The sequence below is a fragment of the Wolbachia endosymbiont of Chironomus riparius genome (genome assembly GCF_918315375.1).
Map to the genome: position 1 here is coordinate 132,363 of NZ_OU906733.1, position 42,180 is coordinate 174,542.

The following is a 42,180-nucleotide window of genomic DNA, read 5'->3' on the forward strand; positions in this document are numbered from 1 at the left end:
AGATTGCACTATCTTTCTACTACCTTGCTGTAAAAGTATCATGTACTATTTTGCACACAAATTTTATCTGTTTCCGGGTTGCCTTTGCTTATTTAAACATTCCGCTGAAACAGCTTGTTTTGTCTCAAACCTTTCTCTAAGTTCTTTAACAGATTTCGAAGAAGTGTTTTTCTCCAAATCATCATCATCAGCAATTACCGCACCACCTTTATTATTACTCGATGCAGCACCAAAATTACCTAATGTTGTTGCATTACCATTTTGATTGTTTTTTTTAAAACTCTCAGGCTTAAGAGGTATAGAAGGTTTTACATTAGAATTACGTTTAGTATTATTATCAGCAGAATTAGTAACAGGAGCATAGCTATTTGACTGATCACAATCTTCTACTCGATCAGTTTCCCATGTATCTTGAGTAACACAAGTACTAGATATATTATTGTTTAGTAAAGGGCTATTCTTCATTGTTGTTAGTGGCATATTTGGTATAGTAGGACTATCTTGTGTCGCAGATGGCGGTGATGCAGATCGATCTCTATTACCTGGAGAAGATGTACTCACGTTTTTTAAACTTTTTCTTTTTTCTGTCATTTCATTAAAATCAATGCCTGTGTTAGCATTACCCCCACCCTTACCGCCACTTGTTGAATTAGACTCAGCTTCTTCTTTTTTAGAATTAGGAGTTTCTGTTTTATTGACTTTTCTTAGCTTAACGCCTTCCTTTATCTCATTAAGTAATTTCTCTCTCTTCTCAGGTGATCCACTTTCATTTTTAGGTATATTCTTTGGATCTTCAACTTTTTTAGATGAAACAAGTGGTTTCCAATTTGGTTGGGGTGGAGGTGGTGGTGGTGGTGGTGGAGCACCTGTACCAGTAGTTGAAGGTGGTGGTAGATTTCCTCTATAAATTGCAGATGATGAATTTGTACCCGATACACCTACCGGCATGGAGATATTACCATTACAGTTTTTAGCATCCTCACTTGTACTTGATAATGAAGTTTGTGTTGATTTATTTTTACTAATCTTATCATTTGATGGAACTTGTGTTAACTTATCTTCAGCGGTCGTAAAATTATCATGAATAAACTCTTCAGAAGGTTCTTCCAGTTGCTGTTGCCCTAAAGCGTTTTCTTGATAAGTCTCATGGAATGAATTTTCTTTATCACGAATTTCATGAATAGTAAGTGCAACTAATCCACCTACTACCAATAATGAAACAGCTCCCGAAACAGCTAAAATAGTCAACGCAAAAGAAAGGGATATAGTAACAACTCCAGAGAAAACACCGTAGGTTAATAAGGCAAATACACCAGAAACAAAACTAGAAGCTGTTAATAATACAGCGATTGTTGAGTACTTGAGTAAAACCGAATCTGATTTACCACTTGAGTCTTTTTTACCAATATTGTTATCATCATTATTATCATTACTTGTAACCCCATTAGACAGTGAAGTTTTTGTATTAAAACCTGAGGAATTGTTTTGATCACCTGCATTTTTATTTATTTTATTATCGTTAGACAAAACCGGTGAGGTAGTGCTTTCATTTAAAGAATCACTTTCTCCCCCTTTTGTTTTCTTTTCCATATCATCATTTGTATTACTTTTTTTACCACCTGCCTTTTGTAAATCTGAATTATTATTGCACGATGGTAAACAACCCTTTGGTGGTGGAGCACCATTATCCTGCATTTTTGGTCTGTGCTGATTTTCTTCTAAGTTGTTATCATCTGATTCATCATCAGAATCATTATATCCTATTCTCCGTGATGAAATATGGTTTTTTTCATCTTTATTAAGTCTACTTATGTTCTTATTATTCTTGTGATCTTTTATATCTGACATTTTTATAAACTCACTATTAACATACTATGTTATTACTAAATTAACAATATTTGTCAATAAAATTGAATGTTATATTAAATAGATTGTTTATTTACAGTGAGATTTTTTAAGGAGTGAGTTTTAAGTAGTATTAAAAAAGCAGCAAAAATCATGCTTCTCTGCTACATAAGATTATAGAATAAAACTGTGACTCTTACGGGATTTGAACCCGTGTTACCACCGTGAAAGGGTGGTGTCCTAACCACTAGACGAAAGAGTCAATTTAATTTATAGTAAGCATATATTAACTACATACAGAGAAAAAAGTCAACTCTACTATTTCATAATAGAAAAATAATTTCTCATTTTACAAACCCTGCAGTAGAAAATTTAATAAAAGCGCAAAAAAAATGTTCTATTTCACCTTCAATGCTGTGAATTAAACCACATAAAAAATATTATTTGTTTAACTTTATTGAAGCAAAAAATTGATTTCCATTACGATATATAAGTAATGTTATTGAATCACTAACGTTTTTCTCTACTACTGAGTTAACTGCTTTTTGAAAATCTTTACTATTTTCTATATCGGTTCCATTTATTTGAATAATGATGTCTCCTTTTCTTATACCACGCAATGCAGCGTTACTTCTTCCATCAACACTAGTTACTACAACACCTTTTTTAGGTATATCGCTTTTACTTTCCTTTAAATCATTTGGTAAATCTGAAACAGTTAACCCAGTAACATAATCAGATTTTGATTTACTAACTTCTTGATTGCCATCATCATTTTGGCTGTCATTTGCAAGCTTTCCTACTTTAACTTTAATATTTACTTCTTTACCTTTCCTAAGTAATTTAATTTGCACCTTTGTGTTAGGCTCAGTTCTTGAAACAATTTGAGGTAACTGTGTCATTTTATCAATTTTTTTATTATCAAACTCTAGCAGTACATCACCTACTTTAATCCCACCTTTTTCTGCCGGACTATCTTTTACTATACTTGAAACTAGTGCACCTTTAGTATCTTTAAAACCCAAAGATTCAGCAAATTCTTTTGTTATAGGCTGTACTTGTACACCGAGCCATCCATGCTCTACTTGTTTACCACTTTTCAATGTATTAATTATCGAAGCAGCTACCTTAGAAGGTATTGAAAAACCTATACCAACATTACCGCCAGATTCAGATGGAGAATAAATAGCAGTGTTAATACCTATAACTTCTCCACTAAAATTAAACAATGGCCCACCAGAATTTCCTCTATTTATAGCAGCATCAGTCTGAATAAACTCAGTCATACTACCAATGCTTATATCTCTAGACCTTGCAGAAACAATACCTTTACTTACAGAACTACCTAAACCAAAAGGGTTGCCTATCGCTATAACTGAGTCACCAACTCTTGCTTTATCAGAATCCCCAAAATCAACATAAGAAAGTAGTTTATCAGAATTTATCTTAAGTACAGCAAGGTCAGTTTGTGAATCATATCCTAGAACTTCTGCCTTGAAATAAGAGCCATCATTCGTAGTAACTGTTATCTCTTTTGCATTTTTTATGACGTGGTGATTAGTAACTATAATACCTTCTTTATCTATAATAAAACCAGAGCCAAGAGAAATTACCTCCTTATTAGCGTAGGGAGCTTGATTCATAAAGAATTGATCCAATTGATCAAAAAATCTTCTAAATTCATCAAAAAAATCATCTTTAGGAATAGAGGGAACTATAGTTTTGCTGTTACTTTCTTGTTTTACTATTTGTTCACTAGAAATATTGACAACTGCTGGAATAAGTTTTTCTACTAAATCGGCAAAACCTTTTTCATAATCCTGCAAACTAGTAGTGTTACTATAAGCAGAAAATGAAATAAAAAAACATATTAATATAGATAAAAATTTATTTTTCATAACTTATTTCCATCCTTTATTTAAAATATCCAAAAAACTATTATTAGGAGAAAGTACAAATTTAGTATTACCTCCTGGGAATGAGTTAATATAAGCGTTCATAGAACGATAGAAATAAAAGAATTCTTCATCCATTTTAAATGCTTCACTATAAATTCTAGTAGCTTCAGCATAACCACGACCCCTTATCTCATGTGACTCTTTCGCTGCACTAGAAATAATTTCCCTTTTTAATTTATCAGCTTTTGACCTAACCTCCTGCCCAGCTTGTTCTCCTTCCGCTCTAATTTCTTTTGCTTCTTTTTCCCTTTCAGTTTGCATACGACGAAATATTGCAGAACTATTTTCCTCTGGCAAATCAGCTCTCTTAATTCTCACATCTATTATCTCTATACCAAACTTTTCAGCTTCAGAGAAAACTCCACGCTGAATTAACTGCATAACTTCTGATCTCTTCTCATTAAGTAAGCTGATCAATGAAAACCTACCTATGTTTTCCCTTATATGTGCTTCTATAATTGGATATAACCTTCTGGTTAATCCTGGTTGATTTCTCACAGCTTGATAAAAAATTATAGGCTTTGTTATTTTATACTTCGCATAAGCATCTACAATAATACGTTTTTGATCTGCAGTAATAACTTCCCTCGGAGTATTATCAGGACTTAGATCCAACACTCTTTTATCGAGAAACTCTACACTATTTATAAATGGTAGTTTGAAGTATAATCCACTATCTCTAATATCCCTTACAACCTTTCCCAACTGAATAACTATTGCCTGATTTGTTTCATATACAACAAATATTGAGTTAAATAATAGAATGAATAAAGCAACACCAAAAAAAACAAATTTAATATTACGGCTCATAACTATTTCCCCAAGCTTGTAAGAGGTAAGTAAGAAAACATACCTTTCAAATCATCAGTCACTACAACTTTATCCACCTTGCTAAAAATGTTTTCCATAGTTTCAAGGTAGATTCTATTTTTCACAAGGGAAGGATTCTGCTTATACTCATTATAAAGAGAAAGAAATCTGTTTGCATTACCTTGTGCTTCATTTTTTACTTCATTTTCATACGCTTCTGCATCCAATTTTATTTTAATCGCTTCACCCTTTGCTCGAGGTATAATGTCATTACTGTATGAGTACGCTTCATTTATAGTGCGTTCCTTATCTGCACGAGCACTTTGAACATCTCTGAATGAACTAATGACCTTTTCTGGAGGATCAATTTTTTTCATTTGAACAGATAAAATTTCTATCCCCATCTGATACTTATCAAGAATCTGTTGTAGTAAATTTCTTGCATCTCTAGAAATTTCCGACCTACCTTGCCCCTCTAATGCAAAAGAAATAGTATTTTTACCAATTATCTCCCGCATAGCACTTTCAGCAGCATTTTTAACGCTAAAACCACGCTTATAATCATATACTTTAAATAAGTAATCTTTTGAATCTTTAACAAGCCATTGAACCTCAAAATTGACATTTACTATATTTTCGTCCCCGGTAAGCATTACACCTTCACCACGATCCGCATCTCTTCCACTTACTCCAATTTCTTCACGATTTATTTCCTTAACATTAACTTTGAAAACTTTGCCCACAGGATAGGGAAAATGATAACGTAAACCAGACATTTCTGTATTGGAGTACTTACCAAAGGTAAGCTCTATACCTTCTTCACCTGGATGTACAATATAAAAACCTGTACAGAGATAAAATATAAAAAAAACAATCAAAGCAATAAAGTAAGGTTTTTTTTTGTTATTTCTTGTTATAAAAGAAAAGAAACATTTTAAATCATATATAATTTTATTAAAAATATCCTCATCCCCAGTAGGCCTATCATCTTTTGGCTTTTTACCAAGATCCCAAGGATTGTGTCCGTTAAACATAATTATTTTTTTGTGGTTAATAGTTTATGTTACTTATTCAACAAAAAAATGTAAATATAAATTATCTTTTAGTTACCAAATATATATTCATACACCTCCTTTTCTCTATGTAATATAGTTGATTCTATAGGGATTTCTGGTTTTTTTTTAAACTCACCACTTTCAATGTGCATAACATCTTCATGAAAAAAACTATTATGATCATAAACAAACAAAGCAACCACTACTGAGATTATTAAGAAAATAAGAACTTTTTTTTTCATGTTTTATAAATTTTCTATATCGTCAAAAAATGTATCAAGCAAAATTATTTAGAACCAAACAAATATCAACAAATAAATTAATACTAATTTAAGAACCGAGCATTTACAATCTAATATGTTAGTTTTAATATTGAGGGTTAAAAATGTTACAAAATCAACAATCAAATTCAAATTCTTCCACTACTAAGCTCAATGATTATGAAGATTTAATAAAAAAAATTAGATCACAAGATAGGAAAATAGTGGGTTTATATTTTTCTTGTCTTCCAATTGTAATAATCAGTTCTGCAATTAGCTCTATAATTAATCCTTATGTTACCGCTGCAATACAATACTTAGCTCCTTTTATGCCAATTATTGGAATTACAGTTGCAGCAGTAGCTTTATTCAGTGTTGCTCTATTCTCTGCTTATAAAGCATATCAACATAGGGTAGAAATAAAAGAAAGTACTGAAAAAGCTCTAAAAAAAGTAAAAGACGGTACTTCCTATGTTGCAGAAAAAACAGTTGATGGGTTTCAATACACTGCAGGAAAAATTAAGGATGGAGCCGTGTACTCTAAGGACAAGGTAAACGAAGGTTTAAGCAATGCAAAAACAGGAATTGGTAATAATCTTATGACATTAGGAAAAAAAATGCACAATTCTGGTAGAAAGATGAGTAATTCACATGATTTAAAGCAACAAAATGTTACTAGTCTTCCAAGTTTTGTAGAAAAATTTCAAACTATTAACAATTCCACCCATATTACAGAAGAAAAAACAAACAAATATAACAATATAGTCACTCAATTCAACCAAATTGGTAAGACCGATTCAATAAAAAATATATTAAAGGAAATGGAATCATTGCTAGATTCAAAATTGAATCCCTCAGAAATGAACCAATTTATGATCTGTCAGTTACATACTTCACTCATTTGGTTAAGCAGAAAAACTATATTACAGAGCTAAGCACTAAAGATTTAAAGAAATTATTAAAAGACACAAATAATCCGCTGTATGACATCTTTTCTGAACATTATGATGGAATCAAGGAAATCGTTTCAAAATGTAAAGTAGATTGTAATTTAAATTACAATCTGCCTAAAACTCTAGAGAAACTGAATAAAGCAGCAAAAACTCCTGATAACAACAGAAGACATTATCAGCTATCTGATATATCAGATGGTAGTTCAGTAAGCTCTTCTAGTGGCTATAGCACTGATGGTAGTAGAGCAGAGTTGTTAAATCCTGAAAAGCACAAATCTAATAAATTTTTTAGATTTTTCACTAAGGACACAAAATCACAAAAAACATCTGAAGCTTGTGACATTGAATATATATCTATTCCAGGCAAATCAGCAACTATTACTCCTAATGCTCTTAGAAGAGGAAATACAGTTAACTTAGTAGATAGACCTCAGCTTAAAGCATTTGCTCCACCAAAACCACCTAGAACTTTTACTAGCAATTTTGCTGATGGATTGAATGGACCTACTCAACTTACACCAATTCCTTCACCAGTAATGCCAGTAACTTCAGGTGTACAAAACCTTGTAAAAAACTCTTCACTTGATGTGAACAACAAAAGTGATTGTATTAGTATAAGCTCTATTGATAGCTTTGCAACTGCTTCTGATAGTGAAACATCTTACAATAATACACCTAAGCCTTTCAGTTATCATAATCATAACAGTAAAAGCTCAACATTGCCTTTACGCAGAGCATCTACTGGATCTATAATTAAGGCATACACCTTAGGAAATAATCCACAAGAAGTCTTATCAAAACTTAAAAAAGTAAAGTCACTTACGAGTATTGAGTCACTTCTAAACGTAGAAAATACTGCATGTCAACAAATCGGAAAACAGCTCTAGATTGTTGATAAATAAGATTTTTTAACTGCTTAAAAAGAGTGTTACTACTTAGTAACACTCTTTCTTCATTTTAATACAATATTCAGAAGATCGTAATAAAAACACAGTCATTATAAACTGCAATGTTATTATAAATAAAATAAAAAGCGACATACTCATTGCATGACCATTATAAATATAACTAGTTAAGGCAATAAAAACAGACATTAGAAATGATCTGATAAATCCAATTGCCGAAGAAGCCGTGCCTTTGATTTCAGAAAAGATATTAATTGCCGCATTGAAAATTACGCCCTGACAAATTGCAAAACCAACAGACATTATAACCATAGATAGTGTTATAGAATAAGAAAAATTTGGTGTTATTATGCTTACTAAAGTAATAAGCAATGATCCAATAACTGTTATAGCAGTACCGGTTATCACACAGCGTCTAGAGCCAAGCTTTTCAGAAATTTTCCCAGAAAATAAAGCAACTAGAGAGTAAGAAGCAATTATGACTCCTTGATGTAGAGCATATATAACATTAGGCAAACCTAAAGTTTCTGTATATAAAAACGGTGCACAAGTAATGAATGACATATATGCAGAACAGAATAGGCTTATAACTAAAGATGACCCTAAAAACTTTGTGTTTAAAAACAGCCTTTTATAGTCTTTTATTACCTTTCTGAAATTTAATATTTCCCGATTTTTTTTAGTTTCTGGTAACGCAAAAAACAATAAAATCCAAGAAATCAAGCAAATTATTGCAAGAGTTCCATAATTTCCACGCCACCCTATAATTTCATTAATCAGACTTCCTGAAACAGGTGCTGCAGCCAATACAATTGTCGTAACTGCGTTTATTATACCGATAAATTTTATTGCTTTGTTTCCATGATAAACATCTGCTATTACAGCAAATACAACCGCAGATGCACTTGCTCCGAAACCTTGTATGAAACATGAGGCTAAAAGCCAGTAAATTGATGATGTAAAAGCACAACTAACAGAACCCATTAGCAACAATGAATTACCTATAATCATAGCTTTTCTTCTACCATAAGATTCTGATAGAGGTCCAAAAAGCAATACACCAACGCAGAAGCCTAGAAGATTAAAAGCAATAGTTAATTGAACCATTCCATCAGAAACACCGAAGTAATGTGCTATATTAGGAAAGCTAGGAACAGATATATCTGTTGTAATATAGCTAGCTATTATAAACATGATTAATATAGAAGGTAAGAACATAAAAATTTATAAAGAAACCACACGAGTAAATAAGCTCCAGTTTTTAATACATAAAGTCAAGAAAAACTAATATTGCATTTTGATTAGTTAGCATTAAACTTTAGCAATGGAAAAGGTTGAAATTTGCTACTCATTTGACGATATACTTTTGTTACCTGCGTATTCTGATATATTGCCCAGTAATACAGATACGAAAACTTATTTAACAAATAGTATAGAATTAAATATACCACTATTATCTTCTGCAATGGATACTGTAACTGAATCTAGACTTGCAATAGCTATTGCTCAACATGGAGGAATCGGTTGTATACATAAAAATTTATCAATAGATGAACAAGTTGCAGAAGTCAGAAAAGTAAAAAAATATGAAAGTTGGATTGTATCTAATCCAATAACAATCTCTCCAAATAAAACAGTTACAGAGGCAATCTCATTGATGAGGGAATATAACTATTCCGGAATTCCTGTAGTTGATCAAAAAAAATTGGTTGGAATTTTAACAAATCGGGATGTGAGATTTATTGAAAACTTGAATAAAAAAGTTTTTGAAATTATGACTAAAGATAAGTTAGTTACAGTACAGGAAAATGAAGTAAATAACATATCTGCAAGGAAATTATTGCATAAACATAGAATAGAAAGACTTTTAGTTGTAGATGAAAAATTTCATTGCATAGGTTTAATTACAGTCAAAGATATTGAAAAATATAATCAGTATCCAAATTCATGTAAAGACGGTAAAGGCCGACTAAGAGTTGCTGCTGCGATTGGTATTGGCAAGGAAGATGGCATAGAAAGGTGTGAGGCGCTGATTAGTGAAGAAGTTGATGTAGTTATTATAGATACTGCTCACGGTCATTCTGCAGGCGTCATCAACACTATCAAAGAAATAAGAAAAATACACCCTGATGTACAGATAATTGGAGGAAATATTGCAACAAAAGAAGCAGCTGAAGCATTAATTGATGCAGGTGTTGATGCAGTGAAAGTTGGTATAGGTCCTGGTTCAATATGTACCACAAGAATAGTTACAGGTGTCGGTGTACCACAGTTTTCCGCAATTAAAAATATTGCAGAAATATGTAGAGCAAGAAATGTTAGACTAATTGCAGATGGAGGTATAAAATACTCAGGAGATATTGCAAAAGCTATAGCAGTTGGTGCAGATTCTGTAATGATAGGTTCTATCTTTGCTGGTACTGATGAAAGCCCAGGAGAGAATATAATTTATAAAGGTAGAGTGTATAAAAGCTACCGGGGAATGGGATCTATTAGCGCAATGAAAAAAGGTTCTGCTGGTCGTTATTTTCAAGATAAAAATGCAAAACTTAAGTTAGTTCCAGAAGGTGTAGAAGGGAGAGTTCCATTTAAAGGTCCAGCTTCAGAAGTAATACATCAATTAATCGGTGGCTTGAAGTCTGCTATGGGATATACTGGTAATAAAAACATAGAAGAAATGAAGAAAAATTGTAAATTCGTTGGCATGACTGCATCAGGGCTAAGAGAGAGTCATGCTCATGACGTAACAATTACTCAAGAAGCTCCAAACTATGCCTACCAAGGATCTCACCTATCTGCTGATTCTGAGTAAGTGTAATATAAACGTTATGTGATGAGTAATTCGAAAAAAATATCACAAGAACTTGCTAGTTTACAAGCACAAATCAAACACCACAATATACTATATCATCAGAAAAACAAACCAGAAATTACTGATGCTGAGTACGATGAGCTAAAAAAAAAAGCAATTAAAATCGCATCTGATTTTGGTGATGTACAAGAAAGTATTGGTGCTGCACCAGATGATAGATTTGCTAAAATAGAACATACAGAGCCTATGCTTTCTCTTGATAATGCTTATAATGAGCAGGATGTAGAAAGATTCTTATCCAAAGTAAAAAGATTTTTAAATATTGATACACTCGAAATAATTTGTGAGCCTAAGATAGATGGGTTATCATTCTCTGCAATTTATGAGAATGGAATTTTTATTAAAGCAGCAACTCGTGGTGATGGTTACGTAGGTGAAGATGTAACTCACAATGTTGCAACTATAAAAAACTTTCCTAAGTTTCTTCATAATACGAAAGGCATGCTGGAAGTAAGGGGAGAAATATATATTTCTAACGAAGATTTTGCAAAATTCAATATACAAAACGAATTTGCCAATCCACGTAATCTTGCTGCAGGATCTCTGAAACAGTTGAATGCAAATATTACAGCAAATAGACCTCTGAAATACTTTTCTTACTCTTTAATAGGCGGGACAGCAAAAAGTCAGTATCAAGTACTAAATGATTTAAAATCTCTTGGTTTTTGTGTAAATGATTACCACCGTGTAGTGAATGACTTAAATGGAATGTTAGAGTTTTACAATAAAATATACGAATGTCGATATGTTTTAGGTTATGATATTGATGGTATAGTTTACAAAATAAATGACTTAATATTACAAGATCGCCTGGGAAATACTCATAAAGCACCACGTTCAGCCCTTGCACATAAATTTCCTGCTGTTTGTGCAAAAACAAAATTAAAAAAAATATTCATACAAGTTAGTAGAGCGGGAGCATTAACTCCAGTCGCTGAGTTAATTCCAATCAATATAGGTGGAGTGCTGGTTAGTAGAGCAAGTCTTCATAATCAAGATGAAATTAAACGTAAAGATATAAGAGAAGGAGACATTGTAACTGTAAAAAGAGCGGGTGATGTAATTCCTCAAATTGTAGAAGTAGATAAGAGTTTTCGTTCTGCAAATTCAGCTGAATTTATGTTTCCTAAAACATGTCCTGAATGTGGTAGCAAAGTACAAAAAAAAGAAGCCGTAGCAAGATGTTCTGGAGAATTTGTCTGCAAGGCTCAAATCATAGGAAAATTGAAACATTTTATATCAAAAGATGCATTCGATATTGATGGATTTGGAGAAAAGCAAATAGAATTTTTCTATAACCTTGGTTTAATAAAGCAAATTCCTGATATTTTCACACTGAAAGAAAGATTAAAAGATTTTAATCTAGGAGAAAAAGAAGGTTGGGGTGAAAAATCAATAACCAATTTATTGAAATCTATACAAATCAGAAAAACAATACCCCTAGATAGGTTTATATTTTCCTTGGGAATTAAATCGATAGGTCAAGTTATATCAAAATTACTTGCAGATTGTTATATCTCTTATGAGAATTGGTACTCGTTTATGATGAAGCTTACTTATAGCGAAGAAACTTTTTCTGAAATATTAAAAATAGACTTTATAGGAAAAGAAATGGCAAAGTGTTTGAAACAATTCTTTTCTGACGAACGTAACATTGAAGTATTAAACAACCTTACTCCCCACTTACAAATTCTTTCCATCAACGTAAACAACCATTCTATTTTTAGCAACAAAGTAATAGTATTTACTGGCTCATTAACTATTAGTAGAAATGAAGCTAAAGCTAAAGCTAGATCTCTAGGAGCAATAGTAGGCTCAAGTCTCTCTGCTAACACTGACTATCTAATTGCAGGAGAAAAGCCAGGTTCAAAATACAAAAAAGCCTTGGAATTAGATATAAAGATTTTAAATGAAAAACAGTGGTATGAAATGATAGAAAATTCATATCAAATATAAATGATTCAACTTAAGAAGATGTAAAATGCAAGATAAAGTTATTACTAAAGTAGTTTTTTTTAATAAGATCTTTACTTTATAACAAAAGTGTGCAATACTTTAGAAGTTTAGTTCAAAGGATTATATTATGTCAAAAGTACCTTTAGTTATAGGTTTAGGTTTATTAGCTCTTGCAGTATATGGTGGAGTGTTGTCTCTAAAAAGTGCCGGAGTAATTGTTGGTAGTACTTTAGTGATATTAGCTGCACCAATTATTTTGGTATTATGTTTGATTATAGCTCTTATTTCAGTTTTTTTCTGCTTCATTAAACCTTTAGTTAAATTAATTCGTGATTTGTCTCAAAGTACAAATAACAATCCTAGTAAACAAACGCAAAACTCACAAAATTCTGATTTTTTTAGTAATAATAGAAGTGCTTCAACAAAAACAGGTAATTCTGGCCAGGAAACATGTGAGCAGCACCTTACTAAGGGTGAAAAAAATGTAGTTAAAAAAGATGGAAGTCATCTCTCATCAACTGGGAACCCGTTTTCAAGTAATTATGTAGTTCCATTCGCGGTTTTAAGTAGTTATCTACCGGCTCAATCCGAGTTTTCAAGTAGTAATGTAGTTTCATATCAAGAAGTTACTAATACACAGAGTAGTAATGTATCTAACAAGCGTGTTGAAAATGGTGAGCCATGTTCTAACTCGGATACAAGTAATTATCTACCGGCTCAATCCAAAACAAAAGAACTTGCAAGGCAGGATGACAAGAAACAGAATGATACACTTAACCCTAATGTGTATTTCAAGAAAATTATGGAAATGTGTGCTACCCAATTTAGGGTTAGAAATCAAAATAATACTGAAAATAATCCCCAATCAACTGAGAACCTGTCTTTAAGTAGTCATCGAAGTTTTTACACGGTTGAAACGTTGAGTTATGGATTGTAAGAACTAAAAACCTTGTAAAAAAAGAACATTTGGTAAGAAGTGTCTACGATGAAATAGGTTAGATCCCAGTGTCAAGCACTGGGATGACGAGTAAAAGATGCTGGTATGACGAGAGATGAATACTTTGTAAACAGAAAAGGTTTTAATTGTGAAGCACTTGGTGTTACAAAAAAGTTAACCCATTGGTGCCATAATAGTTTAATTCCTTGTCATTCCACTGCTTTCGCGTCATTCCAGTATGTTATAATTGTCATCCCACTGCTTTCGCGTCATTCCAATATGTTATAATTGTCATCCCACTGCTTTCGCGTCATTCCAATATGTTATAATTGTCATCCCACTGCTTTCGCGTCATTCCAATATGTTATAATTGTCATCCCACTGCTTTCGCGTCATTCCAATATGTTATAATTGTCATTCCACTGCTTTCGCGTCATTCCAATATGTTATAATTGTCATTCCACTGCTTTCGCGTCATTCCAATATGTTATAATTGTCATTCCACTGCTTTCGCGTCATTCCAATATGTTATAATTGTCATCCCACTGCTTTCGCGTCATTCCAGTATGTTATAATTGTCATTCCACTGCTTTCGCGTCATTCCAATATGTTATAATTGTCATCCCAGTGCTTGACACTGGGATCTAGCCTCATTTTATAATCTACGTTGATTTTTCGTACAAGATATAGCTATTTTAGTATTCTTTATATTAAATGTTACATTTTTTAAAAATTTACTTACTTTGTATATCAAGAATTTATTAATAATATTAAATATATAATATAGTATTATTAATATGAGGCAAGTTTATGAATCAAAATTTAGAAAACGAAGATAAGGATTCCATTTCTTATAAAAGTAATGAAGAAACCACAACTCCAGAAAAAAAATCAAAAGATAGAACAAATGCTTTACTATTTATTGGTTTCTCTTTATTAGTTTCCCTTATTGCAATAACAGCACTTGTTGTAACAGGAATGGCTGCTGCAATAGGAACATTACCATTTATAGCAGGGGCTACTGTTATCACTTTATTAAGTTCTGCACTTACCTATACTGCTTCACAAAATATAAGAAAGGAAAGTACTTATATTAATAGTGACGATAGTGTAACAGAGGACACAAGTAAGACACCTACTATTAACAATAATGTAGAAGTAGGAAAGGATATAGTTAATACACGTAATAACGAAAAAACAAAACAGGAACAAAAAAGTGAAGAAGCTCCTGACACAATAGAGAGTGCTGATAAAAGTCGTGCTATATCATAGGTATCACAATCATCTCAGAGTACCCTGAGGAAATAATTAACAAATAGCACATATTCAGGTCTAATAGTATGTTACACTAAACGCAATATTAGACCTATAATACAAGCTATGAACAAAACAGAAACTATATCCGTAAACGATAACAATGTTAGATTAGATAGGTATATAAGGAGGTTTTTTCCCAATTTAAATCATTCTTTGATTGAAAAATTTTTAAGAAAAGGATTAATTAAAGTTGATAATTGCAAGGCTAAATCTAACTACAAAGTTAATTCTGGTCAAATAATAACAATAAAATATATTGAAGATATTAATCCTGACAAAAAATACAATAAAAAATCAGATGAAAAACTAATAGCATTAATAAAAGAAAATATCTTGTATGAAGATGAATATATATTGGCTATAAATAAACCTGCTGGAGTAACTGTTCAGGGTGGAAAAACAAGTATTAGTGATTTTCTTGATCAAATACGCAACGGAGAAACATTTAAAATTGTACATAGACTAGATAGAGACACCAGTGGAGTGATGATATTTGCACGCGATGCTAAAGTTGCAAAATACTTAATGGAAGAATTTAAGGAACGTAAAATTAAAAAAACATATGTAGCACTTACTTCAGGTATACCAAATGAAAACAATGGAGTGATAAATCACCCGTTAGTAAAAAAATATATTTTTGGGCAGGAAAAAATGGTTATTGATGAAAATTCTTCTCAAAGTGCTACTACACATTTTTCAATTTTAGAAAAACTAAATAACAATGTTGCTTACCTAAAGCTACAACCAATTACTGGAAGAACTCATCAATTACGTGCACACTTAGCTCATATAAATTGTCCTATTCTTGGTGATGGTAAGTATGGAGGTAAGAAAGCTTTTATTGATGGAGCAGAAAATAAAGTGCACCTTCATTCATGTGATGTATCACTAACATTACCAAATAATGTAAAAATTGTTATTTCTGCTCCAATTTCTGATCAAATTAAAGAATCTATAAAAATTCTTAGTCTATCCTAAAAGATTAATATAAATGTTTAGAAAAAGACCTTTCAAGAACAAAAAATTTTTTGTACTTAGTACCTAAGTTGGTTTCAATAATTTCGTTTATGACTCTGTGTATAGTACCTTTTAGCCTATTTATGTTCTCATTTTCATCTTAATTAACTCTTTCTCAGAAGAGAGAATATAAATGCTTCTTTTCTAAGTACAAAATATATATTAAAATGTTAGAATTAGATTGTATAAGTTATTTATGAGTGAAAAATTTTTAAAAGCTGCAGTCGTTTTATCAGGATGTGGTAATCTTGATGGAGCAGAAATAAGAGAAGTTGTATCAAGCCTACTTGTACTTGATCAGCAAGAAGTAAATGTCAAATGTTTTGCCCCTGATATAAATGTATCGCAAGTTATAAATCACAAAACTGGGGAAGAAGTAGCAGAAAAAAGAAATGTATTTATAGAAGCTGCTAGAATCGCAAGAGGTGAAATATGTGATTTAAAAGAAGCTAGAGCTGAAGATTTTGATATGTTAATTATACCAGGAGGATATGGAGTAGTAAAAAATTTATCTGACTTGGCTGAAAACAAAGAAACCATTACGGTACTACCTGAATTCAAAAGACTAGTATTAGAATTTTTTGATACAAAAAAGCCAATAGGAGCTATATGCATAGCGCCTGCCTTAATTGCCTGTATTTTAAGTCAAAAGGCTACGATTAAAGTAACCATAGGAGATGATAAAGAACAATTAATAGAAAAGTTTGGTGGAAATCATATAAAATGTGATACAGAATTATCGATAGAAGATGAAGAAAATAATATATTTTCCTGCTCTGCATATATGAGAGATGAAAGGATATCTTCTATACATAAAGGAATAAAGCACATGATAGAAAGTATGGTAAAAAAAATCAATAAAAAAGGTTAATCTTTACTATTATGGTTACTTAAATCTAAGATGATTGTACTGATATAACGTTCGTTACTTTCTTTGATAATAAATTTTATACCATCTTTATACTCAATCACTTCATCTGTAGAAGGAATTTTACCAGCAACAGAAAGTATTAAACCACCAAGAGTAACATAGTCTTCCTCAGGATCACGTAATTCTATATGTAGGTCTTCTTCTATATCTTTTATTAAAATCCTTGCTGAAACCTCAAATTTATTTTGAGGTAATTTTATAATATAATTTTCTTCATGCTCATTATCAAAGCTTGGGAGCATTTCCTTTATAAGATCAGTTATTGAAATTAAACCATCAGTTCCTCCGTATTCATCTATTACAACAGCCAAACACAATTTTGAGGATTTCATTTTGGCAAATAAAGTTGTTGTTTTCATTGAAGGTGGAACATATAGTATGGTCTGCATAATATGTTTTAGATTAAAGTCTGTATCTTGATTAAGAAGAACATCTTTTACATAAAAGAAACCTATAACGTTATCAAAGTTACCTTTATAAAGTAGTACTTTAGTATAGCAACTACCTTTTATCTTTTTTAGTACTTCTATCTTGCTTAAATTAACATCCAGTGCATATATTTCTGTGCGAGGAGTCATTATATCAACAATACTGCAATTATGAAACTTTTGTATACTATTAAGTATACTAAGATTTGTAAGATCTTTCATTAATGCCTTTGCTGCAGAATTTTTTAGTACAGAAAATTTTTTAAAGAGGAATGAAAAAATTTTATATGCTATTTTTCCCATTAAAGTTCTATTCTTTTTCACTTAACTTATTTCCTATAATAATACCTAAATATTAATTATATAAAAAAACTAAATTTAAATACCTGATAAGTATGTTAATAACATTAAAACAACTTGTTAAGTATTTGTTATTACAAGATATCTACAATTCTTCAACAGTTTTTTAACACAGATATACATTATTACTTAACCTTTTTTCTTTTTCCATAAAGAAAGTTGCTAACATAATAAACATCTCACTTATAAACAAAAATTATACTATAAAAACAGTAAGATACATAAGTTATCAACATATTTATTCACAAATAAAATAATCTTATATTTTACCAAAAATTAACTATCAACAAGTTATTGCTATTACTATTATTACTATTATACTTTTATATAAAGTAAGAAGAACTAAATATATTGAAAAAGCAAAAGATAGTAAATATTATAACTGAACGTAAGTCAGTCAAAAATTTACCTATTTGGCTAATGCGACAAGCAGGAAGATCTCTTCCTGAGTATCGAAAAGCTGTGGAAAGAATAAAAAACTTTCTAGAAATATGCTATAATACTGAGTTAGTTGTAAAATTAACACTACAACCAATAAATAGATTCAACTTTGATGCAGCAATAATCTTTTCTGATATTTTAGTAATAGCTGATGTTCTAGGTTGTGATGTAAATTTTTTAAGGGGTGTAGGTCCAAAAATTAGTCCAGTAAAAAGTTCTAAAGAGTTAAAAAATATACAAGAAGTTACAATTAAGTTACAGCCAGTTCTAGACGCTATAACTGAGGTAAGGTGTCAGTTATCTGAAGATAGGTCACTTATAGGCTTCGCCGGGGGTCCCTTCACTGTAGCTTCCTATATAATAGAAGGTGGTAGTAGTAAAACTTTTTCTAAATTAAAAAACTTTTGTTCATTAGATTTGAGTTCCATAATTGATTCACTTACTGAAGCAACAATTATTTACTTAATTAAACAAATAGAAGCAGGTGTAGATGTAATTCAACTGTTTGAAAGTAATGCTGGCCTATTAACAGAAACCTTGTTTAAAAAGTATGTTATAGAGCCAACAAAGAGAATTATTTCAGCAATACATTCTAGGTTTCCTAACTTTCCAATTATAGGTTTTCCAAGAGGTGCTGGCTATCTTTACGGGGATTATTGTTTACAAACAGGAGTATCTGCAGTAAGTATAGATTATGATCTATCCATAGAATGGGCTAGGGATAATCTAAAGCTTCCAATTCAGGGTAATCTTCATCCAAATCTTTTAGCATATAAAAAAGAAGAAGCTATGAAAGAAGCTAAGCGTATAATAGACTGTTTTCGATCTTTACCTTTTATATTTAATTTGGGACATGGTGTGCTACCTGAAACACCTGTTGAACATATTAGTGAGTTGGTGAAATTAGTACACAGTTACTGATTCTTTATCAAAATAACTTAAGAAGTAATTCTGACTAGATACTTCTGTTTTTGCTGTTCTATTCTGTTATTAGAAAGTTTCATGCGCTTTTCTTAATTGAATTTTAAAGAACTACAAATATTTTTAGACTTAAGTTTTATCCTTCAATTTTACAAATTACTACTTAAGTGACATTTTTTATTACTTGGTCCCTGGCGATAAATTTTTTACTATTTCTTCTAAGCATATTAATGCTAATGCTTTTGGTTGTTGGGTTTCTTCTTTCATCATTTTCCTTTTTCAACTGCAATATAAATAGCTCTATTGGTAATTAAATCCTTTATTCTTTCCATGACACATAAGCCAAGAAACTCAGAGTATTGGTTTTCTTTAGCTTTTTCTTTTATTTTTTCAAAATCAACATATTTTCTTGTATTTGATGCAAAAATATAATTAGTATGAACCGTTTTCAGTTTGAAAATGTGGTAAATTACTATCAAGAGAACTACAAGACAGTATAAATAAAAGTTACCATTTATATTATGCATGCGTTGCTGTTTTATTTATATAATAGTTATTATATAAATATTTTCATTAAATATATTAAAAATAATTATTTTAAATAAAACTTTTATAGTTATTAATTTATTGACTATTATAGATATTATATTTACAATATTATCTGGATTTATTAATATGGTATAAGTAATGAATAATGAAAATAGTACATATCAAAAACAATTTGTTGACACATTGCCTTATTTACATAAGGACCCAGAAAAAAAAAGATTTAAAGGAAATTTTAATTAAGGCTATTGAAGGAATGAAAAATGAAGGCACAATCAATAGTAAACTACATTGTTCTGATAACAAAAAAAGGACTCCTCTGGAACTATTAAGATTTTTTAATTCTCAACTAACATCCACAGAGTCAAAACAACTACTTTATAAAGAATTGGAGAAACTTATTAAAAACGCTATAGCAAAAAGAGCAAAAAGAGCAGTATTAGCAGTATTACAAGCATTAGCAATAGTAGCAGCATTATCAGCATTATCAGTAGCAGTAGTAGTAACACCACTAGTAGTATTCGCAGCAGTAGGAGAATTACTAGTGTACCACACCCAACTAAACATACCATTACCATTATTATTATTATTAGCAGCAATGATAGCAATGGGAGTAGCATCAATAGTAGCAGCAGTAGTAGGAGTAGCAATAGCAAAGGTAATTAAACATTATTGTATTAGTTCATCAGTAGGAGTAGGAGTAGGAGTAGCAGCAGCAGTAGCAGTAAAAATAGTGGGAGGAACAGGAGTAGTAGTAGGAGTAGTAGCAGCAGTAGTAGGAGTAATAGTAGGAGTAGTAATAGCAGAGGCAATTGCGCATTATTGTATTAATTCATCTCCTGTGTCAAATTTAAGAGATTTGACCCCTGGGACAAATAATGAAAGTGCACATGAGTCTACCAATACACTTAAAAATACTTCTTCATCATGTTCAATTTCAATTAGTTAATCTTCTACGCAAAATGCCCAAGCAACATAAATTGTGTGCTTTCATAATAGATAGCTAAAAAAATGTGTACTTATGTCTATAACTGTAAATTCACATAAATGTAATTAAACCTTGATTGCTAAATCAAACATGCTATAAGCGTTTTCTATGAACGGAAATAACAACGAAATTAAAGAAAAGTCTTTGAAAGCAAGGGATTGTATCCTTTCAAGTCTATTTTTTTCTGCATGCAAGAGGCAATTACGGTGTTAACCATAAGAAATGCAATAGTCATTGGTCCTACACCTCCAGGCACCGGAGTAATTGCTTTAGCTTTTTCTTTTATTTTTTCAAAATCAACGTCGCCTATTAATTTTCCTTTCATACTATTTATACCAACATCTATTACTATTGCATCATTCTTGATCCAACCTGCCTGAACAAAATTTGGTTTTCCTACTGCTGCTACTATTATATCTGCTCTGAAACAGTATTCAGCAAGGTTCTGACTTTTTGAATGTAAAATAGTAACTGTGCAGTTTTCTTGAAGTAATAAATGAAACATAGGTTTTCCAACTATGTTTGATCTACCAATAATTACTGCATTTTTACCAGAAAGATCTTTTTCTATTGATTTAATCAAATATAAAGCACCTTGAGGAGTGCAAGGTATAAGACAATTTTTTTCACCTTTAACTAACTTACCAACATTTTCGTCATGAAACCCGTCAACATCTTTTTCCATACTTACTGAGTTAATAACTTTTCTTTCATTTATATGCTTTGGTAATGGTAATTGTATTAAAATTCCATTTACGAATGGATTCTCATTTAGTTCCTTAATTTTCTTAATTAATTCATCTTCTGATATATTAGCAGAAAGAATAATAGTTTCGGAACTGATACCTAATGACTCTGCTTTTTTTTGCTTATTACGAACATATACTTGACTTGCTGGATTATCACCAACTAAGATCACTTTTAAGCAAGGAACAACATTATATTCCTTTTTTAAATGAGTAATTTTTTTTAATAAATTATCACATAAGTCGCTAGCTATTTTTTTACCATCTATAATCATATACCACCCCATTCTTGAAAATTATCCAACTTGATGTCAAACAAGTCCAAAACTTTTCCTACTGAATGATTAATTATGTCGTCTAATGAGCTTGGTCTTGAATAGAATGCTGGTATCGGTGGAGCAATTATTGCCCCCATCTCTGTTAATTTTATCATGTTATACAGATGTCCACGGTGTAAAGGTGATTCTCGAACCATTAAGACTAATTTGCGTCTTTCCTTAAGGACAACATCCGCTGCTCTTGTTAATAAGCTAGAAGTGACACCAGATGCAATCTCTGACATGGTTTTCATGGAACATGGAGAAATTATCATTCCTAAAGTTTTGAATGTACCACTTGCTATCTTTGCTCCTATGTTTTTCTCAGAATAATAAAAATTTGCAAGTGAAGTAACATTTTCAAGTTCTTTAGAAATTTCATGAGCTAGAGTTACTTTTCCAGCACTACTTATTACTAAGTGAGTTTCATAATTAGTATCTTTTAAAACTTCTAAAATCCGCAGACCATAAATAGAACCAGAAGCTCCACTTATTCCAATAATAATTCTTCCGCTATTCACTTATCTTTTCTTCTTCACAGACCATTCCCAATGCACGTTTATATGTGTTGAGCAGTGCTTCTTGTTCTTCTCTGTCATCGTCTTCCATTTTTCTTAATTTAACAATTTGTTTCATCACTTTTATATCAAATCCTTCGTCTGCTGCTTTAGCATATACATCACGAATATGATCTTGTACATCCTTTTTTTCTTGCTCAAGAGTCTCAATTCTCTCTATATAATTTTTTAATTCTTCAGCGGTTACCTTTACTGTATCTTCCATAAAACTCTACAATTAATCGTTACTATTAGTATTATCAGTTTTTGCTTGTACTTCAACAGCAGTGATAATATTTTTATCCTTTTTTAAAATTTTAAAACGACAGTCATACATAAAAAATTCTTCTCCTTCATTCGGTATACGCTCTATATTATTAACTATCACACCAGCCAAAGTTGTCGCTTCATCACTTGGTAAATTCCAGCGTAATTGCCTATTAATGTCTCTAATTGTGGCTTCACCATCTATATTATATATATTATCAGATATCTTTATGATAAAATTTTCCGTTACGAGATCGTGCTCATCAGAAATATCTCCCACTATTTCTTCTAATATATCTTCAAGAGTAACAATTCCTTGCAATGCTCCATATTCATCAATCACAAGTGAAAAATGCTTTCTATTTTTACGAAAATTGTGCAATTGAACACTAAGCAAAGTACTTTCGGGTATAAACCAAGGTTTTGACATAATCTTAGAGATATCTATCTTTTCGTTTTTCTCACGCAAAGCATTTATCAAATCTTTCACATGAACAACACCAATAATATTTTCTGGTTCATGATCCCACAGAGGTATTCTACTATGGCTGCTAGTTAAAATGCTTTTTATCAAATCTTCTTCACTTTGATTTATATTAAGGGAAAATAAATTCTTTCTGTGAATCATAATCTGAGATATCTCTGTTTCAGCTAAGTCTAATATGCTACTTAACATGTCAAGATCCTGCTGTAACATAGTGCCTTCGCTGCGATGTAAAGTAATCATATTACGCATTGCATCTGCTGCTGATATTACTTCTTTATTCTTATGCATTCTGCATAACTTAAGAATACAATTAACAATAAACTGTATACCAATCGTTATTGGAGAGAAGATTTTAACAAAGAACAATAAAAAATATGATGAAAATAATGCCATTTTTTCAGGGTTTTGAATAGCATAAGTTTTTGGTAGAACTTCACAAAATAATAAAATAAAGAAAGTTATTACAATAGCTGATATAACAATTCCTTCATTTCCCAAAAATCTTATAAATATTGCTGTAGATAGAGCGGAGCACGTAATATTAATAATTGTATTTCCAATTAATATAGTTGCTATTGTTAATTCTTTTTTATTTAATAAAGAAATTATTATCTTTGCTTTTTTATTACCATTTAATCTAAGTTTGTTCATCCGAGAGCGGCTAACTGAAGTTAAACTTATTTCCGCACCTGAGAAAAAAAACGAGAAGATGAATAAAACAAAAATTATTGATAATAATAAAACTGACAACCAATCCATTAAAATCCGTTATTATATAAAAAGTAAAATTGATATTATCTCTTATAAGAATTTTTGTAAATTGAAGTTTTTGTAAGATTAGACTAGTTAAAATACTTTGTGATATAATTTAACTAAAATCAATTTTCATCATATATACGATTTCTTGTACATCTTTCTTTTATGTAAAGGGATAGAACTCCTTTTGGTCATGGTTAAAAGTATTATAAAATTAAGATTAATATCTATATTGACGAATAAATTAGTTTCTAATATTGTTATTTAGATTAATTAATTTAAATTATAAGATATCTATATATAGTAAAATTATAAATAAAATTGAAAAAGATCTAAAAAAAGCAATCTCCGAATGTTATGAGAAAGGGGGTGTCAGTAAGGAATCAAAAGGCAAACTTGAAGAACATGCTAGAGAGTTTATAAGAGAACGTAAAAAAAAGTTGATATGGATGCTTGTTCGAAAGATCTTAAAGACATTTTTAAAAATTTTCCTTCTAAAGATAAAATAGAACAAAACCCCGATATGAATAAGGAAATAAAATAATTAAATCTCGTAAAATGAACAAAGTAGAAGATACAAAAGAAGCAAACTACGAATATTCAGAGACACCTTGCTTCTGAATACGTTGTAAAAGTAGCCGAAGATGAGACTACACAGGTAAAAGAACCGAATGAAACAATTAAAATTCATAAAGCGAACAAAGTATAAGAAAATCTAAAAGAAACATTCTCTGAATGTTTTGAGAAAGGGCGTATCACCAAGAAATTAAAAGACAAAATTTCACGCCGTATTAAAGAATTTATACAAAAATATGAAGGTAGTATTGATGATTGCTCGAAAGTTCTTAAAGAAATTTTACGCAGCGCTGCTTCTCAACACACTATAGAAGTAGAAAACAAGATCTTTCTAACTATAGAAGAATTGATTGATAAACAAATTGATCTTCATAAAAAGAACAACAGAGAAGCACAAGGCAATATAGTGCAAAGAACAAATCATCAGGAGCACACAGCGCAACAGCTACCAGTTGAGAGACGGGATAATAATAAGGAATTCTTACAACAGGTATTTAATTTTAAGAATTTTTGTGTTATGATTAGTTTAACCCTCATAGGTGATGTAATCAAACGGTACTTTCAACGTAGATATTTGAACAAAGACTTACAAGAAGTCAGTGATGTACCTGAGAGTAATTTTTCTAAGGATGTTATTATTCTTATTACAGGAAGTATTGTGATAATTGACAAAGTTTTAAAAATACTGAACTTAGCCAGTTATATAAATCATGAAAATGTACGAGAAACTAATAATACACCTGCAAACACTTCTTCATCACAATCAAGGTGCTAGACGAAGAACAGGGCGTTCTAATGTAAATGATACACACACCAACAACCTTGCAACAGATTTAATAAATTCTAGCACTGAAAGACCTCAAAGAAACATAAATGGTGAATGTGTGATTTTATAATAGATAGCTAAGCTGTTACTATGTTGAGAAGGAAGTCACAGAACCAGAAAAAATGGGTCTAATAGAAATAACGAGGCACCTACAACTAGAGTATCAAGAGACTGTATAATTGAAATCTATAAATGAGACTCTTATGCATCTTGCACCAAATGTGGGATTGTGCAATTGAATTGAATAAAGGAAACACAAGTGAAATGGCTGTGTAATAAATACACAAACTGGAACTTATGGTTACAATCGTAATTCTAAGTAACTTTAATGTACTCAACTGAGTACATTAAAGTTCGTTAAAGAGTTTTATACTCTTCACTTGGTTTTATGTAAAAATAGAATTACGTAAAAGTATTTTTATTTATTCTTCATTTGCGAAAATGAGTCATAAAGTATGTTACAAGCAGTATCTATATGTTCATTCTCAATAATGAGTGGAGGTGTGATTCTAATTACTCTATTATTAAAAACTTTAGTCAAAATCAAGCCTTTGTTTAGACAGTAATTAACAATTTCGTCAGCCACAGGAGCCTTAATTTCTATACCCATTAGCATTCCCTCTCCACGCACTTCCAACACTTTTTCAGAAAATTCATTAGCTAGAAGTAACAACTTCTCTTTTAAATATTTGCTTACTTTTTTTACGTGTTCAAAAAAATCTTGTTTTAACATAATATCTAATACTGCATTACCAACAGTCATAGCTAGTGGGTTACCACCATAAGTTGATCCATGAGTTCCTGGTGTAATAGCTTCTGTTATATAATCCTTTGCAAGACAAGCAGCTATAGGAAATCCATTACCCATAGCTTTAGCACATGTTAACATATCAGGTTCAATTCCTATGTTTTGATAATGAAAAAGAGAACCTATTCGTCCATAGCCAGATTGTACTTCATCAAGACAAAAAATTATTTCTTGTGCTTTTGTTATTTCTCTAACTTCCTTAATATATTTTATATTCAATGGATGTACTCCACCTTCACTTTGTATAGGTTCTAGCAATATAGCAGCTGTTTCATCATTAATTTTATCCATTAAAGCTTGGATATTATTTCTTGGTACTTTATCAAAACCAGTTAGTAGAGGAGCGAAACCTTCTCGTGACTTTTCGTTTCCTCCGGCAGAAATTGCTGCAATACTACGACCATGGAACCCACCTTCAATTGTAATAATGCGGTTGCGTTTCTCCTGTCCTCTAACGTAAAAATAGCGACGAATGAATTTTATTGCAGCTTCAGTTGCTTCAAGTCCACTAGAACAAAAAAAAATTTTATTCGCGAAACTAAGATTGACCAAACGTTCGGCAAGTAATTCTTGTTGTGGTATGGTAAAAACGTTAGAACAATGCCAAAGAGAACTTAATTGAGTGTTTAGTTTTTCTATGATGTATGGATGGCAATGTCCTAGTGAAGTGGTAGCAATACCAGCTGCAAAATCTAGATATTTCTTACCATTTTGATCAAATAGACATACACCTTCTCCTCTTACTATAGGTATTTTAGTTCTGCTATAAGCACTTACTATACAACTCATTTTAAGTATTTACACACTCCTCTATACTATAGCAAAAACTAATTTTTTAGTATAAAGCTTTTCCTGTTAAAGCTGTTTTTGTTAATTGTTTCAAAGCTGTACCTTGCTTGCAATTTTGACTTAAAGGATTGAGGAAATCATTTTTATATTCATTGCTATTTTTTTTGTTTTGAAAACTATCTACCTTTGGAGCCTTGTTGCCTATATATGGTTGACTTAAAGGGTTGAGGAAATCATTTTTATAGTTATTGTTATGTTCTTTATTTTGAAAACTATTTATCTTTGGAGTTTTATTGTCTATATATGGTTGACTTAAAGGATTGAGGAAATCATTTTTATATTCATTGCTATTTTTTTTGTTTTGAAAACTATCTACCTTTGGAGCCTTGTTGCCTATATATGGTTGACTTAAAGGGTTGAGGAAATCATTTTTATAGTTATTGTTATGTTCTTTATTTTGAAAACTATTTATCTTTGGAGTTTTATTGTCTATATATGGTTGACTTAAAGGGTTGAGGAAATCATTTTTATAGTTATTGTTATGTTCTTTATTTTGAAAACTATTTTCCTTTTTAGTTCCTTCTGTATAACTTACATTTCTTACTTCACTTTTTTCTTGAGAAATAGCTTGAAATTTACTGAATGTACAATAACCAACAAGCCCTATTATAGGTGTTAAAATCAATAATATATTAACAGAGCTATTTAACCAATTACTAACATAATCAGGTATATTAGGTAAAAATAATTGAAGTGTTGTTAATATACCTACAATAAAACTACAACTTAAAACTGCAATCCCAATTAAAAACAAGCCCTTTTCTATTTCGAGGAGTGTTTGTTTTATAGTACTAGATTTATTTATTTCACAATCTAAATTAAGTTCTTGAAACAAAGTGATAAGTGAAAAAGAAAGTGTAGAAGCAGATTCATTGCTATTAGAGGAAAAATTTGATTTTGTTGTATTATTAATAGAAATGTTAGCATCAGCAAAGACATATTCAAGTACGCTTGTGCTAGGTGTAGAAGGTAAAAATATTGTTTTTGAGAATTGAGAACTAGGTTCATTTACACATGACCTCATATCCTGCTCACTATAATTTTTTTTGTTACATGATTTTTCGTAAATTACATTAAAGAGTAGCAGTGCTGTTCCTATAATTAATAAAAACTCTGTTTTAAAAGTAAAAGAAATTAAAACATCATTCTTCTCTAAAAGATAATTTATTGAAGAATAACCAAGTGTAAAAACAGAAAGTAGAAAGAATATATACAAGTAATTTTTAATCGTAGAGTACAAATTTATTTTTCCATTAAAATATTTCATCTTGCGTAACGTATGTATTAAAAATTGATAATTTATTTTTTTTCTCCCTTTAGAGGAGATAATATATGAAAGGTTAAATACTATAAGTTAACAAACAATTAATTTGGTCTGCTAAGAGAATTTTATTATGTTTAAACCACTGATTTTTCTATTTTCTATATCTTGATGAGCTTGAATAATTTCATTAAATTGATATTTTTTATTAATCCTTACAGTTAAGAGATTTTTTCTTAGCATCTCAAATATTTCCATTGCTGTAAGTACTAATGTAAACCTGTCCTGTTTGTAGCGGTATATTGAAGTACTAGTTATAAATAACGAGCGGGAAGTAAGTAAGGAAAAATTAACTGGAGCTGGGCCAGATATTTGCCCATAAGAAACATATATGCCAAATATTCCTAGAGTTTTAAAGGAAATTTCACTAGTAGAATAACCTATAGGATCATAAACTGCATTTAGTCCTTTACCTTTTGTAATCTCTTTAATTTTGTCAATAGCATCATTCTCATTATAATTTATTACATATGAGCAACCATTTTTAAATGCAGTGCTGACCTTGTCGTCTGAACTGACAGAACCTATTACCACACTATTTTTATCTTTTGCCCATTGACATAGTATCTGGCCTAATCCACCATTTGCACCATTGACCATCACGAAAGCACCAGGTTTTATTTTGTAAGATTGATTGATTAAATAATGGGCTGCCATTCCCTTAAATAGGACTGCAGCAACAACTTCATCTGATATATCATTTGGAATTTTTATTAGATATTTTTGATGTATGAGGCGTTTTTCACAATATGCTCCAGGTGGAGCTGTACAATATCCAACTCTGTCACCAATTTTTAAGCCTTCATTTACTTTTTCACCAATTTTTTCAACAACTCCTACTGCTTCTACTCCAAGAATAATTGGTAAATTTTTAATTTTGCGAGTACCTCTCCTAAGTTCAGCATCATAACGATTTAAACCTATCACTGTATGACGTATTAAAACTTCTTCACCTTTTGGATCAATGATATTTTTGTTGCAAAATTCTAATACTTCTGGCCCTCCATTTTTTCTAATTTGTATAGCTTTAATCATAATAAATATAAAATAGAAATTTTTATCATGTTATCTGATAATAAAGATGTTGCAAAACTATTTAGAGATATAATCGTATGATACAACTGTAGCATTTATTATTTTTTTTATATTTACATTGCTCATATTAAATTTTTACATGAAATGTTAAAATAAGTGCTTTGGCTATAAGACTCTATTTAAATGGTGAGATCTTTTTTTTGATTTAAGGTTGAAGCAAAACATTTTTAAATTTATAGTTTGTAACCATATAATATTTCATAATAAATTAGATCATGTTATACAAATTACTGCTTTTGCTACCACCTGAAATTTCTCACTCTTTAGCAATTATAGCATTAAAAAACATTCTATATAGAAACCCTATAGAATTACCAGAGTCTTTAACTGTAAATTTTTTTGGCAAAAAACTAAAAAGTCCTGTAGGTTTGGCAGCTGGTTTTGACAAAAATGCAGAAGTCATTAAGCCTATGCTATCACTTGGATTTGGATTTATTGAAACTGGTACCGTTACTCTGAATCCTCAATACGGTAATAAAAAACCAAGGATATTTAGATTGATTAAAGATCAAGGAGTGATCAACAGATTAGGTTTTAATAATAAAGGAATAGACTATTTTCTTGAACAAATAGGTAAAACTACACTTAAAGATTGTGTTTTTGGTATAAATATAGGAAAGAATAGAACATCACAAGATAAAATTAGCGATTATATAAAATTAATAAAAATAACACACGGCAAAAAGCGATTATCTAGTGTTAAATATTTCATCACCTAACACACTCAATTTGCGTAATTTACACAATAGGGAAGAATTATCACAATTTTTAAAAGCTGTTCGTAGTTTAACTGATGAAATGTCTATAACTACTCCGATTATACTTAAGATATCACCAGATATAGATCAAAACACAAAAGAAGGTATAGCTGAACTTACTCTAGAACATAAGATTGATGGATTGATAGTTAGTAACACCACTGTGCATAGAGACAATTTACACTCTTATCAAAGTGAAATTGGAGGATTAAGCGGCAAGCCATTATTTAAGCTTTCAACTGAATTATTAAGCGATATGTATAAGCTTACTAAAGGTAAAATATTGCTAATAGGATGTGGAGGTATTTCGAATGGTTCTGATGCATATGAAAAAATAAAATCAGGGGCTTCTTTGATACAATTATATACAGCTCTTATATATCATGGACCTCGCGTCGTGAAAAAAATCAACCTAGAACTTGTAGAATTGCTAAAGAGGGATGGATTTAATAACGTTAGTGATGCAGTTGGATGTATACATTAGGAACTCATTTTTAGTACATATTTAATATAGAGAAAACATACATTATGAGTGATAAAATTAGAAATCACTGTTGCTTTTATGAAGCTTGTATTACTGTTTTGGCATTGTATAAAATATCAACTTACAACATGTTAATTTAACTATAAATTAACTTTAAGAATACATAATTAAAAAGTGTGTTTTTATTCATTTTGATTAAAAAAAGAGGCTAGAGGTATGACTGATTCAATTATTAAATCTGAAGGTTCTAAGAAGAGAATTCTTGATAAAAAATCAACAGAGTCTTCTTCTTGGGGAAGCTCAAAAAACTTAAATTCTCAGAAAGATCCTAATCAAGAAAGTGCTGACAATTGTACGGTATATGAAAATAAGTCTTTTAGAGAGGACTATACACAGAATGATTCAACTTGGGGAAAAACAAAGATAAATCCAGAATCCAAGTGGGATGATGAATTCTACGAGCAGACAGAAAACGTTGGCAATGGAGTAAACGCTTGGGAAAAAACAATAAACTTTGATAAAAAGAACCGTCCAAAGAGTTGTATAGAATTTGATTATCCTTATCAGAATCAGAAAAAGAAAAACAGTGTAACCTGGGAAGATGAAAGATCAGCTTCAGAAATTAACTTGAGCGGTTTAAACAACAAATTTTCAAGCATTGCCATAGATAATATAACAAATTTAGCAAAGTTTCAGCAAAATCAATCGCAGATTTCAACCTTCACAGATCATTCACTTGAGTTAATGAGTGGAGAGAATATAGGGTTAACAGAACATGAAGATGACAACAAATTTTCAAGCACCTTCATAGATAATATAACAAAATTAGCGCAGTACCAAAGTCAATCGCAGATTTCAACTTTCACAGATCATTCATTTGAGTTAATGAGTGAAGAGAATATAGGATTAACAGAACATCAAAGTGAATTGTATTATAATTTACTAAACATATTGATGAATTTAAAAGATTATAATTATGATGAGAGTAACATAATGAACTTAAGGAATTTTTAAAAACTCATAAAAATGATCCTGATTTAAAAGCAATTATTAACTCTAAAACAACAGAGCTAGATAATACAATGTTGCATAAATTTTCGGATCTCGATAGTGACATTTTAGATTTACTTTTGAATGCAGGAGCTGACCCAAATATACAAGATAAAGACGGAAAAACACCACTACATTATATGGTTGATTGCGTTAGTGGTAGTGATGTAAAAGAGAATCAAATAGGAATTCTCTTAAAACACGGAGCAAAAACTAATATTCGAGATTATCAGCTAGGAAGGACTCCGTTACATTATGCTGCTGATAATGGGTATGTTGGTGCAATAGAATTACTTACAGGAGGCGAGGTAAACAGGGGTATTAATATTCAAGATAATGAAGGTAGCACACCGTTACATCTTGCTGCCCTGCATTACGATAATGCTACTGAGCTTAAATCTCTAGATTTACTTTTAAAAGCAGGAGCTGATCCAAACATACAAGATGAAAATGGAAAAACACCACTACATTCTATGTGTGATTATCATAATAGAGACGATCAAATAGAAATTCTCTTAAAACACGGAGCAAAAACTGATATTCAAGATTATGATACAAAGAGGACTCCGTTACATTATGCTGCAGATAGTGGTTATGTTGCTGCAATAGAATTGTTGACAAGAGGTGAGGTAAATGGTGGTAGTATTAATATTCAAGATATTGAAGGTAATACACCTTTACATAGCGCACTATATAGTAAGGAGATATATGCTGTGGAGTGTATCTTAACAAACAAAGGAATTAATACAGATATAAAAAACAAACAAGGATTAACACCATTATTGACTGCGGCAAGTATAAGTAAAGTAGAAATAATGGAAAACATATTAGATAAAACACTTGGAAACAAAGGGGTAAATATTGATCTAGATATAAAAAACAAACAAGAGCTAAAATCATTATTGACTACTGCATTGCTTAAAGATGTTGATTTAACATCATCAACTACTAAAGTTACAAGTTATGGATCAATAATAGAAAAAATATTAGATAAAACACTTGGAAACAAAGGGGTAAATATTAATCTAGATATAAAAAACAAACAAGAGCTAAAATCATTATTGACTACTGCAGCTCTAAGTGATACAGAAAAAATGGAAAAAATATTAGATAAAATACTAGAAGATAAAGAAGTAAATATCAATTTAGGAATACAAAATAGAGAAGAGCTGGTAGCAGTAGTTAATATTGTAAGATCTACTGCAGGTTTAAGTGAAGAAATAAAGGGAAACATATTACATCAAGTACAACTTATTCATAAGGATAAAGATGGTTATGGTAATAGTGCTATACATTATGCAGCATGTAATCGCTATAATGGTAATAGTCTCAAACCAACACAATGGGAGTTTCCTTCAGTAGATGATGATTATATCAACGAAGAAAATGTATTTCAGGCAGTAAATTCTCTAATTGATCACGGTATTGATGTCAATATAAAAAATCAAAATAATAATACACCTCTATTTTTTGCCGTTGAGAATTTTAGACCTGAAGTTGCTAGAAAACTTTTAGAAAAAGGAGCGGATATAAATGTAAGAGATAAAAATGGTTATACAGCATTGCATTATGCAATCAAAACAAAAAGTCTAAAAATGCTATTAAAACTTTTGCCTCGTAAAATAGATAATTATGGAGTTGAGGTGATAGATATAGACGAAGCTGTAAAGCTAATTTCCGGTGCCGAAGATGATGAAGAAAATACTCTTTTGCATCACGCTGTTAAACTTGGATGTGATAGAGGAATGTTAAAGTTTCTTATAGAACATGGAGTGAATATAGATGCAAAGAATAGAAATGGAGTAGCTCCAATTCATATAGCTGCCAAATATGGAAATGAGCACTTAATAGATTTTTTTCTAGAAAATAGAGCTAATATTAATTTAGAATGTGGAAATTTTGCAAAATCAGAAATTAATGTTATAGAGCAAAATTTTATTAATATTAAAGGTGATAATATAGCAAAAAGTACCATCAATATAACTAATATAGATTTGGAAAATAATATTATTAGTTATAAAAAAGCAACACCTATATCAATAGCTACTGATAGTAATCATGATAATGCTGTAACACAATTTTTATCACAGGGGGCAAAATCAAATGTTGCTAATAAAAAAGGATTGACACCCTTACATATTGCAATAAAAAAGGTGTATGATAAGAGCTGCACAGAAGAAGAAAGAGAGACAGCATATAACATTGTAGAGAAACTTGCACCGTTTTCCGATATAATGAATGATAAAAGAATTAGAGATATAATAGAACAAGTGATTTGTGGTAAAGGTGATAATAATTTACCAAATGCACCTGTTGATGAATTTGCACCTAGTGCTCCTGTTGATTATAGTTTTTATGATCAAGTTGGTTCTTATGTCGGAGAAATACCAGATCTTTATCCCGATCTTTCAAAAGAATTTAGTGAAATGGATGCAATAGGTGAAGCTAAAAATGTATCAAGTGTCTTGCCTCTAAGTACAGCACCAGAAAGCGATTGTAAAAATTTGAATAACACTCCAGAAAAGATAAAATTTAGTAAAGAAATAAATGAATTTTTGTCCGGGATTAAAGAAGCTAAAAACCTAGATAAATTGGAGAAAGTTTTAAATCAAGTTTTAAAATCTAGAATAAAATTAAGCGGAGAAGGAGATCCTTTGATGGATCTTATAATGAAAAAAATATTAGAATTAAATTGCTTAGAGAAAAATCCTAAAGCTGCAAGTAATATAATTTGTAAATTATTAGAAAGAGGGGCTAATATTTTTCATGGGAAAAGCTATGAAGAAATTAACAATAACGTGGGAGTTAAATTTAAAAATCATAAAGCTAATGCACTAAAGGCTATTTCTCAATATAGTGAGCTTAATATGGATTTTAATAAAATTGCAAAGAATGCTATACTTAATGGCGATTTCATATCTGCAGAGGTAAATAATAAGACTTTTTATATAGAATACTCTAAGGGTAGCATAGTGGAAGTGGCTCAAATTATAGATGAAGCAAAAAATCTAAAACTATTTAAAGGAAGTATAAAATGTGGTGATAGCGTAATAAAAATAGGTACTAATGAACTACAAATACAAACGGCTAGTGGCTCAAGAAATTATGCTGATATTTCAGACAATGGTGATTTTATACTAACTTTTAATACTAGCTTAGGAGAATTAGGAGTTAGGTTATATCGTGATATACAAAACAAAAATATTGTGAAAATAGAAATTGATAATCAAGAAAAAGTTAATCAACTAATGAATAAAAAGGAAGAAATTGGAAAAAATTGTCGTTTAGGAGGTTTGACTGTTTTTGATGCAATAAAACAAGGATATTTTGAAAGAATGGAAAAATCGCAACATTTTACAGAGAAAAATTGTTCTGATGCAAAACACCAAAAAGAAAGTAAAAGTCTTTGTGATCAAAAGGAAATAAGTGTAGGAGTGAAAAATACGGATTGTATATCTGCAAAAAAAGGTAATATAGGATATTGGCAGAATAAAGTAACAGAAGAAACAAAACCTGTGAGTTGTAGATCACATTAAAGAACGGTTTTCTATAAACTCTACAATACAAACCTTATAAGTTGGTATATCGCACTTTTTTTCTTAAATCTTAATGAGTTTTATATTATAATTTCATAGATATAAATTTATAATATAAAAATTTTTTTCAATATAGGTTATTACAAGTTCTAATTTGTAAGAACCAGATGTTTTATTAATATAAATCTTAGTCGTTATGTATAATTCTTATTTTTTTATATTAGAAATTTTACTTTTCAACAAAGCTAATTTTCTGTCAGTATAGTAATAATTACCTTCTCCACTGAAGCCATGTAACTCATTTTGAAAGTTGTCTATAATCGTTGATTCAAACCCATGTTGTTTAAAGATATTTTGCTATAAAATCTCTTTCACTGCCTACATCAGCACTGATCTTATGAGTAAATTTCTTAGTTTTACGGTTAAATTTGACTTTTTTGTCAAATGATGCAGATCCTACCCAAATTTCTTCTTTTGCTGGAATTTTCCAAAATCTCACGTGATGACGTTTACGTGTACTGCCTCATATTGAAGTTGATATATAATAGCATTAGGCTTTTGTAAATAATATGGCGCATGTGAGTAGTACAAGGTGCTAACTGAAGCCTTTACGATAAGGAAGATTGAAAATACAATCAAGTGCCATCCTTGGCATGATGTGCATGATAAAATGACAATAAGAATAATATATATCTTATACGTGTGATTTTTTGTTTTCATACGTATAATGTTGTTTGATAAGAGTTAGCAATTCTTATTTAGGAAATAGTATAAAACAACGGATATATCTTCTTTTTGCTCTTAAGTTGTTAGTCTGGTACTTTGTGTACGAATCACACTGCAGTTTTTGCCAACACAGATGTATTTTATGCTATCTTTAATTTTCCTGTTTTCTTATTTGAACATTCGACCTCTATAAGATTTTGATGTAGATAAAATTTGCTCATTTTCTCCTATAATAATTTTTGTTTTTTTACTTTCTTTTTCCCAGAGTAAGATTTTTTATTCTTTATATCTTTTTTTCTCTGTATTTGCTGCTCTGTCACATCCACTAAAATCTTAAATACCTTTTTGCTATCTTTTTCTTTTATTTTCACCACTCTTTGCAGTGAATCTAGTGTTTTAATTATAAAAAAAGTAAAGGAAATGTAAGATAAAAAGCTTGCTTACTGAAATTAGTTACTTTAATATGGAAAATTACTAATTTGGTATAAGAGAGCATGTCAAGTTTTTTTGATCAACAATTAATAGAACAGCTTAAAAGCAGCAATCGATAGTAGTGATCTTAAGTTATTACAAGTATTGTTAGATGTGAAACATCTTCAATTACCTGGGTATTGGCTTGCTAATGCCATTCTTTCTTATAAGTTACAGGAGTTATTCAAACTTTAAAATATCAATTACCTATCAACATAATTGCCATACAAAAACAAATCTTAGACAAAAATTTTGCAGATCTTATTGGTTGTTGCGATGATGTGGATATAGTAATAGGAGATAGTGCTGTTATTAAAAAAGTAAATAAAGAGTTAGAAGCAGTAGAACAGAAAATACTACAGAAATATAAAAATTTCCAACATGAAGTTGTAGAAAATGAATATCAAGTTTTTAATGTACAAGACATGTGTGATGCAAATAACATTCCTTATTCTTACCATAGCGATGACTATACAGGAGGAAATAAGTGTGTAAGAGGTTTTACTGAAGAATTTCAAAATGACCTTTGTTTACAACCTGTACTAAAATTAGATGTATCACACAATTATAAAAAAATATATGGTGAGATGTGTGTGAAGATTAAGAAACAATATCAATTGAGAATTAGAAATGGTCAATCTATCAGTTCTTTGCATCAATCATTGACAAAAAAACTTAATGAATTAACAGGTAGTGACAATAAATTGAGGTCGATACTAAACTAATATTAGTAAAGAAATAGTAAGTAGAGTACAAAATAATGAATTTGTCAAAAAGGTTTATGATAAATTAATAAAAAATGTGTTGCGTATCGCATATAAAACTATAAATCACCCATTACATAAAGAATTTGATGATATAGAAGGTGGACTGGAAAAAAAGTTTAAAATAAAAAGAGAAAGAATAAGGGAATACGTTATAAAAAATAGTCGGTATGAACTTATCAAAGATTGTATGGAATATGCGGCAAGTAAAAATAAACCTAGCTTACATGTAATCAGTGTATTGATTGTTAATGGGGCATCTTTACTAGCAAGTTACGTTATAGATGCTCAAACGCAAAAATCAATTACAGTAAAAGAAAAACTGCAACAGCTAGGGGGAGAATATAACGCTCTAATAGATAAATCAATTTTTACAATAATAAGAAAAGTGCATAAGTTAATATTTGATTTTCCTATGATAGGAAAGGAAGGAATAGATTTACTGAAAGTTGTCTCTGAAATCCCTTCTGAGAAAGGATGTTTTGTAGAAAGTGCAGAGGATTTAATATTATTCAATAAAATAGGTGATGAGGGTAAAAGAGAGTTTTTAAGTCTATTGCAAACTTGCATCAATGATTGTGATTTTAGTAAATTTAGACATAGATTATCTTTACTTAGTAGTGAATCTGTATCTAAAAAAGAGCGAGAACATGCATATGTTATACTTAATGAATGTGTCAAAGTTGGTTACTTAGCAATAGCCACAGGAGATGATAGAGTAATAATAGATTACTTATTAGAAATAAAAGAAGAATCAAAACAATCTAAAAATCCATATCTCAAAAAACTTTATGAGAAATTTTTTGAGATTTTAAGCGATTATGATGATTTACCAAAATCAATGTTTTTAAGTAGGTGTTTTAGGTATATTGTGCGTACAGTGAAATCTTACTCCGGATATGAATGGAATCCAGCGTGGGAAAAAATATTTACAGGTCCTGGTTATCGCACAGATGTAGGTGAATGGTCAAAAAATAACTATGAGGAAATAATAAAAGCGAAAGATAAGAGAAGTACGAAGAGAATCGAAGAATTAGCTGAAGGAAGAAGGAAGGCAGAGCAAAAGGCGGAACAAATTAGGAATGTAAGTGGAATTTTCACAAGAGAAATATTAAAGCTTGATGAGGAAGAGCTAAGAGATATAGTAGCAGATAGTCAAGAAAAGGTAGTAGAAAGAGTAGTTAAGGAAAGTAACACTGCACCGAAGAAATTGTTACAGGCAATAATTGAAGAAATAAAATGGAAAGAAATCAAGTATTAGCAGAAGGTGAGGTGAGTAATGAAGTGATAGAAGCTGGTATAAAAATATTTGATAGTACCTTGTTGAGCAATGTGAATGTCAATCAGCTAGGTATGTGTATGAGTAGAAGATAATAATAAAGACAAATTTTCATATGCATTTGGAAGTGTAAGTTTGCAATTGTGGCAAAATTTTAAGGTTTTCTGAACATAGAAGGTACCGCATTTTGATTTGGGAGTTTTAGCTAAGTTTTTTAATGAAATATTTTAACTTTTTTTAAAAATTTATCTATTTGTTTTATCTAAATCGTGAAAAGTATATAAAAATCAATACTCTGTTTATAGACAAGTTCTCATCGCTTCATTTTTTTTGTAGATCAGATGTTTTATTTAAATTCACTTGGCACAATTGAATTTTCTGCAGCTTTTGTTCTGGCACTGAGTGATTCTTATTACTTCGAGGCTCATCTATAGAATTACTTTTTGCTGGTGCTTCTTCTACTCTTGAAATATGCTGTGCTTCTTGTATATTATGCTCATTATTAGAACAATTAATTGTATTTGCTGTAACAACGCCGATTGCTTCAAGTATAATATTTTGCTGTGTTTTTATAAATCAGGCCTTGAGAGATCTGAATTTTTGCTTCTATTAATAGTTTTTCTATATCACCGAGAATCTCTTCTTTTTTTCTCATCAGTTAAATCAGATTCACTTGCCTGGTTGAGAAGTTTTTTTAGTAATGATTTACCAATCTCTCGGCGCTTTTTTTCTAAAATTTCCAGCTTTTTATGTAATTTACTTTTATGATCTGGTGTAAAGTTTGTACAATTTTTAATTAACTGTTTTATATTATTACTATACTCTTTTACTATCATTAACCCGTTAATTCCTACAGAGTTTTTTGTTTGTTTGAGCAAATTAGTATAATTTTGTATTAATTCCAGAGTTTTTTTCTCTATATTTTCATAATCATATTTTCTTTTTTTATCAGGAATTTTATTACCCTGCTCAGCATTTTTACGTTTTAGTGATGATAAAGGTATTTTACATGGCATGAAAATATGTTCTTTTATTTCTTTCAAAAATTTTGTTACTGTAAGCTTAATATTTTCATTGTGATCTACAGCTTTTTTTAAATATTTTTCAGTTTGATCATCGATCTCAAGTGTGATTTTACATTTTGGATCATATTGATTTATTCCACCAAGTATTTCTTGCATTACACTTAGGAACTCTTCTATTAAATTTAAATCACCACTTTCAATAGCATGTATTAAAGCTGTTTTCCCATGTTTATCTTTTTGATTAAGGGTAATCGCTGTTTCCGGAGATAATAAAAACCGAATACATTCTGAATGACCGGAATTTATTGTAAGCATTAATGCGTTATAACTATCATTATCTTTTTTAAAGAACTGGTCACTACCTTGAGTATCTTTTGCTATATACGAAAAAATCCGCTGATTATAAACTTCCTGTAATTCTTTTGGCGAGTATACGTCATCAGTTAGATGTTCAGGAATATGGTATGATTTTTTCAACAAATCTGCTCTTCCATAATCTGCTGCAATCATGATTAAATTTCTTCCTTTGTAATTTTGCATATTAAAGATTTTCAAGCTTTCAATACCAAACTCTTTTCTTTCTTCTTGTGGCACCTTTTCGTAAGATTTCACTAATTTTTCAACTAACTGTTTCAGTTTTTTTAGGTTTTCTTCTTTTAACGCAGCAAGAAAAGTATCTCTTATTGTATTAAAATCATTAGACATTATAGTTATAAAATTAGGAGTGATACTTAATATTACAACACATTGTATGCCTTATCAAGTAAATGATTAATTTATCATTATTTGTTCAAAATTTATCGTAAAACTATGTCTTCACGAATAAATTGATGTTACTCTTTTATCACTTATTTTAAATTTCTTATGTTCATACATTTGCGTCTTCATAGTGTTTATTCACTACTGAAAAGTTCAGTAAAAATTGAAGAATTAATTGAACTTTGTTTGAAAAATAAAATGCCAGCGGTTGCAATTACTGATTTAGGTAACTTATTTGGCTCACTTGAATTTGCAGAATATGCTGCATCTAAGGGAATACAGCCAATAATAGGCTGCGACATTACCATTAAGTGTTTAGATCAAGATCTACCTATATTGCTAATTGCAAAAGATCAGCAAGGGTATATGAACTTGGTTAGTTTAGTAAGTGAATCTTTTAAAAAACGTAATAGTAATAGTGATATTCCTTATGTTAATTTGATGAATTATTAAATTTAAGCATAGGATTAATAGCTTTAACGGGAGGGCATGATGGAATATTAGCGAAGCTTTTGCTCAAAAAAGATGAAGAAATAATTCGTAAGTTGTTATTAAAATTTGAAAACCGTTTATATGTAGAATTGCAACGTCATGGATTAAGAGAAGAGTTAGAATTGGAGGAAAAATTGATAGATTTTGCCTACCAGTATAATATTCCACTTGTTGCAACAAATGATGTATTTTTTGCGAACAGATCTGATTATGAAGCTCATGACATACTAACTTGTATATCAGAAGGAAGTTATGCTTTGGAAGAGAATAGAAAAAAATTCACCACTGAACATTACTTTAAGTCGGCAAAAGAAATGAAGAAGTTATTTAGTGATATTCCTGAAGCAGTTCATAATACTTTAGTAATAGCTCAACGCTGTTCTTATATGCCAATAAGTAGACAGCCCATTCTACCTAAATTTCCTTGCAAAAGCAATAAAACTGAAAATGAAGAACTAAGAGAGCAAGCAATCTCAGGATTAAAATTTCGTATTGCAAATGACGATAGTATAAATTTAAAACAATATGATGATAGGTTAAATTATGAACTCAGTGTAATAACTTCAATGAACTATTCTGGTTATTTTTTAATAGTCTCAGATTTTATTCGTTGGAGTAAAGCAAATGATATTTCAGTTGGACCAGGAAGAGGTTCTGGAGCGGGTTCGATTGTTGCTTGGGTGTTACAAATCACAGAACTTGATCCGATAAAATTTGGGTTAATATTTGAGAGATTTTTGAATCCTGATCGTATTTCAATGCCTGATTTTGATATTGATTTTTGCCAAGAAAAAAGAGATTTAGTCATTGACTATGTTCATAAAAAATATGGTTATGTTGCTCAAATAATCACTTTTGGTAAATTACAAGCAAGGGCAGTACTGCGTGATGTTGGTAGAGTATTACAAATGCCTTACTCTCAGGTTGATAAAATTTCCAAAATGGTTCCATTTAATCCTGTGAATCCTGTTACTTTATCACAAGCAATTAAGTTAGATCGAAATTTACAGAAGGAACGTGATAGTGATGAAGTGATAGCAAAGCTTCTTGCAATATCACTGAGGCTTGAAGGTATATATCGGCATATTTCTACTCATGCAGCTGGTATTGTGATATGTGACCAAAATTTGGAAAATTTCGTTCCTTTATATTATGATGCCACTTCATCATTGCCTATTACTCAGTATAGCATGAAATACGTTGAAAAAGCAGGACTTGTAAAATTTGACTTTCTTGGCCTTGGTACATTAACTTTAGTAAAGCATGTTTGTAATTTAATTAATCGCAAGGGAAAATTTTTTAATGTTTATTCTCTACCTTTAAATGATAAAGCAACCTATGAAATGCTTTCTCGTGGAAAATCAATAGGTGTATTTCAACTTGAAAGTTCAGGAATGAGAGAAGCTTTGATAAAACTCAAGCCAGATTGCATTGAGGATATCATTGCATTAATTTCACTTTATCGTCCAGGCCCTATGGATAACATTCCCACTTATATTGCAAGAAAGCATGGGCTTGAAAAGCCAGATTATATTCATCCACTGTTGAAGGAAGCACTAAAAGAAACCTTTGGGGTAATAATTTATCAAGAACAAGTAATGGAAATAGCACGCGTTCTTTCTGGATATAGCCTTGCAGAAGCAGATTTGTTAAGGCGTGCCATGGGTAAGAAAATAAAGAAAGAAATGGATAAGCAGCGGGAACTTTTCATTAATGGTGCTAAAAGAAATG

34 protein-coding genes, 1 tRNA gene and 2 pseudogenes are annotated in these 42,180 nt (G+C 30.5%); 18 read left to right on the forward strand and 19 right to left on the reverse strand.

Features of this window, described 5'->3' with window-relative positions:
* Positions 1–63: 63 nt before the first annotated feature.
* The 6 genes from NL275_RS00670 to NL275_RS00695 form a co-directional block, all read right to left on the reverse strand.
* On the reverse strand, positions 64–1,848 hold the full coding sequence (locus NL275_RS00670; protein ID WP_253300089.1) for a hypothetical protein: 1,785 nt from the start codon (positions 1,846–1,848) through the stop codon (positions 64–66).
* Positions 1,849–2,035: 187 nt separating this feature from the next.
* Positions 2,036–2,107 (reverse strand) — tRNA-Glu (locus tag NL275_RS00675).
* Positions 2,108–2,285: 178 nt separating this feature from the next.
* Positions 2,286–3,743 carry a DegQ family serine endoprotease gene (locus tag NL275_RS00680; protein ID WP_253300090.1) on the reverse strand — a complete coding sequence of 486 codons (1,458 nt, stop codon included), beginning with the start codon at positions 3,741–3,743 and terminating at the stop codon, positions 2,286–2,288.
* Between the two features lie 3 nt (positions 3,744–3,746).
* Positions 3,747–4,613, reverse strand: a complete 867-nt coding sequence (hflC, locus tag NL275_RS00685) for a protease modulator HflC (RefSeq protein ID WP_253300091.1) — start codon at positions 4,611–4,613, stop codon at positions 3,747–3,749.
* A 2-nt stretch (positions 4,614–4,615) separates the two neighbouring features.
* Positions 4,616–5,647 (reverse strand): FtsH protease activity modulator HflK, encoded by a 1,032-nt coding sequence (gene hflK, locus NL275_RS00690; protein WP_253300092.1) that lies wholly within the window; start codon positions 5,645–5,647, stop codon positions 4,616–4,618.
* 68 nt (positions 5,648–5,715) lie between these two features.
* A complete protein-coding gene (locus NL275_RS00695) occupies positions 5,716–5,910 on the reverse strand; it encodes a hypothetical protein (RefSeq protein WP_253300093.1) in 195 nt (64 codons plus the stop codon).
* 143 nt (positions 5,911–6,053) lie between these two features.
* Between NL275_RS00695 and NL275_RS00700 the strand changes: the two genes are divergently transcribed.
* Complete coding sequence (locus NL275_RS00700; protein ID WP_253300094.1) at positions 6,054–6,863, forward strand: hypothetical protein; 810 nt, start codon at positions 6,054–6,056, stop codon at positions 6,861–6,863.
* Entirely contained in the window at positions 6,830–7,768 is a 939-nt protein-coding gene (locus NL275_RS00705) for a hypothetical protein (protein ID WP_253300095.1), read from the forward strand. The genes NL275_RS00700 and NL275_RS00705 overlap by 34 nt, the downstream gene beginning before the upstream one ends.
* Positions 7,769–7,816: 48 nt before the next feature.
* On the opposite strand, the gene NL275_RS00710 is transcribed toward NL275_RS00705, so the two are convergent.
* Complete coding sequence (locus tag NL275_RS00710; RefSeq protein ID WP_253300096.1) at positions 7,817–8,980, reverse strand: multidrug effflux MFS transporter; 1,164 nt, start codon at positions 8,978–8,980, stop codon at positions 7,817–7,819.
* Between the two features lie 130 nt (positions 8,981–9,110).
* On the opposite strand from NL275_RS00710, the gene guaB reads away from it, so the two are divergent.
* From guaB to elbB, 6 genes are all read left to right on the forward strand, one after another.
* On the forward strand, positions 9,111–10,598 hold the full coding sequence (guaB, locus tag NL275_RS00715) for an IMP dehydrogenase (protein WP_253300097.1): 1,488 nt from the start codon (positions 9,111–9,113) through the stop codon (positions 10,596–10,598).
* Between the two features lie 21 nt (positions 10,599–10,619).
* Entirely contained in the window at positions 10,620–12,614 is a 1,995-nt protein-coding gene (gene ligA, locus NL275_RS00720; RefSeq protein ID WP_253300098.1) for an NAD-dependent DNA ligase LigA, read from the forward strand.
* Positions 12,615–12,741: 127 nt separating this feature from the next.
* Entirely contained in the window at positions 12,742–13,551 is an 810-nt protein-coding gene (locus NL275_RS00725; protein ID WP_253300099.1) for a hypothetical protein, read from the forward strand.
* Between the two features lie 810 nt (positions 13,552–14,361).
* On the forward strand, positions 14,362–14,823 hold the full coding sequence (locus tag NL275_RS00730) for a lipid droplet assembly factor 1 (RefSeq protein WP_253300100.1): 462 nt from the start codon (positions 14,362–14,364) through the stop codon (positions 14,821–14,823).
* 108 nt (positions 14,824–14,931) lie between these two features.
* Complete coding sequence (locus NL275_RS00735) at positions 14,932–15,846, forward strand: RluA family pseudouridine synthase (RefSeq protein ID WP_253300101.1); 915 nt, start codon at positions 14,932–14,934, stop codon at positions 15,844–15,846.
* A 235-nt stretch (positions 15,847–16,081) separates the two neighbouring features.
* A complete protein-coding gene (gene elbB, locus NL275_RS00740) occupies positions 16,082–16,756 on the forward strand; it encodes an isoprenoid biosynthesis glyoxalase ElbB (RefSeq protein WP_253300102.1) in 675 nt (224 codons plus the stop codon).
* On the opposite strand, the gene NL275_RS00745 is transcribed toward elbB, so the two are convergent.
* On the reverse strand, positions 16,753–17,568 hold the full coding sequence (locus NL275_RS00745; protein WP_253300103.1) for a transporter associated domain-containing protein: 816 nt from the start codon (positions 17,566–17,568) through the stop codon (positions 16,753–16,755). The genes elbB and NL275_RS00745 overlap by 4 nt on opposite strands.
* 387 nt (positions 17,569–17,955) lie before the next feature.
* On the opposite strand from NL275_RS00745, the gene hemE reads away from it, so the two are divergent.
* Positions 17,956–18,966, forward strand: a complete 1,011-nt coding sequence (gene hemE, locus NL275_RS00750) for a uroporphyrinogen decarboxylase (RefSeq protein ID WP_370107171.1) — start codon at positions 17,956–17,958, stop codon at positions 18,964–18,966.
* A gap of 266 nt (positions 18,967–19,232) precedes the next feature.
* On the opposite strand, the gene NL275_RS00755 is transcribed toward hemE, so the two are convergent.
* The gene (locus NL275_RS00755; RefSeq protein ID WP_253300104.1) at positions 19,233–19,493 is read right to left on the reverse strand and encodes a hypothetical protein; all 261 of its coding nucleotides are present in this window, start codon (positions 19,491–19,493) and stop codon (positions 19,233–19,235) included.
* Between the two features lie 167 nt (positions 19,494–19,660).
* On the opposite strand from NL275_RS00755, the gene NL275_RS00760 reads away from it, so the two are divergent.
* Positions 19,661–20,461 (forward strand): hypothetical protein, encoded by an 801-nt coding sequence (locus NL275_RS00760; protein WP_253300105.1) that lies wholly within the window; start codon positions 19,661–19,663, stop codon positions 20,459–20,461.
* A 169-nt stretch (positions 20,462–20,630) separates the two neighbouring features.
* Here NL275_RS00760 and folD read toward each other — a convergent pair whose 3' ends face one another.
* From folD to NL275_RS00780, 4 genes are read right to left on the reverse strand one after another with little or no spacing between them, the layout of a single operon-like run.
* A complete protein-coding gene (gene folD, locus NL275_RS00765) occupies positions 20,631–21,521 on the reverse strand; it encodes a bifunctional methylenetetrahydrofolate dehydrogenase/methenyltetrahydrofolate cyclohydrolase FolD (RefSeq protein ID WP_253300106.1) in 891 nt (296 codons plus the stop codon).
* Complete coding sequence (locus tag NL275_RS00770) at positions 21,518–22,084, reverse strand: UbiX family flavin prenyltransferase (RefSeq protein WP_253300107.1); 567 nt, start codon at positions 22,082–22,084, stop codon at positions 21,518–21,520. Before NL275_RS00770 ends, folD begins: the two co-directional genes overlap by 4 nt.
* A complete protein-coding gene (locus tag NL275_RS00775) occupies positions 22,077–22,346 on the reverse strand; it encodes a DUF2312 domain-containing protein (protein WP_253300108.1) in 270 nt (89 codons plus the stop codon). Before NL275_RS00775 ends, NL275_RS00770 begins: the two co-directional genes overlap by 8 nt.
* Before the next feature lie 12 nt (positions 22,347–22,358).
* Positions 22,359–23,633: an HlyC/CorC family transporter gene (locus NL275_RS00780; RefSeq protein ID WP_253300109.1), complete on the reverse strand. Its 1,275-nt coding sequence runs from the start codon at positions 23,631–23,633 to the stop codon at positions 22,359–22,361.
* A 919-nt stretch (positions 23,634–24,552) separates the two neighbouring features.
* On the opposite strand from NL275_RS00780, the gene NL275_RS00785 reads away from it, so the two are divergent.
* Entirely contained in the window at positions 24,553–24,981 is a 429-nt protein-coding gene (locus tag NL275_RS00785; protein WP_253300110.1) for a hypothetical protein, read from the forward strand.
* Between the two features lie 469 nt (positions 24,982–25,450).
* Here the strand turns inward: NL275_RS00785 and NL275_RS00790 are convergent, their stop codons facing one another.
* The 3 genes from NL275_RS00790 to NL275_RS00800 all read right to left on the reverse strand — a co-directional run bounded on the left by NL275_RS00790 (position 25,451) and on the right by NL275_RS00800 (position 29,045).
* On the reverse strand, positions 25,451–26,629 hold the full coding sequence (locus NL275_RS00790; RefSeq protein WP_253300111.1) for an aspartate aminotransferase family protein: 1,179 nt from the start codon (positions 26,627–26,629) through the stop codon (positions 25,451–25,453).
* Between the two features lie 46 nt (positions 26,630–26,675).
* Positions 26,676–27,956 (reverse strand): hypothetical protein, encoded by a 1,281-nt coding sequence (locus tag NL275_RS00795; RefSeq protein ID WP_253300112.1) that lies wholly within the window; start codon positions 27,954–27,956, stop codon positions 26,676–26,678.
* Between the two features lie 111 nt (positions 27,957–28,067).
* Entirely contained in the window at positions 28,068–29,045 is a 978-nt protein-coding gene (locus tag NL275_RS00800; protein ID WP_253300113.1) for a quinone oxidoreductase family protein, read from the reverse strand.
* Between the two features lie 275 nt (positions 29,046–29,320).
* Between NL275_RS00800 and NL275_RS00805 the strand changes: the two are divergent.
* From NL275_RS00805 to NL275_RS00815, 3 genes and pseudogenes are all read left to right on the forward strand, one after another.
* A pseudogene (locus NL275_RS00805) lies at positions 29,321–30,347 on the forward strand (quinone-dependent dihydroorotate dehydrogenase).
* Positions 30,348–30,563: 216 nt separating this feature from the next.
* Positions 30,564–31,361, forward strand: a complete 798-nt coding sequence (locus NL275_RS00810) for a hypothetical protein (RefSeq protein WP_253300114.1) — start codon at positions 30,564–30,566, stop codon at positions 31,359–31,361.
* A gap of 68 nt (positions 31,362–31,429) precedes the next feature.
* Positions 31,430–34,933, forward strand: a complete 3,504-nt coding sequence (locus tag NL275_RS00815; RefSeq protein ID WP_253300115.1) for an ankyrin repeat domain-containing protein — start codon at positions 31,430–31,432, stop codon at positions 34,931–34,933.
* Between the two features lie 343 nt (positions 34,934–35,276).
* On the opposite strand, the gene NL275_RS00820 is transcribed toward NL275_RS00815, so the two are convergent.
* A complete protein-coding gene (locus NL275_RS00820) occupies positions 35,277–35,432 on the reverse strand; it encodes an LssY C-terminal domain-containing protein (RefSeq protein WP_253300116.1) in 156 nt (51 codons plus the stop codon).
* A gap of 454 nt (positions 35,433–35,886) precedes the next feature.
* Entirely contained in the window at positions 35,887–36,030 is a 144-nt protein-coding gene (locus NL275_RS00825) for a hypothetical protein (protein WP_253300117.1), read from the reverse strand.
* A 381-nt stretch (positions 36,031–36,411) separates the two neighbouring features.
* On the opposite strand from NL275_RS00825, the gene NL275_RS00830 reads away from it, so the two are divergent.
* From NL275_RS00830 to NL275_RS02650, 3 genes are all read left to right on the forward strand, one after another.
* Positions 36,412–36,855 carry a hypothetical protein gene (locus NL275_RS00830; RefSeq protein ID WP_253300118.1) on the forward strand — a complete coding sequence of 148 codons (444 nt, stop codon included), beginning with the start codon at positions 36,412–36,414 and terminating at the stop codon, positions 36,853–36,855.
* A gap of 76 nt (positions 36,856–36,931) precedes the next feature.
* Positions 36,932–38,155: a hypothetical protein gene (locus tag NL275_RS00835; RefSeq protein ID WP_253300119.1), complete on the forward strand. Its 1,224-nt coding sequence runs from the start codon at positions 36,932–36,934 to the stop codon at positions 38,153–38,155.
* A complete protein-coding gene (locus tag NL275_RS02650) occupies positions 38,134–38,268 on the forward strand; it encodes a hypothetical protein (RefSeq protein WP_256468533.1) in 135 nt (44 codons plus the stop codon). Before NL275_RS00835 ends, NL275_RS02650 begins: the two co-directional genes overlap by 22 nt.
* Positions 38,269–38,799: 531 nt before the next feature.
* Here the strand turns inward: NL275_RS02650 and NL275_RS00840 are convergent.
* Entirely contained in the window at positions 38,800–39,903 is a 1,104-nt protein-coding gene (locus tag NL275_RS00840; protein WP_253300120.1) for an ankyrin repeat domain-containing protein, read from the reverse strand.
* A 159-nt stretch (positions 39,904–40,062) separates the two neighbouring features.
* Here NL275_RS00840 and dnaE point away from each other — a divergent pair.
* Positions 40,063–42,180 (forward strand): annotated as a pseudogene (dnaE, locus tag NL275_RS00845) (DNA polymerase III subunit alpha); the annotation flags it as partial.

Excerpts from the sequence above, each read along its gene's own strand:
- NL275_RS00800 (WP_253300113.1), bottom strand. The coding sequence starts at position 29,045 with ATGATTAAAGCTATACAAATTAGAAAAAATGGAGGGCCAGAAGTATTA.
- NL275_RS00810 (WP_253300114.1), top strand. The coding sequence starts at position 30,564 with ATGACTGATTCAATTATTAAATCTGAAGGTTCTAAGAAGAGAATTCTT.
- NL275_RS00700 (WP_253300094.1), top strand. The coding sequence starts at position 6,054 with ATGTTACAAAATCAACAATCAAATTCAAATTCTTCCACTACTAAGCTC.
- NL275_RS00670 (WP_253300089.1), bottom strand. The coding sequence starts at position 1,848 with ATGTCAGATATAAAAGATCACAAGAATAATAAGAACATAAGTAGACTT.
- hflK (WP_253300092.1), bottom strand. The coding sequence starts at position 5,647 with ATGTTTAACGGACACAATCCTTGGGATCTTGGTAAAAAGCCAAAAGAT.
- NL275_RS00815 (WP_253300115.1), top strand. The coding sequence starts at position 31,430 with ATGTTGCATAAATTTTCGGATCTCGATAGTGACATTTTAGATTTACTT.
- NL275_RS00840 (WP_253300120.1), bottom strand. The coding sequence starts at position 39,903 with ATGTCTAATGATTTTAATACAATAAGAGATACTTTTCTTGCTGCGTTA.
- folD (WP_253300106.1), bottom strand. The coding sequence starts at position 21,521 with ATGATTATAGATGGTAAAAAAATAGCTAGCGACTTATGTGATAATTTA.
- NL275_RS00780 (WP_253300109.1), bottom strand. The coding sequence starts at position 23,633 with ATGGATTGGTTGTCAGTTTTATTATTATCAATAATTTTTGTTTTATTC.
- NL275_RS00725 (WP_253300099.1), top strand. The coding sequence starts at position 12,742 with ATGTCAAAAGTACCTTTAGTTATAGGTTTAGGTTTATTAGCTCTTGCA.
- elbB (WP_253300102.1), top strand. The coding sequence starts at position 16,082 with ATGAGTGAAAAATTTTTAAAAGCTGCAGTCGTTTTATCAGGATGTGGT.
- NL275_RS00735 (WP_253300101.1), top strand. The coding sequence starts at position 14,932 with ATGAACAAAACAGAAACTATATCCGTAAACGATAACAATGTTAGATTA.
- NL275_RS00790 (WP_253300111.1), bottom strand. The coding sequence starts at position 26,629 with ATGAGTTGTATAGTAAGTGCTTATAGCAGAACTAAAATACCTATAGTA.
- NL275_RS00680 (WP_253300090.1), bottom strand. The coding sequence starts at position 3,743 with ATGAAAAATAAATTTTTATCTATATTAATATGTTTTTTTATTTCATTT.
- NL275_RS00710 (WP_253300096.1), bottom strand. The coding sequence starts at position 8,980 with ATGTTTATAATAGCTAGCTATATTACAACAGATATATCTGTTCCTAGC.
- NL275_RS00695 (WP_253300093.1), bottom strand. The coding sequence starts at position 5,910 with ATGAAAAAAAAAGTTCTTATTTTCTTAATAATCTCAGTAGTGGTTGCT.
- NL275_RS00760 (WP_253300105.1), top strand. The coding sequence starts at position 19,661 with ATGAAAATAGTACATATCAAAAACAATTTGTTGACACATTGCCTTATT.
- NL275_RS00755 (WP_253300104.1), bottom strand. The coding sequence starts at position 19,493 with ATGCATAATATAAATGGTAACTTTTATTTATACTGTCTTGTAGTTCTC.
- NL275_RS00775 (WP_253300108.1), bottom strand. The coding sequence starts at position 22,346 with ATGGAAGATACAGTAAAGGTAACCGCTGAAGAATTAAAAAATTATATA.
- hflC (WP_253300091.1), bottom strand. The coding sequence starts at position 4,613 with ATGAGCCGTAATATTAAATTTGTTTTTTTTGGTGTTGCTTTATTCATT.
- NL275_RS00795 (WP_253300112.1), bottom strand. The coding sequence starts at position 27,956 with ATGAAATATTTTAATGGAAAAATAAATTTGTACTCTACGATTAAAAAT.
- ligA (WP_253300098.1), top strand. The coding sequence starts at position 10,620 with ATGAGTAATTCGAAAAAAATATCACAAGAACTTGCTAGTTTACAAGCA.
- guaB (WP_253300097.1), top strand. The coding sequence starts at position 9,111 with ATGGAAAAGGTTGAAATTTGCTACTCATTTGACGATATACTTTTGTTA.
- NL275_RS02650 (WP_256468533.1), top strand. The coding sequence starts at position 38,134 with ATGGAAAGAAATCAAGTATTAGCAGAAGGTGAGGTGAGTAATGAAGTG.
- NL275_RS00730 (WP_253300100.1), top strand. The coding sequence starts at position 14,362 with ATGAATCAAAATTTAGAAAACGAAGATAAGGATTCCATTTCTTATAAA.